Annotated in this window: 52 protein-coding genes, 1 tRNA gene, 1 other RNA gene and 1 pseudogene (2 of these 55 cut by a window edge); 31 read left to right on the forward strand and 24 right to left on the reverse strand. The window is 68.2% G+C overall.

Going from position 1 to position 55996, the window contains the following annotated elements; genetic code table 11:
* From ahcY to hpf, 11 genes and pseudogenes are all read left to right on the forward strand, one after another.
* A pseudogene (gene ahcY / locus ACIA1L_RS09815) lies at positions 1 to 940 on the forward strand (adenosylhomocysteinase) (it extends 522 nt beyond the left edge of the window).
* A gap of 160 nt (positions 941 to 1100) precedes the next feature.
* Positions 1101 to 1946 (forward strand): DUF5753 domain-containing protein, encoded by an 846-nt coding sequence (locus tag ACIA1L_RS09820; RefSeq protein WP_396072199.1) that lies wholly within the window; start codon positions 1101 to 1103, stop codon positions 1944 to 1946.
* Positions 1947 to 1996: 50 nt separating this feature from the next.
* The gene (locus ACIA1L_RS09825; RefSeq protein WP_396072200.1) at positions 1997 to 2191 is read left to right on the forward strand and encodes a DUF397 domain-containing protein; all 195 of its coding nucleotides are present in this window, start codon (positions 1997 to 1999) and stop codon (positions 2189 to 2191) included.
* A 127-nt stretch (positions 2192 to 2318) separates the two neighbouring features.
* Positions 2319 to 3182, forward strand: a complete 864-nt coding sequence (gene efeU / locus ACIA1L_RS09830; RefSeq protein WP_396072201.1) for an iron uptake transporter permease EfeU — start codon at positions 2319 to 2321, stop codon at positions 3180 to 3182.
* A gap of 12 nt (positions 3183 to 3194) precedes the next feature.
* Complete coding sequence (gene efeO / locus ACIA1L_RS09835) at positions 3195 to 4337, forward strand: iron uptake system protein EfeO (protein ID WP_396072202.1); 1143 nt, start codon at positions 3195 to 3197, stop codon at positions 4335 to 4337.
* Between the two features lie 2 nt (positions 4338 to 4339).
* Complete coding sequence (gene efeB, locus ACIA1L_RS09840) at positions 4340 to 5590, forward strand: iron uptake transporter deferrochelatase/peroxidase subunit (protein ID WP_396072204.1); 1251 nt, start codon at positions 4340 to 4342, stop codon at positions 5588 to 5590.
* A 57-nt stretch (positions 5591 to 5647) separates the two neighbouring features.
* Entirely contained in the window at positions 5648 to 6337 is a 690-nt protein-coding gene (gene mtrA / locus ACIA1L_RS09845; RefSeq protein ID WP_396072205.1) for an MtrAB system response regulator MtrA, read from the forward strand.
* A gap of 49 nt (positions 6338 to 6386) precedes the next feature.
* The gene (gene mtrB, locus ACIA1L_RS09850; protein WP_396072464.1) at positions 6387 to 8168 is read left to right on the forward strand and encodes an MtrAB system histidine kinase MtrB; all 1782 of its coding nucleotides are present in this window, start codon (positions 6387 to 6389) and stop codon (positions 8166 to 8168) included.
* Positions 8165 to 10015: an LpqB family beta-propeller domain-containing protein gene (locus ACIA1L_RS09855; protein WP_396072206.1), complete on the forward strand. Its 1851-nt coding sequence runs from the start codon at positions 8165 to 8167 to the stop codon at positions 10013 to 10015. The genes mtrB and ACIA1L_RS09855 overlap by 4 nt, the downstream gene beginning before the upstream one ends.
* A gap of 107 nt (positions 10016 to 10122) precedes the next feature.
* Positions 10123 to 10956, forward strand: coding sequence for a ComF family protein (locus tag ACIA1L_RS09860; protein WP_396072208.1), 834 nt, complete (start codon positions 10123 to 10125; stop codon positions 10954 to 10956).
* 195 nt (positions 10957 to 11151) lie between these two features.
* Entirely contained in the window at positions 11152 to 11769 is a 618-nt protein-coding gene (gene hpf, locus ACIA1L_RS09865) for a ribosome hibernation-promoting factor, HPF/YfiA family (RefSeq protein ID WP_396072210.1), read from the forward strand.
* A gap of 211 nt (positions 11770 to 11980) precedes the next feature.
* Here hpf and ACIA1L_RS09870 read toward each other — a convergent pair whose 3' ends face one another.
* Positions 11981 to 13108: a GNAT family N-acetyltransferase gene (locus tag ACIA1L_RS09870; RefSeq protein ID WP_396072211.1), complete on the reverse strand. Its 1128-nt coding sequence runs from the start codon at positions 13106 to 13108 to the stop codon at positions 11981 to 11983.
* Positions 13109 to 13412: 304 nt separating this feature from the next.
* Here ACIA1L_RS09870 and secA point away from each other — a divergent pair, with 304 nt between their 5' ends.
* Both secA and ACIA1L_RS09880 read left to right on the forward strand, forming a co-directional pair.
* Positions 13413 to 16307, forward strand: a complete 2895-nt coding sequence (secA, locus tag ACIA1L_RS09875) for a preprotein translocase subunit SecA (RefSeq protein ID WP_396072212.1) — start codon at positions 13413 to 13415, stop codon at positions 16305 to 16307.
* 524 nt (positions 16308 to 16831) lie between these two features.
* The gene (locus ACIA1L_RS09880) at positions 16832 to 17029 is read left to right on the forward strand and encodes a hypothetical protein (protein ID WP_396072213.1); all 198 of its coding nucleotides are present in this window, start codon (positions 16832 to 16834) and stop codon (positions 17027 to 17029) included.
* A 68-nt stretch (positions 17030 to 17097) separates the two neighbouring features.
* Here ACIA1L_RS09880 and ACIA1L_RS09885 read toward each other — a convergent pair whose 3' ends face one another.
* The gene (locus ACIA1L_RS09885) at positions 17098 to 17694 is read right to left on the reverse strand and encodes an Rv3235 family protein (RefSeq protein WP_396072465.1); all 597 of its coding nucleotides are present in this window, start codon (positions 17692 to 17694) and stop codon (positions 17098 to 17100) included.
* Between the two features lie 292 nt (positions 17695 to 17986).
* Entirely contained in the window at positions 17987 to 18214 is a 228-nt protein-coding gene (locus ACIA1L_RS09890) for a helix-turn-helix transcriptional regulator (RefSeq protein ID WP_396072214.1), read from the reverse strand.
* A gap of 179 nt (positions 18215 to 18393) precedes the next feature.
* Between ACIA1L_RS09890 and ACIA1L_RS09895 the strand changes: the two genes are divergently transcribed.
* Entirely contained in the window at positions 18394 to 18897 is a 504-nt protein-coding gene (locus ACIA1L_RS09895) for a DUF6912 family protein (protein ID WP_396072466.1), read from the forward strand.
* 12 nt (positions 18898 to 18909) lie between these two features.
* Here ACIA1L_RS09895 and ACIA1L_RS09900 read toward each other — a convergent pair whose 3' ends face one another.
* Positions 18910 to 19989 carry a hypothetical protein gene (locus tag ACIA1L_RS09900; protein WP_396072215.1) on the reverse strand — a complete coding sequence of 360 codons (1080 nt, stop codon included), beginning with the start codon at positions 19987 to 19989 and terminating at the stop codon, positions 18910 to 18912.
* 108 nt (positions 19990 to 20097) lie between these two features.
* On the opposite strand from ACIA1L_RS09900, the gene pruA reads away from it, so the two are divergent.
* The 9 genes from pruA to ssrA all read left to right on the forward strand — a co-directional run bounded on the left by pruA (position 20098) and on the right by ssrA (position 28624).
* On the forward strand, positions 20098 to 21726 hold the full coding sequence (gene pruA / locus ACIA1L_RS09905) for an L-glutamate gamma-semialdehyde dehydrogenase (protein ID WP_396072216.1): 1629 nt from the start codon (positions 20098 to 20100) through the stop codon (positions 21724 to 21726).
* A 266-nt stretch (positions 21727 to 21992) separates the two neighbouring features.
* Positions 21993 to 22508 carry a PadR family transcriptional regulator gene (locus ACIA1L_RS09910; protein WP_396072218.1) on the forward strand — a complete coding sequence of 172 codons (516 nt, stop codon included), beginning with the start codon at positions 21993 to 21995 and terminating at the stop codon, positions 22506 to 22508.
* A 67-nt stretch (positions 22509 to 22575) separates the two neighbouring features.
* Positions 22576 to 23688 carry a peptide chain release factor 2 gene (gene prfB / locus ACIA1L_RS09915; protein WP_396072219.1) on the forward strand — a complete coding sequence of 371 codons (1113 nt, stop codon included), beginning with the start codon at positions 22576 to 22578 and terminating at the stop codon, positions 23686 to 23688.
* Positions 23689 to 23840: 152 nt separating this feature from the next.
* The gene (gene ftsE, locus ACIA1L_RS09920) at positions 23841 to 24521 is read left to right on the forward strand and encodes a cell division ATP-binding protein FtsE (RefSeq protein WP_106128051.1); all 681 of its coding nucleotides are present in this window, start codon (positions 23841 to 23843) and stop codon (positions 24519 to 24521) included.
* 71 nt (positions 24522 to 24592) lie between these two features.
* The gene (ftsX, locus tag ACIA1L_RS09925; protein ID WP_396072220.1) at positions 24593 to 25468 is read left to right on the forward strand and encodes a permease-like cell division protein FtsX; all 876 of its coding nucleotides are present in this window, start codon (positions 24593 to 24595) and stop codon (positions 25466 to 25468) included.
* A 117-nt stretch (positions 25469 to 25585) separates the two neighbouring features.
* Complete coding sequence (locus ACIA1L_RS09930) at positions 25586 to 26848, forward strand: peptidoglycan DD-metalloendopeptidase family protein (protein ID WP_396072221.1); 1263 nt, start codon at positions 25586 to 25588, stop codon at positions 26846 to 26848.
* Positions 26849 to 26915: 67 nt separating this feature from the next.
* Positions 26916 to 27392, forward strand: coding sequence for an SsrA-binding protein SmpB (gene smpB / locus ACIA1L_RS09935; protein ID WP_396072222.1), 477 nt, complete (start codon positions 26916 to 26918; stop codon positions 27390 to 27392).
* Positions 27393 to 27438: 46 nt separating this feature from the next.
* Positions 27439 to 28107: a cellulose binding domain-containing protein gene (locus tag ACIA1L_RS09940; RefSeq protein WP_396072223.1), complete on the forward strand. Its 669-nt coding sequence runs from the start codon at positions 27439 to 27441 to the stop codon at positions 28105 to 28107.
* Positions 28108 to 28244: 137 nt separating this feature from the next.
* Positions 28245 to 28624, forward strand: a transfer-messenger RNA (tmRNA) gene (ssrA, locus tag ACIA1L_RS09945).
* 66 nt (positions 28625 to 28690) lie between these two features.
* Here the strand turns inward: ssrA and ACIA1L_RS09950 are convergent.
* Together ACIA1L_RS09950 and ACIA1L_RS09955 are read right to left on the reverse strand one after the other, a co-directional pair.
* Complete coding sequence (locus ACIA1L_RS09950) at positions 28691 to 28879, reverse strand: hypothetical protein (protein WP_396072224.1); 189 nt, start codon at positions 28877 to 28879, stop codon at positions 28691 to 28693.
* Between the two features lie 7 nt (positions 28880 to 28886).
* Positions 28887 to 29288 (reverse strand): hypothetical protein, encoded by a 402-nt coding sequence (locus tag ACIA1L_RS09955; protein ID WP_396072225.1) that lies wholly within the window; start codon positions 29286 to 29288, stop codon positions 28887 to 28889.
* 225 nt (positions 29289 to 29513) lie between these two features.
* Here ACIA1L_RS09955 and ACIA1L_RS09960 point away from each other — a divergent pair, with 225 nt between their 5' ends.
* The gene (locus ACIA1L_RS09960) at positions 29514 to 29906 is read left to right on the forward strand and encodes a hypothetical protein (protein WP_396072226.1); all 393 of its coding nucleotides are present in this window, start codon (positions 29514 to 29516) and stop codon (positions 29904 to 29906) included.
* Positions 29903 to 30439 (forward strand): DUF6036 family nucleotidyltransferase, encoded by a 537-nt coding sequence (locus ACIA1L_RS09965; protein ID WP_396072228.1) that lies wholly within the window; start codon positions 29903 to 29905, stop codon positions 30437 to 30439. The genes ACIA1L_RS09960 and ACIA1L_RS09965 overlap by 4 nt, the downstream gene beginning before the upstream one ends.
* A gap of 434 nt (positions 30440 to 30873) precedes the next feature.
* Here the strand turns inward: ACIA1L_RS09965 and ACIA1L_RS09970 are convergent, their stop codons facing one another.
* Entirely contained in the window at positions 30874 to 31866 is a 993-nt protein-coding gene (locus tag ACIA1L_RS09970; RefSeq protein ID WP_396072229.1) for an anti-sigma factor RsbA family regulatory protein, read from the reverse strand.
* Positions 31867 to 32335: 469 nt separating this feature from the next.
* Positions 32336 to 33142, reverse strand: a complete 807-nt coding sequence (locus tag ACIA1L_RS09975) for an S-methyl-5'-thioadenosine phosphorylase (RefSeq protein WP_396072230.1) — start codon at positions 33140 to 33142, stop codon at positions 32336 to 32338.
* A gap of 112 nt (positions 33143 to 33254) precedes the next feature.
* Here ACIA1L_RS09975 and ACIA1L_RS09980 point away from each other — a divergent pair, with 112 nt between their 5' ends.
* Together ACIA1L_RS09980 and ACIA1L_RS09985 are read left to right on the forward strand one after the other, a co-directional pair.
* Positions 33255 to 33803: a YqgE/AlgH family protein gene (locus tag ACIA1L_RS09980; protein ID WP_396072231.1), complete on the forward strand. Its 549-nt coding sequence runs from the start codon at positions 33255 to 33257 to the stop codon at positions 33801 to 33803.
* Positions 33804 to 33877: 74 nt separating this feature from the next.
* A tRNA-Ala gene (locus ACIA1L_RS09985) sits at positions 33878 to 33950 on the forward strand.
* A 289-nt stretch (positions 33951 to 34239) separates the two neighbouring features.
* Here the strand turns inward: ACIA1L_RS09985 and ACIA1L_RS09990 are convergent.
* The gene (locus ACIA1L_RS09990; RefSeq protein WP_396072232.1) at positions 34240 to 36651 is read right to left on the reverse strand and encodes a hypothetical protein; all 2412 of its coding nucleotides are present in this window, start codon (positions 36649 to 36651) and stop codon (positions 34240 to 34242) included.
* 234 nt (positions 36652 to 36885) lie between these two features.
* Between ACIA1L_RS09990 and ACIA1L_RS09995 the strand changes: the two genes are divergently transcribed.
* Positions 36886 to 37806, forward strand: a complete 921-nt coding sequence (locus tag ACIA1L_RS09995) for an LLM class flavin-dependent oxidoreductase (RefSeq protein ID WP_396072233.1) — start codon at positions 36886 to 36888, stop codon at positions 37804 to 37806.
* Here the strand turns inward: ACIA1L_RS09995 and ACIA1L_RS10000 are convergent.
* From ACIA1L_RS10000 to ACIA1L_RS10065, 14 genes are all read right to left on the reverse strand, one after another.
* A complete protein-coding gene (locus ACIA1L_RS10000) occupies positions 37785 to 38435 on the reverse strand; it encodes a GntR family transcriptional regulator (protein ID WP_396072235.1) in 651 nt (216 codons plus the stop codon). The two genes, ACIA1L_RS09995 and ACIA1L_RS10000, sit on opposite strands and share 22 nt — an antisense overlap.
* 49 nt (positions 38436 to 38484) lie before the next feature.
* Positions 38485 to 39984, reverse strand: a complete 1500-nt coding sequence (locus tag ACIA1L_RS10005) for an RICIN domain-containing protein (RefSeq protein WP_396072237.1) — start codon at positions 39982 to 39984, stop codon at positions 38485 to 38487.
* A gap of 77 nt (positions 39985 to 40061) precedes the next feature.
* Positions 40062 to 40754, reverse strand: coding sequence for a type II secretion system protein J (locus ACIA1L_RS10010; protein WP_396072238.1), 693 nt, complete (start codon positions 40752 to 40754; stop codon positions 40062 to 40064).
* On the reverse strand, positions 40751 to 42481 hold the full coding sequence (locus ACIA1L_RS10015; protein ID WP_396072239.1) for a putative Ig domain-containing protein: 1731 nt from the start codon (positions 42479 to 42481) through the stop codon (positions 40751 to 40753). Before ACIA1L_RS10015 ends, ACIA1L_RS10010 begins: the two co-directional genes overlap by 4 nt.
* A 32-nt stretch (positions 42482 to 42513) precedes the next feature.
* On the reverse strand, positions 42514 to 42777 hold the full coding sequence (locus ACIA1L_RS10020) for a hypothetical protein (RefSeq protein WP_396072241.1): 264 nt from the start codon (positions 42775 to 42777) through the stop codon (positions 42514 to 42516).
* Positions 42778 to 42780: 3 nt separating this feature from the next.
* Positions 42781 to 43398: a type 4a pilus biogenesis protein PilO gene (pilO, locus tag ACIA1L_RS10025; RefSeq protein WP_396072243.1), complete on the reverse strand. Its 618-nt coding sequence runs from the start codon at positions 43396 to 43398 to the stop codon at positions 42781 to 42783.
* Positions 43398 to 44135, reverse strand: coding sequence for a PilN domain-containing protein (locus tag ACIA1L_RS10030; protein WP_396072244.1), 738 nt, complete (start codon positions 44133 to 44135; stop codon positions 43398 to 43400). The genes pilO and ACIA1L_RS10030 overlap by 1 nt, the downstream gene beginning before the upstream one ends.
* Positions 44135 to 45160, reverse strand: coding sequence for a type IV pilus assembly protein PilM (gene pilM, locus ACIA1L_RS10035; RefSeq protein WP_396072246.1), 1026 nt, complete (start codon positions 45158 to 45160; stop codon positions 44135 to 44137). The genes ACIA1L_RS10030 and pilM overlap by 1 nt, the downstream gene beginning before the upstream one ends.
* 46 nt (positions 45161 to 45206) lie before the next feature.
* Positions 45207 to 45995: a prepilin peptidase gene (locus ACIA1L_RS10040; protein ID WP_396072248.1), complete on the reverse strand. Its 789-nt coding sequence runs from the start codon at positions 45993 to 45995 to the stop codon at positions 45207 to 45209.
* Positions 45996 to 46051: 56 nt separating this feature from the next.
* Positions 46052 to 46540 carry a prepilin-type N-terminal cleavage/methylation domain-containing protein gene (locus ACIA1L_RS10045; RefSeq protein WP_396072249.1) on the reverse strand — a complete coding sequence of 163 codons (489 nt, stop codon included), beginning with the start codon at positions 46538 to 46540 and terminating at the stop codon, positions 46052 to 46054.
* Between the two features lie 105 nt (positions 46541 to 46645).
* Positions 46646 to 47875, reverse strand: a complete 1230-nt coding sequence (locus ACIA1L_RS10050; RefSeq protein ID WP_396072250.1) for a type II secretion system F family protein — start codon at positions 47873 to 47875, stop codon at positions 46646 to 46648.
* 1 nt (position 47876) lies between these two features.
* Complete coding sequence (locus tag ACIA1L_RS10055) at positions 47877 to 49010, reverse strand: type IV pilus twitching motility protein PilT (RefSeq protein WP_396072251.1); 1134 nt, start codon at positions 49008 to 49010, stop codon at positions 47877 to 47879.
* Positions 49011 to 49126: 116 nt separating this feature from the next.
* Entirely contained in the window at positions 49127 to 50794 is a 1668-nt protein-coding gene (locus ACIA1L_RS10060) for a GspE/PulE family protein (protein ID WP_396072252.1), read from the reverse strand.
* 77 nt (positions 50795 to 50871) lie between these two features.
* A complete protein-coding gene (locus ACIA1L_RS10065) occupies positions 50872 to 51837 on the reverse strand; it encodes a GlxA family transcriptional regulator (RefSeq protein WP_396072254.1) in 966 nt (321 codons plus the stop codon).
* 70 nt (positions 51838 to 51907) lie between these two features.
* Between ACIA1L_RS10065 and ACIA1L_RS10070 the strand changes: the two genes are divergently transcribed.
* Both ACIA1L_RS10070 and ACIA1L_RS10075 read left to right on the forward strand, forming a co-directional pair.
* The gene (locus ACIA1L_RS10070; protein WP_396072256.1) at positions 51908 to 53221 is read left to right on the forward strand and encodes an MFS transporter; all 1314 of its coding nucleotides are present in this window, start codon (positions 51908 to 51910) and stop codon (positions 53219 to 53221) included.
* 98 nt (positions 53222 to 53319) lie between these two features.
* Complete coding sequence (locus ACIA1L_RS10075) at positions 53320 to 53856, forward strand: snapalysin family zinc-dependent metalloprotease (protein WP_396072257.1); 537 nt, start codon at positions 53320 to 53322, stop codon at positions 53854 to 53856.
* Positions 53857 to 53907: 51 nt separating this feature from the next.
* Here the strand turns inward: ACIA1L_RS10075 and ACIA1L_RS10080 are convergent, their stop codons facing one another.
* On the reverse strand, positions 53908 to 54294 hold the full coding sequence (locus ACIA1L_RS10080; RefSeq protein WP_396072258.1) for an STAS domain-containing protein: 387 nt from the start codon (positions 54292 to 54294) through the stop codon (positions 53908 to 53910).
* A 38-nt stretch (positions 54295 to 54332) separates the two neighbouring features.
* Between ACIA1L_RS10080 and fxsT the strand changes: the two genes are divergently transcribed.
* Positions 54333 to 55996, forward strand: the 5' portion of a protein-coding gene (fxsT, locus tag ACIA1L_RS10085; RefSeq protein ID WP_396072259.1) for an FxSxx-COOH system tetratricopeptide repeat protein. 760 nt of this gene lie beyond the right edge of the window; the window shows 1664 of its 2424 coding nt (coding positions 1–1664); the start codon lies at positions 54333 to 54335; its stop codon lies off the right edge, out of view.

Below are 55996 nucleotides of genomic sequence, written 5' to 3' on the forward strand. Positions count from 1 at the left end.
TCCGAGGAGTACGCGGTCATTCTCGCTGTGCTGGCCCGCTCGCTGAAGGAGGACGACCGCCGCTGGACCAGGGTCGCGGCCGGCATCAAGGGTGTCACCGAGGAGACCACCACCGGCGTGCACCGGCTCTACGAGATGCAGCAGAACGGCACGCTGCTGTTCCCGGCGATCAACGTCAACGACTCGGTGACCAAGAGCAAGTTCGACAACAAGTACGGCTGTCGGCACTCGTTGATCGACGGCATCAACCGGGCCACCGATGTGCTGATCGGCGGCAAGGTGGCGGTGGTGTTCGGCTACGGCGACGTCGGCAAGGGCTGCGCCGAGTCGCTGCGGGGCCAGGGCGCCCGGGTCATCGTCACCGAGGTCGACCCGATCTGCGCGTTGCAGGCTGCGATGGACGGTTACCAGGTCACCACGTTGGAGGAGGTGGTCGAGACCGCGGACATCTTCATTTCCGCAACCGGCTGCTTCGACGTGATCACCAGCGACCACATGGCACGGATGAAGCACCAGGCGATCGTGGGCAACATCGGGCACTTCGACAACGAGATCGACATGGCCGGGTTGGCGAGGCGCAAGGACGTCACGCGGGTGACCGTGAAACCGCAGGTCGACGAGTGGAAGTTCGCCGACGGCCACTCGGTCATCGTGCTTTCCGAGGGCCGCCTGTTGAACCTGGGAAACGCGACCGGGCATCCGTCGTTCGTGATGAGCAACAGCTTCTCCAACCAGACCATCGCGCAGATCGAGCTGTTCACGCGGACGGGGGAGTACCCGGTCGGCGTCTACGTGCTGCCAAAACACCTGGACGAGAAGGTCGCCCGGCTGCACCTGGACGCGCTCGGAGTCAAACTCACCGAGCTGAGCAAGCAGCAGGCCGAGTATCTGGGCGTGGCGGTCGAGGGGACCGTACAAGCCGGACCACTACCGCTACTAGGGCCTGATACGACGAAAGGCGAACCGGTGGTTGCCGCCGCCGGTTCGCCTTCCCTGTCCGCGCTACGCCCCCGCAGGCGACGCGCAAGTCGTACTACTTCTCCCATTAGCACATGGTCGTGCCAGATCTGCAAGTGCACTTTTCCGGTAGCGTGGGCCGCATGGCAAGACCGACATCGATGGCTGCGCGCCGGGAGCTGGGCGACGAGCTGCGCCGACTGCGGGGCGCGCGCCGGGCTGCCGAGGTTGCCGGCGAGCTGGGTTGGTCAGAGTCCAAATTGAGCCGGATCGAGACCGCCCGGACCGGGATCAGCGACCCCGATCTGGAACGACTGTTGCGGTTGCTGGATCCGGAGGGCGTGGACCGCTCACGGTTGCGGGACCTCGCCGGTCGCGGGCGTGCCCGGGTCTGGTGGGCGCCGTACCGGTCGTCGGTCGCCGAGCGCTACGACGAATACGTCGCTTTCGAGGCCGAGGCCGCGGCGATCTGCGAGTGGGAGGCCCAGGTGGTGCCGGGCCTCCTCCAGACCGATGAGTACGCGTACGCGGTCATCGAGGTCGGCGCGGACGTGCAGGATCCCGAGACGGTGCAGCGGCGGACCGCTCTGCGGATGGCCCGGCAGAAGGTGTTGACCCGGGAGCCGCCGCCCCGGCTGTGTGTCGTTCTCGACGAGTCGGCGCTGCGCCGCGAGGTGGGCGGCCGTGATGTGCTGCGTCGGCAGTTGGAGCGGCTGGTCGAGGCGAGTTGTCGGCCCGACGTGGAGCTGCGGGTGCTGCCGCTTTCCGCCGGCGCGCATGCTGCGCTGGGTGAAGCGTTTCTCATCTTCGAGTTCGCGGATGGTCGGATGCCTGTCGTGCACAGTGAGGACCTGGTCGGCGGCCAGTTGCGCACCAAGGATGGTGACGTCCAGATCTACCGGGATGCGTTTGCCGATCTGCGGAGCCGGGCGCTGCCGGTGGCGGCGTCCCGGGAGCTCATCGCTCGAACAGGCGACGGACTTCGCTGATTTGATCATCGTTGAAACGGATGAGTGTTCATCCGTGAAAGGGCATGACAATGCAGCAACGCATCCTGACCTGGCGCAAGAGCAGCCGCAGCGCCGCCGCGGGCCACTGCGTGGAGTTCGCCCCGGCGGTTCCGGCCGTCTTCGTCCGCGACTCCAAGGACGTTTCCGGGCCGGTGCTGGAGTTCGGCACCCGGGGGTGGGCGGAGTTCATCGCCGGAGTCCGAGCAGGGGACTACGACCGCTGACTGTGCGTCGCCGCTTTCCGGTTGCCGATGTGATCGAGGCGACCGGGGAGCGGCTTGACGGGACAGCGTTCGCCGTGACTAAGGTGTGCCGAGCCTAACTTAGGGCTGCCTTAGCAATCGGAGTGCCATGCTCGCCACCTACCTCATCGGCCTGCGCGAGGGGTTGGAAGCCACACTCGTGGTGAGCATCCTCGTTGCCTTCCTGGTGAAGTCCGGCCGCAAGGACCGTCTCGTCCAGGTCTGGGCCGGCGTAGGCCTGGCCGTGGCGCTCTCCGTCTTCTTCGGCTGGCTGCTCAGCTACACCTCCACAACGCTGCTGCAGAAGTACGAGCACCGCGAGCTCTTCGAGGCCGTCACCTCGGTGCTCGCCGTCGGCTTCGTCACCTGGATGATCTTCTGGATGCGTCGGGCCGCCCGGTCCATCGCCGGCGAACTGCGCGGCAAGCTGCAGGAGGCGCTGGAGGTCGGGTCGATCGCGGTCGCCGTGATGGCCTTCCTCGCTGTCGTCCGCGAGGGCCTGGAAACCTCACTGATCTTCTACTCCGCCGTGCAAGGCGCGTCGGCCGGCTCCGGACCGCTGATCTCGCTCATCGGCGGGATCGTCTCGGCCGTCGCCATCGGCTGGCTCATGTACGCGACCGCCGTGCGCATCAACCTCACGCTCTTCTTCACCTGGACCGGCGCCCTGCTCATCCTGGTCGCCGCCGGCATCCTCAAGTACGGCGTGCACGACTTCCAGGAAGCGAACGTCCTCCCGGGGCTCAACAACCTCGCGTACGACATCAGCGGCGTGCTCGACCCCAGCGCCTGGTACACCGCGCTGCTCTCCGGAATGTTCAACATCACCCCCACGGCGTCGGTGCTGGAAACCGTCGCCTGGGCCGCGTACGGGCTGCCCGTGCTCGCGATCTTCCTCTGGCCCGCGCGCAAGTCCTTAGCGCCGGCGCCGGCCCCTGAAACCCCCGCCCCGGCGTCCGCGCCTCAGCAGTAGGAGAACCGTTCCATGCGTACCACCCCTTTGCTCGCGCTGGCTACGGCCTGCCTCGTTGGCGGCGCCCTGGTCGCTTGCAGCTCCGACAAGGCCGACAGCGGTTCCGCGGCGGCCACCGGCGGCCCGATCACCGTCAAGGCCAACGACACGGCCTGTGAGGTCGCCCGCGCCACCACCGCGGCCGGCACCAGCGTCTTCTCGGTCACCAACGGCGGCAACAAGGTCACCGAGTTCTACGTGTACGCGGCCGGCGACCGGGTCATGGGTGAGGTCGAGAACATCGCCCCCGGCCTGTCCCGTGAGCTGCACGTCGAGCTGCCCGCCGGCTCGTACGAGACGGCCTGCAAGCCCGGCATGATCGGCAAGGGCATCCGCGCCGCGTTCACCGTCTCCGGCTCGGCCACCCCGCTGACCGCCGATGCCAAGCTGCTCGCGGCCACCGAGAGCTACCAGCGGTATGTGAAGAGCCAGACCGCCGCGCTGCTGCCGAAGACCGAGGAGTTCGTCGCCGCGGTCAAGGCCGGCGAGGTCGACAAGGCCAAGGCGCTGTTCCCGGTCACCCGCACCTACTGGGAGCGCATCGAGCCGGTCGCGGAGATCTTCGGCGACCTTGACCCGAAGATCGACGGCCGCGAGGAAGTCGTCGAGGAAGGCATGGCGTTCACCGGCTTCCACCGGATCGAGAAGGACCTCTGGGCCGCCAAGCCGGACATCTCGAAGGACGGTCCGATCGCCGACCAGCTGCTGGCTGACGTCAAGGAGATCGTCGCCAAGGCCAACGCCGAGAAGCTGTCCCCGCTGAACCTCGCCAACGGCGCCAAGGAACTGCTCGACGAGGTCGCCTCCGGCAAGATCACCGGCGAGGAGGACCGCTACTCGCACACCGACCTGTGGGACTTCAACGCCAACGTCGACGGCTCCAAGGCCGCCATCGCCGCGCTGCGCCCGGTGCTGGAAGAGCGCGACCCGGCCCTGGTCAAGACGCTGGACACCGAGTTCGCCAACGTCGACGCCGCGCTCGGCAAGCACCGCGCCGGCGACGGCTGGAAGCTGCACACCGAGCTGAGCAAGGCCGACCTGAAAGAACTGTCGGACGCCATCAACGCGCTGGCCGAGCCGATCTCCAAGGTCGCCGCGGTCGTCTCGAAGAAGTAGTCATGAGTGACAGCACTGTGTCGCGCCGGCGAGCCATCGCGCTCGCCGGCGTCGGCGTAGCCGGAGTAGCAGGCGCCGCCGCGGTAGGTGGTGCCCTCGTCCGCGGCGCGGCCGCCGACGACACCCCACACCCGGCGGAAGGCGCGGTCGCCTTCACCGGCGCGCACCAGGCCGGCATCGTCACCCCCGCCCAGGACCGCCTGCACTTCGTCGCGTTCGACGTCGTCACCAAGGACCGCGAACGTCTCATCACTCTGCTCAAGGACTGGACAGCCGCTGCCGCGCGGATGACCGCCGGGCAGGACGCGGGGGAGATCGGCGCGGTCAACGGCGTGCCGGAGGCACCGCCGGACGACACCGGCGAAGCCCTCGGGCTGCCGCCGTCCGGGCTGACCCTGACCATCGGCTTCGGCCCGACGCTGTTCCGCAACGCCGAAGGCCGGGACCGGTTTGGCATCGCCGCGAAGCGCCCACCGGCCCTCGACGACCTGCCCCACTTCCCCGGCGACATGCTCGACGCCGGGATCTCCGGCGGCGACCTGTGCGTGCAGGCGTGCGCCAACGATCCGCAGGTGGCGGTGCACGCCATCCGCAACCTGGCCCGGATCGGCATGGGCGTCGTCAGCGTGCGGTGGACGCAACTGGGCTTCGGGCGTACGTCGTCGACATCGCGGACCCAGGCCACCCCGCGCAACCTTTTCGGCTTCAAAGACGGCACCGCCAACCTCAAGCTCGAGGAGCCCGAGCTGCTCGACGAGCACCTCTGGGTGCGCGCCGGCGACGGCCCGGAGTGGATGACCGGCGGCTCCTACCTGGTCACCCGCAAGATCCGCATGATCGTGGAGACCTGGGACCGCTCGTCGCTGACCGAGCAGGAGGCGATCGTCGGTCGGCACAAGGGCAGCGGGGCGCCGCTCGGGATGACGGCGGAATTCGACGAGCCGAAGGTCGCGGCGCTGCCGGAGACCTCACACGTACGGCTCGTGCACCCGGAGAGCAATGCGGGGGCTCGACTGCTGCGTCGGGGCTACAACTACGTCGACGGGTCGGACGGGCTCGGCCGTCTCGACGCAGGACTGTTCTTCATCGCGTACCAGCGGGACCCACGCAAGCAGTTCGTGCCCGTACAGCTCAACATGTCGCGGCACGACGACATGAACGAATACCTCAAGCCGATGTCGATCGGGTTGTTCGCGTGCCCGCCCGGCGTGTCCGGTACGGGCGACTTCTGGGGCCGGACGCTGTTCTCCTGACGCGCCACCTATGGCCGGTCACACAGGCCGGAAGGGGACAGTGCAATATTGGATCGCATGAGAGCCCGCGTACTCGTCGTCGACGACGACCCCGCCCTCGCGGAGATGCTCGGCATCGTCCTGCGCAGCGAGGGTTTCCTGCCTTCCTTCGTGGCCGACGGTGAGCGGGCCCTCACGGCGTTCCGGGAAAACCGGCCCGACATCGTCCTGCTCGACCTCATGCTGCCCGGCATGAGCGGGATAGACGTCGCCCGGGCCATCCGCACCGAGTCGGGTATCCCGATCGTCATGCTGACCGCCAAGAGCGACACCGTCGACGTGGTGCTCGGCCTCGAATCGGGCGCCGACGACTACGTGGTCAAGCCGTTCAAGCCCAAGGAACTCGTCGCGCGGATGCGGGCCCGCCTGCGCCGCGGCGAGGACGCGGCCCCCGAGCTGCTGACCATCGGCCCGCCCGGCAACCAGATCACCATCGACGTGCCCGCGCACACCGTCACCCGCGACGGCGAGGAGGTGAAGCTGACGCCGCTGGAGTTCGACCTGCTGGTCGCGCTCGCCCGCAAGCCGCGCCAGGTCTTCACCCGCGAGGTCCTGCTCGAACAGGTCTGGGGCTACCGGCACGCCGCCGACACCCGGCTGGTCAACGTGCACGTGCAACGGCTGCGAGCCAAGATCGAGCCGGATCCGGAACGGCCCGAGATCATCTTGACCGTACGCGGCGTCGGCTACAAAGCGGGCACCGGCTGAGCGTCGGGGACTACCCTTGCCCCCGATGCGTGCTCCCGCCTGGCTTCCGATGCCGATCCGCCGCACCCTGAGAGTGGTGCGGCGGTACTGGCGTGCCGCCGTGCGCTGGGGGATGCGGGTCTCCGCCCCCGGCCGCCGGGCCTGGCGGCGCTCCCTGCACCTGCGGGTCATCACCCTCACCCTCGTCGCGTCCAGCGCGCTGGTCGGCGGTTTCGGCTGGTTCATCGCCGACCGCAGCACCAACATTCTGCTCGACCGCGCCGAGGACGAGGTCAAGTCCCGGATGCAGAACAAGGTCGACTACGCGTACCGGCAGCTCACCGTGCACCGGCAGGAGAGCGACCCGCAGCTGCGGGCGACCATCAGCAACACCGTCGCCCGCCTCGTGGACGGTGACTCCGCCGAGAACGGGGGCGCCATCGTCGCGCTGCGCGCCGACGGCTTCCCGGACGTCCCGACGCTCAAGCCCCGCGCCTCCACCACGGTCGACACCACTGACCTGATCACTCCGGAGCTGGTCCGGGACGTCTCCGGGCGCAGCATGGTGGCTTACCAGATCCGGACCGCCACCATCGGCGACCAGCAGACCAAATACCTGGTGTACGGCTCACCCGTGCCGACCAGCTTCGGCCACATCGAGCTCTACTACCTGGTGCCGTTGACCACCGAAGACCGCGCCGCCGACCAGATTCGGACGACCGTTCTGATCACCGGCTTCGCCCTGGTCATCCTGCTCGGTGCCGTCGCCGGCCTGGTCACCCGCATGGTGGTGACGCCGGTCCGGATCGCTGCCCGCACCGCCCAGCGGCTCTCCGCCGGGCTGCTCGACCAACGCATGAAGGTGGCCGGCGAGGACGATCTGGCCCTGCTCGCCGCCTCCTTCAACCAGATGGCCGCCAACCTCCAGCGCCAGATCGTGCGCCTCGAAGAGATGTCCCGGCTGCAACGGCGGTTCACCTCCGACGTGTCCCACGAGCTGCGCACGCCACTCACGACCGTACGGATGGCCGCCGACCTGATTTTCGCCGAGCGCGACGAATTCGATCCGGCGGTCGCGCGCAGCGCTGAGCTGCTGCAAGCCGAGCTGGACCGGTTCGAGAGCCTGCTCACCGACCTGCTGGAGATCAGCCGGTTCGATGCGGGTTTCGCCGCGCTCGATGCGGAGCACACCGACCTGGTGCCGGTGGTCGAGCGGGTGGCGGAGCGGCTCGCCAGCCTGGCCGAGCGGGTCGGCGTCACCATCGATCTGCGCCTGCCGGAGACGCCGGTCATCGCCGAGGTCGACCCCCGCCGGGTCGAACGCGTCCTGCGCAACCTGGTGGGCAATGCTGTCGAGCACGGCGAGGGCAAGCCGGTCGAGGTCACCCTGGCGACCGACGAGGCCGCCGTAGCCGTCACCGTGCGCGACCACGGCGTCGGCCTGAAACCGGGGGAGGAGCGCCTGGTCTTCAACCGGTTCTGGCGCGCCGACCCATCCCGCGCCCGGCAGACCGGCGGCACCGGACTCGGTTTGTCCATCTCGGTCGAGGACGCCCGCCTGCACGGCGGCTGGCTGGAAGCCTGGGGCGAACCGGGCGGAGGCGCCCAGTTCCGCCTGACGCTCCCGGTCCGCGCCGGCGATCGCCTCGTCGCCGCCCCGTTGCCGCTGATTCCTCGAGACCGCGCCATCGACGAGGAAATCCCCGTCCTGGCCGCACTGCCTGCCGGTCCTGCCCGCGTGGCGTTGCCCGCGGCGCCTGACAACGACTCCGGCACCGCGGATCCGACCACGCCGGACGACGGTGACTCCGGCGGTTCGAGCATCGATCAGCCTGCAGAGGTGCGGCGATGAAGCTGAACACGTCCAATCGCCGCCGCGCCGGTGCCCTGACCGCCGCCGTGCTGGCCGCCGTGCTGGCCGCTGCCGGCGGGTGCGGCATCCCCGACAACACCGAGGTCAAGCAGATCGGCACGGGACCGTCGATCGGATTCGCCTCCGACGACGATGTGCCGCTTCCACCGCGTACCCGCACGGACAGCCTCAACCAACGAGACCTCGTCAAGAATTACCTCGAAGCCGCCGTCGGCGATTTCAACGAGGCGTTCAAACGGGTACAGGAGTTTCTGTCGCCCTCCGCGGTCACCACCTTCAAGCCGCCCAACGAGATCAAAGTGGTGCACCTGGTCGACACCCCCCTGGTCGAGATCGCCACCGGTGACGTCGACCTCGAGGTGCGGACAATCGGGAAGCTGATGCACAACGGCAGCCTGATCACCGAGCCGGATGCGAGTGTCACGCGCTACAAGCTCGAGGTCAGAACGATCACGGGCAAGGACGGGCTGTTCGTCACCAAAGCCCCACCCGTACTACTGCTCAGCGACGAGGCGCTCGGCAATTTCTACGAACGCCGGACGATCTACTTCTGGAACCGGGAACACACCGCCCTCGTGCCGGACATCCGTTACCTGCCGAAGCAACTGCCCAAGGAGCAGGAGCCGCAACAGATCATCAAGTGGCTCATCGAAGGCCCGCCGAGCTGGCTGAGCGAGATCGTCGAGCCGCTCCCGGAAGGCACGGAGCTGATCGGCAACGTCCCCGCCGTCAGCAACGGCAAACTGCAGATCAACCTCAACCCGCAGTCCGTCGTGCCGCCCGACGACCCCGATGCGCTGGACCGGCTGCGGCGCCAACTCATGTGGTCGCTGCGAGCCAACCTTTCCGACAACGTTCTCGAGCTGCGAATCGGCAACCAGGAGCCGGTCGATTACGGCGGCAACGACTACCTCTCCAGCAATCCGTCGTCGCAGCTGGCGAGCACGCCCGAGCGCTTCCTGATCTACAACGGCCAGATCCATCGGCGCTCGCTGTCCCCCAACGCGCCGCAGCCGATCCCGGTGATCCCGCCGGAAGCCAACCGCAACGTCAAAGCTGCGGCCCTGGCCCACGATCCGCTCCGCCGCCAGTACGCCGCCCTGGTCACCGTCGAGAAGGACCGGCAGGTGCTGCAGGTCGGCGCCGCCGCGATCGACCAGCGAGCCAAGCTGCACCGGGTAAGCCTGCCGGGCGGCTCACCTGGTCAACCCGTCTGGGCCATCTCGTCCGACGACGCACAGACCGGCGCCATCGGCCTGATCACCGTGGGCGGGCGGCTCTACAGCTACTCCGCGAACGGCGCCGCCGTACGCCCGGTCGCCTGGCCCGGCCCACAGGGGTGGATCTCCGCCGTGGCAGTCGCGCCGGACGGTCGCCGCGTCGCCATGGTGGTCGGCGGCAGTCTCTACCTCGCGGCTCTGACCGCGGACGGCAACGGGCCACGCATCTCCGCCTACTTCCGGGTTCAGGTTCCCGCCCTGCAAGCGATGTCGGCGGTCGACTGGGGCACCGAAACCTCACTCCTGGTCGCCGGCACGCTGACCGGCCAGAACCGCGTCGCCATCGTCGACACCACGATCGACGGCAGCTCCGGCCAGGCCCAGCCCGATATCGGCACCGACGCCGTCACCTACCTCGCCGCCTATCCGGTCAGTCCCACCAGCAACAAGCCCTCCCCGGACGTCGTGCAGTACATGGCGAACGGCTCCGCCTATGACGCCCTGATCGGGCCCGAACCCGAGCGGATCGGCGTTGCCGACCTCGCCACGCCGGTGGCCGACCCGCCCGCCGCAGTGGCTCCCATCTCGCCCTTCTACCTCCGCTGACCGTCGCCCTACCGGTTGTCCACAGCCGCTGATTCGTGGGCTGCGGGCTGGTAGGGCTGCGTGGTCTTCTCGACACCCTGGACATCATCCGGGCGGGAGGATGCGCAATGACGTGGGCGAGCAGACTCAGCGCCGACCTCGCCGACCTGGTGCTGCCAAGCGCCTGCGCAGGGTGCGCAGCGGAGCGGGTCGAGTTGCGCTACGGCACCTGCGAGGCCTGTGTGGCGGAACTGGAAGCCTTGCGGCCGTTCCCGACAGTGCCGGATCCACCTCCGCCGGGAATGCCTCGCTGTGTGGCTGTGGGCGGCTACGGCGGGCCACTACGCGGCGCGTTGTTGGCATACAAGGAGCGGCAGCGGCATCGACTTGCCTGGCCGCTGGGGGCCTTGCTTGCGTCGGCCGTCGTCGAGGCCGCGGTGCGGGCGGGCGGACATCGGGGCGTACCCCTGACGCTCGTGCCGGTTCCGTCGACCGCGAGTGCGGCCCGGGCGCGCGGCGGCGACCACATGGCGCGGCTGAGCGCACAGGCCGTGCGCCGGCTGCGAGCCGGCGGTTGGCAGGCTGAGGCGGTGCGGGTGCTCCAAGCACTGCCGCGTCCTGACTCCGCGTTACTGACGGTAGCCGAACGGGCGACGGCCGCTGAGAATTCCCTGCGAATCAGGAGGACCCGGATCCGTATTTCGCGGCGGCGACCGACGATCGGAGGCACCCTGTTAGTGGTCGACGACATCGTCACGACAGGGGCCACGCTGGCCGCGGTGACGAGCCGGCTCCGGGAGGCGGACATGCAGGTCGCGGGCGCTTGCGTACTGGCAGCGACCCAGCGGCGTGCCGGCCGCGGACCGACGCCGGGCGAGCCCGCTTCCGCGAGCGTAAGCACGTCGAAAGTCCCCGGATCCGTTCCCCGAACGAGGGGTGACGGGCGGGCGTCAGCAGGTTAGCGTCATGGTGACGAGGGTAAGCGCGCCGCCTTACCCGCCACCGGAGCGAAGTCGACCAAGTCTGACCCGCCGCACCGGAAAGGAGCCGTCCTCGTAAGCCGTTTCGGTCACCCACGTGGGGATCGCTCCGCGGTCTCCGCCATCACCGAAACCCGCACCACCGCGTCGAAGTGCAAACGTTGGGGGAGGTCACGAGTGGACATTGTCGTCAAGGGCCGCAACGTAGAGGTTCCCGACCACTACCGGGAACATGTCGCCGACAAGCTGGCAAAAGTAGAGCGCTACGACCAGAAGTTGATCCGGGTCGACGTGGAGTTGTTCCACGAGCGCAACCCACGGCAGTCCGACAACTGCCAGCGCGTCGAAATCACGGTCGTGACCCGGGGGCCCGTCATCCGGGCCGAAGCCACAGCCAAGGATTTCTACGCCGCACTGGACATCGCCATCACCAAGCTCGACGGCCGCCTGCGCCGTGCCGCCGACCGACGGCGGGTGCACCGCGGACGGCACGCACCGGTCTCCGTGGCCGCCGCCACCGCCGGCCTGCCCACCGACCTGCCGAGCCTCACGCCGCCCGTCGAGGACGGCGCCGTGCTGACCGATCTGGCGGAGCACGACGACAACCAGCCGTGGCGCATCGTCCGCGAGAAGGAACACACCGCGGACCCGATGACCGTCGACGACGCTCTCTTCCAGATGGAGCTCGTCGGCCACGACTTCTATCTCTTCCACGACAAGGAGAGCGGCCGGCCCAGCGTCGTCTACCGACGCCGCGGCTACGACTACGGCATCCTCAGCCTCGAAGCTAGCTGAGCTGATGGCTGAGCTGATGGCCTCCCTTCGGTCGGCGGGGATCCCGCCCCTGGGGGTCGGTGTCGAGGACACCGAAACGAACCACGGCTGCGCCTAGTCCGTTTCGCCGCCCTCGACACCGACGGGCGGGATCCGTGGTGGTCATCGTGGACCCATGGCGGATGTGGGCGGGGAAATGGCGGGCTCTCGGATACCCGTCAGTTGCTGGGCGTTAGCCGTCTAGGCGGGGGCCTTCGGTGAGGAGGTCCTCGGCTAGGAGGGCGAATTGGACGTCGTCGGTGCGGCGGCCGTTGGCGCCGGGGAGGCGGGAGCGTAGGTAGGCCTCGCGGGTGAAGCCGGCTTTTTCGAGGACTCGTTGTGAGCCCAGGTTTGTCGGTAGGGCGCCCGCGATGAGGCGGGCGATGCCGGTTTCGGCGAACGCCCACAGGGATAGGAGCTGGGCTGCCCGGGTGGGGTAGCCGCGGCCTCGCCAGGCCGGCATCATGCTGTAGCCGATCATGGCCTGGCCGGTTCGTGGCTCCTGGTAGTAGAGGCCGATCTCGCCGGTGGGCGTGCCCGTGGCCGTGTCGACGATGACCAGGTCTGCGCGGTCGCCGGCGAGCCAATGCGAGGCGGTCCATGCGCAGCGCCGGCGCATTTCTTCGGCGCTGGGCGGCACCGGTGGCACGGTCGTCGCGACGACGTCCTCCTGCGAGTGCAGTTCCGCATAGAACGGCAGGTCGGACTCGCGCAGCGGGCGCAGGGTCACCACGCCGTCGGTGAGTTCGCCGCCGGGCAGGTCGGGCAGGAGCCGTTCGACCGGCCCCGGCGGGTCGCCGGCGACGCGGGCGAAGGCCAGCGCGTCCGCTCGGGCGCCGTCGTGGCCGGGCAGCGCGTCCCGGCGTACCCCCTCGGGCTTGAAGCCGGCGGCGAGGGCAACCCGCTGGCTCACTGCGTTCTCGCGGTGGGTGAGCAACTCCAGGCGGGCAATTCCCGACGTCATCGCGTACGCGCAAAGCGCACTGACCGCCGCGGTAGCGACGCCGCGGTGCCGTGCCCACGGCCCGGTCCAGTAGCCGATCTCGGCCTGGGCGCGGCCGGGCTGGAACCGGTCGAGGCCGGCGCCGCCGAGCAGCCGGTCGGTGACCGGGTCGGCGACCGCGTAGAACCCGCCGCCCTCGGCGAACATGCGCGGGGCGACCAGGTGGAAGAAGTCCTCGGCGTCGGCCCGGGTGAAGGGCATCGGGAGTGCCGTCATGAACCGGTGCATGTCCGGCTCGTTGCAGGCGATCAGCAGATCGTCCAGATCCTCCGGCCGCAGCCCTCGCAGCCGCACGCCGTCGCCCGGGATCACCGGCACGTTCGTCTCCATCCCACCAGCCCTTTCCTCACTGCGCAGCCTGTCACGGGGTCGGTGACACGCCCGACCGTCCCGCCGCGCTTCGCACCTTGCCTCATCTGCGGGTCACTACCGTGCACGCGGTGCTCCGGCGCGTCCGACGCTCGGGGCCGCCGCCAGGTTGCGGCGCCGGCAAAGATGCGCTGTCAGCGAACTCCCCGCCCTATTTCGTCCCTTTCGCGAGATTACTGGGAGGCTCGGGTCACGGCGCCGCCCGGCGGACGCCTACGATGGTTCGGCAGACCGTCTAGGGGAGCGTTGACCCGTGTCGATTTTGGAAAAAGTCCTTCGTGCCGGTGAAGGCCGCATGGTGCGCCGCCTCAAGGCGATCGCCAATGCGGTCAACTCGATCGAGGACGAGTACACCGACCTCACCGACGACGAGTTGCGGGCGCACACCGACCAGTTCAAGGAACGCGTCGCCGATGGCGAGTCGCTCGACAGCCTGATGGTCGAGGCGTTCGCGGTCGCTCGCGAGGGTGCGCGCCGAGTGCTCGGCCAGCGTGCGTACGACGTCCAGCTCATGGGTGGCGCCGCGCTGCACTTCGGCAACATCCCCGAGATGAAGACCGGTGAGGGTAAGACCCTGACCGGCGTCTTCCCGGCGTACCTCAACGCGCTCAGCGGCGAGGGCGTGCACATCATCACGGTGAACGACTACCTCGCCCAACGCGACGCCGAGTGGGTCGGCCGGGTGCACAGCTTCCTCGGCCTCACCGTCGGCGTGATCCTGCCCAACCGGCCGGCCGCCGAGCACCGCGCAGCGTACGAATGCGACATCACGTACGGCACCAACAACGAGTTCGGCTTCGACTACCTGCGCGACAACATGGCGTGGTCGGCCGGCGAGCTGGTGCAGCGCGGGCACAACTTCGCGATCGTGGACGAGGTCGACTCGATTCTCATCGACGAGGCCCGCACCCCGCTGATCATCTCCGGCCCCGGCGAGCACTCCGCCCGCTGGTACGGCGAGTTCGCCGCCCTGGTCGGCCGCCTGCAGAAGGGCAAGGACGGCGAGGGCGACTACGAGGTAGACGAGGCCAAGCGTACGGTCGCCATCACCGAGCGCGGCGTCTCCCGGGTCGAGGACCGCCTCGGCATCGACAACCTGTACGAGTCGGTGAACACCCCGCTCGTGGGCTACCTGAACAACGCCATCAAGGCCAAGGAGCTCTACAAGCGGGACAAGGACTACATCGTCGACGACAACGGCGAGGTCCTGATCGTCGACGAGTTCACCGGCCGCATCCTGCACGGCCGCCGCTACAACGAGGGCATGCACCAGGCCATCGAGGCGAAGGAAGGGGTGGAGGTCAAACAGGAGAACCAGACCCTGGCGACCATCACCCTGCAGAACTACTTCCGCCTCTACAACAAGCTCGGCGGCATGACCGGTACCGCGCAGACCGAGGCCGGCGAGTTCAACCAGGTCTACAAGGTCGGCGTCGTGAGCATCCCGACGCACCGGCCGATGATCCGCGTCGACCACCCGGACGTCATCTACAAGACCGAGAAGGCCAAGTTCAACGCGGTCATCGAGGACATCGCCGAGCGGCACGCCACCGGCCAGCCCGTCCTGGTCGGCACCGTCTCGGTCGAGAATTCCGAGATCCTCTCGCAGCTCCTGCGCCGCCGCGGCATCCCGCACAGCGTGCTGAACGCCAAGTTCCACGCCCAGGAAGCGCAGATCATCGCGCAGGCCGGCCGCAAGGGCGGCGTCACGGTCGCCACCAACATGGCCGGCCGCGGCACCGACATCCTGCTCGGCGGCAACCCCGAGTTCGCGGCCGCCGCCGAGCTGCACCAGCGCGGCCTCGACCCGGTGGAGAACCCCGAGGAGTACGCCAAGGCCCTCGAAGAGGTCATGCCGTCGGTCAAGGAAGCGTGCGAAGAGGAAGCGGCCGAGGTCATCGCCGCCGGTGGCCTCTACGTGCTCGGCACCGAGCGTCACGACTCCCGCCGCATCGACAACCAGCTGCGCGGCCGCTCCGGCCGCCAGGGCGACCCGGGCGAGTCCCGGTTCTACCTGTCGCTGCAGGACGACCTGATGAAGCGTTTCCGCGCCGGCGCGGTCGAGGCGGTCATGGACCGCTTCAACATCCCGGAGGACGTCCCCATCGAGTCGAAGATGGTGACCCGCCAGATCCGCAGCGCCCAAACCCAGATCGAGGCCCAGAACGCCGAGATCCGAAAGAACGTCCTCAAGTACGACGAGGTGCTCAACAAGCAGCGCCAGGTCATCTATGCCGAGCGCAAGCGGGTGCTCGACGGCGAGGACATGCACGACCAGGCCCAGCACATGATCGACGACGTGGCCGCCGACTACGTCACGGCCGCCACCTCCGAGGGGTACGGCGAGGACTGGGATCTCGAGCAGCTGTGGACCAACCTCAAGCGGTTGTTCCCGCTGAGCCGCACCATCGAGGACATCATCGAGGAAGCCGGCGGCGAGCGCAGCAGCCTCGACCAGGAATTCCTCATCGCCCGGATCAAGGAAGAGGCCCAGCGGGCGTACCAGGCCCGCGAGGACGAGCTGGGCGAAGAGGCGGTCCGCGAGCTCGAACGCCAGGTCCTGCTCGCCGTCATCGACCGCAAGTGGCGCGAGCACCTCTACGAGATGGACTACCTGCAGGAAGGCATCAGCCTGCGGGCGTACGCCCAGCGCGACCCGGTCGTCGAGTACCAGCGCGAGGGCTTCGACATGTTCAACCAGATGATGGAGGGCATCAAGGAGGAGGCGGTCGGCTTCCTCTTCAACCTGGAAGTTCAGGTCGAGGAGGCCCCCTCGGTCACCGTCGACCCGTCCCAGGCCCGCGCGCTGCCCAAGGACGACGAGCCCGACCAGCACGTGGAGGTCCGCGCCAAGGGCCTCGGCGGCAACCGTCGCCCGCAGAACCTGCAGTACACCGCGCCCACCATCGACGGCGAAGCCGGCGCGGGCGCCCCGCAGATCCAGCAAGCCCCGCAGGCTCCCGCACTCGGCCTCGGCGGCGGCGCAGCCCCGGTCGTCCCGGCCAGCCCGGCCCACACCGGCGCCCACCGCGCCGCGGCCAACTCCGGCCAGGCCGAGGCCAGCAATGGCCCGTCCCGCAACGCCCCCTGCTACTGCGGCTCCGGCAAGAAATACAAGCGCTGCCACGGCGCCCCGGGCGCTGTCTGAGCCCGTCCGCACGTCACACCCGCCCGCCGCGAGCAGCTTCGCGACGGGCGGGTGTTGCGTCAGCCGGCCCTCGCGGCCTCAGAGCGTCCGCCGCTCGGACGGGCGCCGCACCGTTCGACGCCCTGATGCTGCACCGCGTCGGCTGAGCTGCCGTGGCGGACACACTTTCCGGCATCCCATGACAGCCGCAGGACGTGGTTGAAGAACTATGTGGCGGCGAGGCTGCGCGAGCGCGGCCCGGACTCACCTGGGTCGGACGCTGTTTGCTTGGTTGCACACTGGGCGGAGCCAGCAGGAGCCGCGCCGAATCCTCCGATCCAACGCCCGCCTGCGCCAGCCCGACGGTGGCACGTCATCGCAGTCCGTCCGGGCCTGGTTGCGTGCTGGTTGGCCCGATGCTCGGGCCGGGCTCAGTCATCAGAACGGGCATTCGCGCTCGACAACGACAGGTGGTCCGCCCCGCAGCGGGACTTCGTGCACCACATCATCGCCGCGGCCGGCCCCGCCTTCGCGAGCGTGGTCGAATGACCCGTGCGGAGGCCGAAGCCCGATACGTGGCCGGGGCCGAGCCGTTCGCCCTCCGTTTCGAGAAGCACGTTGACGGTGCGGTGATCGCTGACCTGGCCGACGCGATGGGCTGGATTCGTGACGACCTTCCGCCGGTGCCGGTCCCCCACCACCATTGGTTCTCTGGCGTCGAAGGTGGACCGCTCACGACGTGAGCACTCAGCTAGGCGGCTGAGGGTGACCCGCCGCCTGTGGCTGCTCCAGGGGCGGGCTCGCCGTGGGGTCAGATCAAGTGGAAGACGGTTGCCAGCCAGGCATCGCCCTCCAGCTCCAGGCGGAATGCCATGGCTAGGGTGCGGTCGCCGACTATCAGGACGACGGCGGCCTCCACTGCGCCTGGTCGGGGCTCGCAGACGCTGGAGCAGAGCACTGCCACGGGGGCTGGGCGATATTGCCGGGCGTTGGTGCGGGACGGTCGGTGTGGCGGCTGGCGGCGAGCGTGGGCTGCCTTCCGGGCCTGTGTGATCTTGTTGGCCGCCGCGACGCCCTGGGCCACGACTGCGGCGGCTTCGCGAGGCTTGGCGAGTTTGCGGAGGTGGGCTGCGGGGCGATACCCGTTCAGGACCTCGACGCAGGAGTTCACGAACCTGCGAACCGCAAGCCTCGCATCGGGGGATAGCCCGGTCGGCGCCGTGAGCTGAACACGAGGGAGCGCCGACGCCGGTGTCGGGGATGGCGCTGACGCCGGCGTCATGGCGGTGGGCAGGCCTGATGTCGGCGGCGTGTCTGTGCGGGACGAAGCTGACACCGATGGCGCTGTGGTGAGGGGTGAGGCTGACACCGATGGCGCTGTGGTGAGGGATGAGGCTGACGCCGGCATCGTGATGGGGGAGAGGGCCGGTGTTGTCGCGGGCGAGCGGGGACGGGTCCAGCTCAAGGCCAGTTGGTGCGGGTTGGACCGGGAGGCCGGCTCGTGTTCGTCGTCGAAGGGCGGCTCGCACCGGGGTGCTGGACGCAGCCGGACTGCCGGTGCTGTTCGGCGCTTTTCCACTTCGACTGTCGTCACAGAGCACCCCGATTCTTGCGTTTGCCTCCGTTTGCCTTCGATAGCCAGTGTGGTCCGGACGTTGAGGGGCGTCAATGTCAGATTGAGGGCCTGTGGATAACCGGGATCAGTCGGGGTCGCGGTCGGTGAGGGGGTTGTCCTGGACCCAGGCTGCCGTCTCCGCGTATTTCAGTGCGATGTATTCCTCGAGTTTCGCCCGCTCCACTCGCCATTGGCCGCGGCCGCCGATCTTGATGGCGGGGAGTTCTCCGCTGCGGACCATGTGGTAGACCTGCGAGTCGGACACGCTGAGTTCGGCGGCCACGTCGGACAGCAGCAGGAACCTGGCCTCCATGGGCGCCTCCGGTCATTGGTCTGGGTGAACGAACCTTAGTTTGCCACCGTTTGCCTCCGACAGCCGATAGATGTCGGTGGAGTGGGCCGACGGCATGAGCGGGGGAAGAGACCGTCCGGTAGCGTGCGCGGCGGTGTACTACAGGGACGGTTGAGCTGCCCAGGGGGATGAGAGTGCCGATCACCGATGTGGTCCGGGTCTATGTGCCCGCCACCGTGCCCATGCTGGCCGTTCTTCGCGATTCCGGCAGTCTGGGCAACGGCGAGTTGGTGGCCCATGCCGTGACGCCGTCGCTGCGGGAGTGGTACGCCGAAGGCGACGAAGAGGAGCTGGAATACGTCGCCTTCACCCGCGCAGCCCAGACCGCCCTCCAACTGCTCCACCACGACCCGGCGGCCGCACGTCGACGCGTCGTGGTTTCCGCCGACGTGCCGGCCGCACGGGTGGCGCGGGAGAGCGGCGAGTTGGGGACGAGCCTGGTGCGACTGCCTCAGACCCTCTCCCTCAAAGAGGTCGCCGCTGTCCACGTGGACAGCACGGACGCCGCCGAAGTAGTGGGCGCGGCCGTGGACGCGGTGGAAGCGGCGCTGGCGGGTGACGCGGATGCCCAGTTCACCGTGGACGGGGCCGAGGATCACGAACTCGAGTGGTACGCAGTGAGCGAACTCGGCGAACTGATCTAACCCCGCAGCCGTTCAGTCGGCCCGCGCCCGGCGCTCAATCTCGTCGGGATCCATCCCCACCGGGGCGGCGTCCGTCCCGATTGAAGCGGGTTTCGGGCTCGTCGAGGCGGGGTCGAGCGGTTCGGCAGCTGCATCCGAGTCGGGCGCGGCAGCCCCGGCCGGATCGGCGGAGTTCGGAGTGCCCATTGACCGCCCCACCGCCACCATGGCGGTGAAAGCGCCGACGAAGAGCACGATCAGCCCGACGTTGAGCCGCGAGCCGCTGAGCATCCGTTGCACGGTCAGCTCCAGCTCGCTGACCTTGCCGGCGAGTTCGAGGACGCGGGCTCCGGCCGTACGCGTCAGAATCTCTGCGATGACCAGCAGGAGGCCCGGTCCGGCGCCGGCCAGGGTGTAGAGCGGCCATTTCAGCTCTGTGCCGCTGCGGCGGCGGGCGCGGCGCAGCACGCGGTAGGCGACGAGGCCGGCCGCGAGGCCGCCGAGGACGCCTTGGACGAGGCTGAAGTTGCCCGCCGCGCTGGCCTGGGAGGCCGCGGTGTTGCCCGCGCCGAGGGCGGGCAGGAGGTCGTCCTGCACGAAGGCGAGCAGCACGCCGACGAGGAATGCGGCGATCGCTCCGGCGCCGGCAGCGGCGACCACTCGGGTGTGCCGGAAGCTGGCGAGTGCGCCGCCGATGGTCGCGGCGGCGGCGATGGTGCCGGCGACGACGGCGTAGATCCAGCCCTCAACGTTGATCATGAAGATCGGGAGGGCGCCCAGCAGGCCGATGCCGAGGCCGGCTCCGGTGGTGAGGATGGACCGGACGGTGGCGCCCGGGTCGCGGCCGCCGCGGGTGAGGAAGGCGCGGACGGCGAGCGCGACGGCCGCGCCCGCGACGAGGCTTGCGGAAACCGCGCCGGGCATGGCGTACGCGGTGGAGGTGACCTCCATCGCAACATCGTCCTGGCCGGTGATGGTGGCCCACGCCGACCGCAGCATCGCGGCCATCCACAGCAGGGCTGCAGCCGCCAGGATGAGGCCCGACGAACCCGCCCGTTCCGGCCCGTCCTGGGCGGCTTCGCCCGTCCTGACCTCGCTGTCCACCTCACTCATGGGCCTCAGCGTACGCGTTATCCACAGGCGGCTTCGAGGCCCCGGAGGGGGCTGCCCCGGTGTGTGAGGATGGACCCCAGTTGCCCCCTCAAAGTCGAGGAGTACGTGATGGACGCCCACTTTTCCGTGCCCGTGCCGCGGAATGAGCCCGTTCGCGGATATGCGCCCGGCAGCCCGGAGCGCATCTCGCTGCAAGCACGGGTCGAGGCTTTGGCGGCCGAGCGCCTGGAATTGACCAACACGATCGACGGCGTGCAGCGGATGGGCGGCGGCGACCGGATCGACGTCGTGCAGCCGCACAACCGCCACCACGTGCTCGGTGTCACGGGCAATTCGACCCACGAGGACGCCGCGGCAGCGGTGGCGGCGGCCAAGCGCGCTGCTCCGGGCTGGCGCGCGTTGCCTTACAGCGAGCGGGCCGCGGTGTTCCTGCGCGCCGCTGAGCTGCTCGCGGGCGGCTGGCGGGACACGCTGAACGCTGCCACGATCCTCGGCCAGTCGAAGTCGGCGCAGCAGGCCGAGATCGACGCCGCGTGTGAGCTGATCGACTTCCTGCGCTTCAACGTGGCCTTCGGTGAGCAGATCCTCAGCGTGCAGCCGCAGTCGGCGCCGGGCATCTGGAACCGCTTCGACCACCGGCCGCTCGAGGGCTTCGTCTACGCGATCACGCCGTTCAACTTCACCGCGATCGCGGCCAACCTGCCGGCGGCGCCCGCGCTGATGGGCAACACGGTGGTGTGGAAGCCGTCGCCGACCCAGCAGTTCTCGGCGCACTTCACCATGCGGCTGTTCGAGGCGGCCGGCCTGCCCGCTGGTGTCATCAACATGGTCACCGGCGATGGCATCGCGGTCTCCGATGTGGTGTTGGCCGACCCGGACCTGGCCGGCATCCACTTCACCGGCTCGACCGGCACGTTCCGGCACCTGTGGCGCGAAGTGGGCAGCAACATCGACCGCTACCGGTCGTACCCGCGGCTGGTCGGCGAGACCGGCGGCAAGGACTTCGTGTTCGCGCACGCCAGTGCCGACGCGGATGCGCTGCACACCGCGCTGGTGCGGGGAGCTTACGAGTATCAGGGCCAGAAGTGCTCGGCGGCGTCCCGGGCGTACATTCCGCGGAGCATCTGGGATGGCGGCCTGCGGGACCGGCTTGCGGCGACAGTGGCCTCCATCAAGTACGGCGACGTCACCGATCTGTCCGTCTTCGGCGGCGCGGTGATCGACGGCCGGGCGTTCGCCAAGCACGCGGAGGCCCTGGACCGGATCAAGAACAGCGCCTCCTGCACCGTGCTGGCCGGTGGCACCGCGGACGACAGCGAGGGCTGGTTCGTGGCGCCGACGCTGGTGGAGTCGACCGATCCGGCGCACGAGGTGTTCACCACGGAATACTTCGGCCCGATTCTCGGGGTGCACGTCTACGAGGACGACAACTTCGAGGGCGCGGTGGCGCAGGCGGAGTCGGTTTCGCCCTATGCACTGACCGGCTCTATTTTCGCCGACGACCGGAAGGTCGTGGATTGGGCGGCGGGTGCTCTGCGCAACGCGGCCGGCAACTTCTACATCAACGACAAGCCGACGGGTGCGGTCGTCGGCCAGCAGCCGTTCGGTGGCGCGCGGGGCAGCGGGACCAACGACAAGGCCGGCTCGATGCTGAACCTGCTGCGCTGGGTGTCGCCGCGGACGATCAAGGAGACGTTCGAGCCGCCGACGGCGTGGCAGTATCCCCACATGGGCTGATTGTCCGGTTCGCGGGTCGTCGTCTTTTCTTCCGCACAGTAATCGACGACGATCCGCGGCCTTTGGGAGCCTTCTCGACATGCAGCGCCGTCTGACCGTTTTGCTGCTCCATTTTACCGGTCGACACCCGTCCTCAAGGGCGAAACGCCCGGTCGCGACCCTCGTGGTCGGACTGTCTGTGCGGGACAGTCGCTTGTGGAGACGCAAATTGGACGGATCGGGCGAAATCCTGGACGCCAGAGCGACAAAGTGGCAGCTTAGAAGGCATGCCCGACTCTCAAATCAATCCCACGGCTGCCGCACTGCTCGGCCTGCTGCATGACGGGCCGATGACCGGCGGACAGCTCATGGCGGCTGCCGAACGTCGCCTCGGGCCCTACTGGTCGATGACGCGGAGCCAGGTCTACCGCGAACTCCCCGTCCTCGCCGAGATGGGCTACGTCCGCCTCGGCAAGCCGGGACCTCGGTCCAGTCAGCCCTACGCCATCACCGCGTCCGGTAAGCGTGCCTTCAGCAAGTGGCTCGCCGAAGCTCCCGGCCGCGACGCCATCCGCAATCCGATCGCCCTGCGGGTCGCCTTCGGTGAGCAGCACGCGGGTGGCCAGCTCAAGACGCTCTACACCGGCGCCAACGAGTACCACTCCGAGGCCTTGGCTATGGCTAAGGAGCAGGCCAAGGAGGCCAAGAAGGCGGGCGACGCGTACGGCGCCGCCGCGCTGGAGTTCGCGGTCGCGTACCACAAGGCTGCCCTGACCTGGCTCAAGGCCGCGCCCGCTCAGTGACGGTGCGATTCACTCAGCACAGGCCGCCCGGCCACGACAAGGGCCGGGCGGCGTATTCTCAATCGTCGTGAGTGCAGCCGACTTTCCTGAACAGCTCAAGGCGCTCGACGCCACCCTGCGCAACATCGAGAATGTGCTCGACCTCGACAAGCTGCGCCGGGTGCGTGCAGAGCTCGAGGAGCAGGCCTCCGCCCCCGATCTGTGGGACGACCAGGCGCGGGCCCAGGACGTCAATTCCCGGCTCTCGTACGCCGCCGGCGAAATCTCGAAGATGGAGAAGCTCCGGGCCCGGCTCGACGACGCCGGCCTGCTGCTGGAGATGGCCGAGGCCGAAGGCGACGACGACTCGGTCACCGAGGTCGGTGACGAGCTGGTCAAGCTGCAGAAGGCCATCGAGGAGATGGAAGTCCGCACCCTCCTCTCCGGCGAGTACGACTCCCGGGAGGCCGTCGTTGCCATCCGGGCCGGCGCGGGCGGCGTGGACGCTGCCGACTTCGCCGAGATGCTGCTCCGGATGTACCTGCGCTGGGCGGAGCGGCACGGCTACCCCACTGAGGTGTACGACACGTCCTACGCGGAAGAGGCGGGCCTCAAGTCGGCCACCTTCGCCGTCAAGGTGCCGTACGCGTACGGGACGCTGAGCGTGGAATCGGGCACCCACCGCCTGGTGCGGATCAGCCCGTTCGACAACCAGGGCCGGCGGCAGACGAGCTTCGCCGGCGTCGAGGTGATGCCGGTGGTGGAGCAGACCGACAGCATCGAGATTCCGGAGAACGAGATCCGGATCGACGTCTACCGTTCGTCGGGACCGGGTGGGCAGAGCGTCAACACCACCGACTCCGCGGTGCGGCTGACCCACATTCCGACCGGCATCGTCGTGACGTGTCAGAACGAAAAGTCCCAGCTGCAGAACAAGGCATCGGCCATGCGGGTGCTGCAGGCGCGGCTGCTCGAGCGTAAGCGTCAGGAAGAGGAGGCCAAGATGGCCGGCCTCAAGCAGGACACCACGGGTTCGTGGGGCGACCAGATGCGCTCGTATGTGCTGCACCCGTACCAGATGGTGAAGGACCTGCGTACCGAGCAGGAGACGGGCAATCCGTCGTCGGTCTTCGACGGCGAGCTCGATGAGTTCATCGAAGCGGGCATTCGTTGGCGCAAGCAGTCGCAGAAGGCCGAGTAGTCGTTGGCGACACGCCGCCTGAACGATGAGTCAGGCGGCGTTCACCCAGGGTGGAACTTGCGCCCCCGGACGCCAAGATCTGCCCGAGTGGACGCGAAAACCGACGACCGGCGGGCTTGGCGTACTCGTCACACCGCGTAGACTCTCCACCCGTGATTCAGCTCGAGAACGTGACGAAGACGTATCCGAAGGCGTCTCGGCCGTCGTTGGACGATGTCAGCGTCGGTATCGAGAAGGGTGAGTTCGTCTTCTTCATCGGCCCCTCCGGTTCCGGCAAGTCGACGATCATCAAGCTCCTGCTGCACGAGGTGGCTCCCTCGCGCGGCAAGGTGGTGGTGAATTCCAAGGACGTCACCACGATGCGGTCCTGGAAGATCCCGCACTTCCGGCGCTCGATCGGCTGCGTGTTCCAGGACTTCCGCCTGCTGCCCAACCGCACTGCGTACGAGAACGTGGCGTTCGCGCTCGAGGTGATCGGCAAGACCAAGGCCGTGGCCCGTCGGGTCGTGCCCGAGGTGCTGGAGCTGGTCGGCCTGGGCGGCAAGGAGCACCGCTACCCGCACGAGCTGTCCGGTGGTGAGCAGCAGCGTGTCGCGGTGGCGCGGGCGTTCGTCAACCGGCCGCTGATCCTGCTGGCGGACGAGCCCACGGGCAACCTCGACCCGGACACGTCCATCGAGATCATGCGCCTGCTGGACCGGATCAACCGGACCGGCACGACGGTCGTGATGGTGACGCACGACTCCAACATCGTCAACCAGATGCGCCGTCGGGTCATCGAGATCGAGAGCGGCCGGATCGTCCGCGACCAGGCGCGCGGCGTTTACGGCTAGCCCACCCGGGCCCCGCGGCCCCCCACGCTTTCCTTGATCTACGAACGCGGAGTCCCGGAGGGAACCCCCGAATGCGTTTCAAGTACGTCCTCAACGAGGTGTTGGTCGGTCTGTGGCGCAACGTCACGATGACCATCGCCATGATCATCACCATGTCGGTGTCGCTGACCATGCTCGGCGCCAGCGTGCTGATGTATATGCAGGTCGACCAGATGAAGGACTACTACTACGGGGAGATCCAGGTCTCGATCTTCCTGCGCGAGGACGTCACCGAGGCTCAGCGCAGCGCCATTGACCAGGCGATCACGCAAAGCTCGCTGGTGCAGTCGAAGGAGTACGAGAGCCGCGAGGCCGCGTACCAGAAGTTCCAGGTGCTCTGGCGGGACTCGCCCGACTTCGTGAAGTCGGTCGGCCCGGAAAGCCTGCCCGAGTCCTACCGGGTGAAGCTCAAGGACCCGGAGCAGTACGACGCCTTCGCTGAGCAGATCCGGGGTCAGCAGGGCATCCAGGACATCGTCGACCAGCGGGAGCTGCTGGAGAAGGTCTTCAAGATCTTCAACGCGTTCCAGACGATCTCGCTCGTCGTGGCGATCTTCATGGCCCTGGCCGCACTCTTGCTGGTCGGCAACACGATCCAGGTCGCCGCGTACAGCAAGCGCCGCGAGGTCGCCGTCATGAAGCTGGTCGGCGCGTCGAACTGGTTTATTCAGGCGCCGTTCGTGCTCGAGGCGGTGGTCGCCGGTCTGATCGGTGCGTTGCTCGGTTTCGGCATCATTCTGATTTCCAAGATCGTGCTGCTGGACGGGCGCCTCCAGGCCTTGATGAACGTGCTCACGCCGATCCCCGACGGCAACGTGTGGCTGATGTTGCCGTTGCTGGCCCTGGTGGGCGCCGGGTTCAGTGCCATTACCGCCTGGATCACCCTGCGCTTCTACCTCAAGGTCTGACGACCCGACTCGGCCCAAAAACACCGATCGCCGCGCTTTTCACCGGAGAAGCGCGGCGATCGCGTTGTGTGCGGTTTCCGCAGAAAACTGCATAAAGTCGGGGTACGGTGACTCATCGTGAAGTCCCTAACGTGCCGATATCGCCGCATCCGTGCCGCACTGACCCTGGGCGTGAGCGCACTCTGCACGATCGGGCTCCTCGTCACCACACCCGGCGCCGTGCACGCCGACCCCAAGGACGACGCCCGCAAGGCCGCCCGCGCCGTCGACCGCGCCCAGGCGATCCTCGAGGACGCCACCGAAACCGCCCGTAACGCCGCCCGGCGCCTGGAGATCGCGACGGCTGCCCTGCCCGCAGCCCTGGAGAAGGTCGCCACCTCGCGCGGCCTCGTCGCCGCCGCATCCGTGCAAGCCGCGACCGCGCGGAGCAAGGCCGACACCGCCCGGAAGGCGTACGACGCCACCGCCACCGCCTTCGACCAGGCGCAGGACCGGGTGGACGTGGCACACGACCGGGTCGACGACATCGCGGCCGCTTCCTACATGGGTGGCAACTTCGCCGCCATCAACGTCCTCATCGGCGCGCGGGGTCCCCAGGACGCCATCGACCGGATGGACCTCATCGACCAGGTCATGCGCAAACAGCAGGACGGCGTGCAGGACCTGATGGTGGCGCGGCGCGCCGCGCGTACCGAACAAGACCGGGCCGGGCTCGCCAAACGCACCGCGGAAGACGCCGAACGCGAAGCCACCGACAAACTCACCGCAGCGCGCGACGCCCAGCTGGCCGCCCAGAAAGCCCGCGCCACCATGGTCAAGCTCGCGCAAAGCCGCAAGTCCGCCCTGAGCCTCGCCCGCTCCCAGCGCAGCGCGGTGCTCGCAAAATACGAACAGGCCCGCGCCGAAGAGGAACGGATCCAGAACGCGCTGCGCAACTGGGACGACAAGAACGGCGGCAGCAACTACGCGGGCGGTGCACTGCGCATGCCCGTGCACGGCTGGAAGACCAGCGACTTCGGCAGCCGCTACGACCCCTACTACCACGTGTGGCAGCTCCACGCGGGCATGGACATCGCCGCCGGGGGCGGCAGCCCGATCCACGCCGCGGCCAGCGGCAAAGTCGTCCAGGCCGGCTGGGCCGGCGGATACGGCAACTACACCTGCATCAACCACGGCCGCAAGAAAGGCCAGAGCTTCACCACCTGCTACGGCCACCAATCCAAAATCCTGGTCCGGTACGGCGAATACGTCCGGCGCGGCGAAGTCATCGGACGGGTCGGCACGACCGGCGCCTCCACCGGCTTCCACCTGCATTTCGAGACGCGCTTCGGCGGCGTACCGAAGAATCCGGCGCAATATCTGCCGAGCTGTCTGTGCTGACCCAGCGCTAAGATACGAAGGTCCGGCCGTCGGCCGGGCCTTTTTTCTGCACACCCGGGAGTCGAACATGCCGCGCGAACAGGGGCGCAAGGTCGTGGCCTCGAACCGCAAGGCGCGGCACGACTACGCCATTCTCGACACCTACGAGGCCGGGATGGTGCTGACCGGCACCGAGGTCAAGTCGCTGCGCGCCGGCCGGGCCTCGCTCGTCGACGCCTTCGGCCACGAGAACCACGGCGAGATCTTCCTGCACGGCATGCACATCCCGGAGTACACGCAGGGCACCTGGACCAACCACGAGCCCCGCCGCGTCCGCAAGCTCCTCCTCAACCGTGAGGAGATCCACAAGCTGATGGGCAAGCTCCGCGACGACGGCGTCACCCTCGTCCCCCTCCAGGTCTACTTCCACAATGGGTACGCGAAAGTGGAGATCGGCCTGGCCAAGGGCAAGAAGGCCTACGACAAGCGCCAGGATCTCGCCACCCGCGATGCCAACAAGGAAATGTCCCGGGCACTGGGCCGCCGACGCAAGGGCATGGATTGACGGGTACCCTCGCCCGCGGCCCACTCCAGCCGCGAAGGGACCCCCAGTGCCCGGCAAACACGCCGCGAGGCAGTTCGGCCTGCCTCGCTACTCGTTCGTCATCGCCGCCGCCGCGGTGCTCGTCCTGCTCGTCGGCTGGGTCGCTTTCCGCGCCGCCGGACCGGACAAAGAGCAAGACCAGCCCATCCTGGTCGTGCCGTCCACCACCCCCGCGGCGCTCGCGCTGCCGGTCACCACACCCCCTTCGACGGGTACGCCGAAAGCCAAGCCGGTTACGCCCGCCGCCAAGCCGGTTACGCCCGCCGCCAAGCTCACCCGCACCGTCGCTCCGGTCAGCACCTCTTCCACCCCGGCGCGGCGACCCTCCTCCCGGCCGCCAGCGTCAGCTGCGCCGCCCGTGGTGGTGTTGCAGGCCGACTACCGCACGGGTGCCGAGAACCGTCGCAGCTTCATCGGCGGGATTCAGATCAGCAACCCCGGCGCCGAACCCCGCGAATGGCAGGTGGCCCTCACCTATGCCGCCGACTCAGCGGTTGAACTCACCGGGGTGATGAACGCGGAAAGCAGCCACACTGGCGACACCTGGACCCTCACCGGCCCCGCCCTCGCGCCGGGCGCGACCACCCTCATCGGTTTCCAGGCCACCAAGCGCACCCGGGACGCCGTCCGCCCCGTCACCTGCGCCGTCAACGGCACGCCCTGCCGCGTCAACTGATGCCGGACGGCACGCCCTGCCGCGTCAACTGATGCCGGACGGCACACCCCGCCGCGTCACGCTGATACCGGAATGACCTCCGGGCGACGACACGCTAGTCTGGAGGACGGCAACCGCAGCAGCGGTCGTCCGACAAGGGGGGTGACTGGTTTCGACTTCGTACGTGGAGACAGGGGAAGCGAGCCGAGGAAGCCGACGTCGTCTCGAGAATCGGTCGTCGGAAACTTATAAGCGCCAAGGATAACACCCGCGCTGACTTCGCTCTTGCCGCCTGAGGTAAGTAGCAAGTCTGTCGGACTGAGCACACCTTCGGCTCAGATCTCCGGCATCAGCTAGAAGGTTGGCCAAACGATTCCGGTCGCGGGGATTGTGCGGCGAGATTAATCAGCGACTGGGCCCGTCACACCAAGCTTGCTCACGTGATCGGTGGGGCCGAGTAGAGGCACAGTGAGCTGCGCTCGGAGAAGCCCTGACAAAACAACGAAGGACCCGGGTTCGATTCCCGGCACCTCCACTGCACGATCGCCGAAGGCGCCGTTCCTGAAAGGGACGGCGCCTTCGACGGCATCATGGCTTGGTTTGGTCACAGGAATCCAGCGGCCGTCATGGTGACCAGAACAGCAGGTACAGCTATCGCAAATGTTGTCGCTGCGGCCTTCACGCGGCTTACCCAGGAGGGTTGGGGGAGCGCTGCCGCAACTACGGCGCTCACCACTCCAATGAGCACTGCGACGGTGACGAGCAGCAGCCGTACTGCGATGTCGTTGTTCACGGACGCATCACCGGTCGCTGTGGTGCGGGCGGATGGACTGTAACCACACTCTTGCGCTGGAACCGTTGTCGATCTGCCAGAAGCTCCAGCCGTTGCGGTTATCGTTGACGCTCGGGTTGTAGTGCCGGACGATCGCGCGCGCGGCGCCTGTTGGCGACTTGAATGACTTCCCCGCGAGTGGGCCGTCAGTGATCTCGACTCTGGCTGGTTCGAAGTACTGGGCGCGAACCCGGTGACCTTCGTAGTCCGCGTATATCGCGACACCTTGACCCGCCGGCTCAGGACCATCTCGGGGTGGAGCGGCTCCTCCCACCAGACGCCGGATGATTTCGCCTTCGCTTACATTCGCCATCCGAGCCGCGAAAGACACCGCTTGCTTCGTGGCTTCATCGACGTCAATCGTTGCCATGCCTTACCTCCGTCGTTACGGTAGAGGAGATTGAAGCGTAGAACAAGTGAACTCAGCACGATCGTTATGGATCGTGCCTGGTGAGTAGATTGTAAGACTCAAGATTCAGTCTACTTGCTTTGCGTCCGCTGGAACGGAGTTCAGGACGCTAGGCCGCTTTCGTTGTGTGGGCAACTGCTTTGGCAGGCGACCTGCCGCGGAGTCCGGTGTACTAACGTCTTCCTGGTGACAGAGCGGAGCAACGTGTACGAGCCCATGACTGTCGCGCGGCTCGGAACGCTGCTGGCCGGCGCTGACGACTCGGTTCGGTGGCGTCTGGTCGCTGAGTTCCTGGAGGAGTATCGCTGGGAGCCAGCCAGGTCGCGTACGGCGCTGCTTGAAGACGAGCCAGCCAGAACGGGTGACGAACACTGGGACGTGTTTCTGGCCGCCCTAGCCGAGCACGTAGCTGCTCGCGACGGACGGGACGGGCCTGCCTGGGCCGGATCCAGGTCCTTGCACCGGTTCTGGTTCCCGTTCAACGGTCGTGCCGCCAGGGTCGATGCGGTTGTCCACGCGCCGGCGGCATTCCGGCGCCGCGGCGTCTTCGTCGCGCGGCAAGAGCTGGAAGTGGCATGACCGACGGCGGTGTGTTGCTTGATCGAAGTGCGATCGAGGACGCTTTCCGCCGGTTGGGTGATCGGCTGGCCCGTCGAGGCGTGGTGGCCGATCTCTACATCTTCGGTGGTGCAGCGATGTCAATGGTCTACGACAGCCGCCGAGCCACTCGCGACATCGACGCTGTATTCAAGCCGCACGGTGTTGTACTCGAAGAGGCGCACGCCGTGGCGGATGAACTGGGTCTGCCTCGGTGGTGGCTGAATGAGCAGGCCAGCGTCTACATCGCTCCCGGTGGCGACAGTGCTGCCTCAAGGGTCTTCGACCACCCCGGTCTTCGTGTGTCGGCCGCCTCACCAGAGCACCTCTTGGCGATGAAGGTCTTGGCCGGCCGCCGTAGGGACGCCGATGACGTGAAGGTGTTGGTGACGCACCTCCAACTGGCATCGGTCGCTCAGGTGCTGGAGCTACTTGCGGAAGTGTTCCCGGAGGAAGAGGTTCCGCCAAGGGCTCGGTTGATTCTCGAAGACATTTTCGATCCCGAGCAGTCCTGAGCTCAGCGAGTCGGCACCACGAGATCGGCGAGTATGTCACGGAGCTCGGCGATTCTCCTCGCCGGGTTCAAGTAAGCGGTCAAGACCTCCACGAGTCCCAGGGCCCTGTCCGCGGAAAGCGCGGACCAGGAGGCCACATCCTGTCAGCTTCAGGGGTCGATCCCCCCGGAGGCCCCCGCGGTGCGGGGGTTGCGCCAAGTAGGTCAGGCCGGAGACTGGGCCAGCGTCTTCTGAGTTTGGCTAGGCGGGCATCCCCCGGCCATCGGCGATGTCTTGTCCCAGCAGCCGGGCGGATGCGACCGGGAAGTCGGATCCCTCCTCTGGTCTAAAGCTGAACGCAGCCAGCCGCGCTGGTAGGCCACTGCTCTCTCCGGCCGTCCGCTACCAGACCGGCTTCTCGGCATCGGTCGACTGTCGGCGCCGACTATCGCGAACTAGAGGTATTTGTGGAGGCGGATGGTGGTGGATGTGGGAGTGGTGTGGATGCGGACGAGGTCGCAGAGGTCGTTGGCGAGGATGAGGCCGTAGCCGCCGAGGCGGTCGGGGCGGGGTAGGCGCCGGCCGGCCAGGGGGTCGGTGAGGTGGCCGGCGTCCTGGACCTGACAGATGAGGACGCCGGGTTCGGTCCAGATGGTGATGTGGCCCTGGTCGTCGGTGTGTTCGATGGTGTTGGCGGCCAGCTCGTTGGCGGCGAGGACCAAGTCTTCGGTGCTGTCCGTCGACAGGCAGGCAGCCGCGTGCCGGCGGACGAAGCAGCGCACTGCGGCCAGCGAAGAGCTTTCGCCGTACGCCAAGGATTCGGCGTCCTCGGGCGGGGCCGGGAATTCGTGGTTGAAGGTGGCTGCCGTGGCCAGCGGGTCGGTGTAGCGGTCGCTGGGACGATGGACGCCGGAGTCGAGCATCGTGGGATGGGTGCGCCAGGCGTCTTCGATGGCCTCGGGTTCGAGGCGTACGGCGTCATAGGGGCAGAGGATCGCCGCGTCGTGGTGGGCGAAGGCCGTGTTGATCAGAGCTTCGTGGGTGGCGCAGGCCGGATATTCCAGGGCGGTGCGGTCGGGCCACATCGGCTCGCCGACCATGGAGATGTGGCGACCGGGGTGGTCGGCCGCGAACTTGAGCAGAATCCGCGGGATGATCCGGCCCGGATTGCGGCCGGCGATTGCCATGTCGGTGAAGACGACGCCATCGGCGACGTCGGTCAGGGCGTCGCGGATCAGGTCCAGGTTTTTGTCGGGTACGGCCACCAGCACGGGATCGCCATCGGTCAGGGCCGCGCGAACGAAAGCCGTGGTGCCCGCGACGTACTCGTCCTCGCCGCGGTACAGCAGAGCCGGATGGTCGAAGCGGGAGTCCGACCGGTAGCCGGTCAGGTCGGCGCGTCTTTCTGCGCGCGCCGTGCACTCGGCGATGGAGATGCCGTCACTCATGCGGAATCCGTCTCGTCAGAGAATCCGGGGTCGGGAAGGCCCTGCCCGCGGTCTGGGCGGCCAGGGAAGGCGGCCAGGGAAGTCGTGCGTGGAACCGGGCTGCTCGGGTCGGTCGTGCCCGGAGCTGAGAGACAGGCGTGATCGGGCGGTCGCGGTGAGACTCCAGCAGCCGAGGCAAGGTCGGAGCAGTGCCCACCAGTCGTAGACGTCCGGCCGACCGCTGCTAAGAGGTCGCCGGTGTAGATCACCCGATCGTGGTTGGGCAGCCTGGTCCGGGCCACCTGGGCCAACGTTTCTGGGCGCTTGCCGCCGCCGCCGCCGTCGTCGACGAGCCAGCGCGCATGATCACCGTGCGTGATCTGTTCGAGCGGGGCCACGGACCTTCCCTCTGCAGGCCACGATTACGTGCCGTACACCGTACTTGGGGGAAGGGGTAGCAGAGGGTAACTCTAAAGGGTGAGCTGACCCGTCAGGGGAGGGTCAACGGCAGCTCGATGCCGTCGAGGGTGGAGCCGCAGGCGCATTTTCGCTCCACCGGCAGCCGGGTCACCGCATCGAGCAGGACCTCGCGAAGCCGGTCGGTGTTCTCCCGGAACACCTGGAACACCTCGGTCATCGTCACCCCGTGGTCGCCCTCCACGCCCGCGTCCAGGTCCGTCACCAGCGCGATGGCGGTGTAACAAACAGCTAGCTCCCGGGCGAGTACTGCTTCCGGGTGACCTGTCATGTTGACGATCGTGCCGCCGATCTCGGCGAACCACCGCGACTCCGCCCGGGTGGAGAAGCGCGGCCCCTCCACCACGACCATCGTGCCGCCGTCCACCGGGTCGAGCCGCTCCCCGGCGGCCAACACCGCCCGGCGCCCATCCGGGCAGTACGGGTCAGCGAACGACACGTGCACCGCGCCGCTGTCGTAGAAGGTCTGCTCGCGGCCGCTGGTCCGGTCGATGAGCTGATCAGGCACGACAAACGTGCCCGGCCCCAGCTCGGGACGCAGGCCACCCACCGCGCACGGCGCCACGATCTGCCGTACGCCCAAAGAGCGTAACGCCCACAGATTGGCCCGGTAGGGAATCTTGTGCGGCGGGAACCGGTGATCCCGCCCGTGCCGCGGCAGGAACGCCACCCGACGCCCTCCCACCTCAGCGATGGTGATCCGGTCCGAGGGCGCACCGTACGGCGTGGACACGTCGTGCTCGGTCGCGCCCGTCAGGAGGGCGTACAGCCCCGATCCACCGATGACGCCGATCTCCGCCTCTGGGTGTCGCTCGTTCATGCGCAGACCTTATCGGTGGCCCGAGACGCAAGCTAATGTCCAAGCATGGCGGGAGAGCGAGGCTGTCGTGTTCAGTGAAGAGCAGCGCATCGGAGGTCGGTCGGTGGAGTCGATGACCGGGCAACTGCTGGTCGCGACCCCCACCCTGAAAGACCCCAACTTCGACCGTACGGTCGTGCTGCTCGTCGCCCACGAAAGCGGCGGCGCGCTGGGCGTCGTGCTGAACCGGGCGACCGAAGTCCCCGTCTCCGACGTCCTCGGCGACTGGGGCACCCTGGCCGGCGACCCGGCGGTCCTCTTCGAAGGCGGCCCCGTCCAGCCCGAGTCGGCCATCTGCCTGGCCCGCACCCGCCCCGACGTCAAACAGCGAGTCACCGGCTTCCACCAGGTCGCCGGCGCCCTCGGCACCGTCGACCTCTCCGCCGACCCGGACCGGCTGCGCGAGAGCGTGGCGGGCATCCGAGTCTTCGCCGGCTACTCCGGCTGGTCCGCAGGCCAGCTCGAAGACGAGATCGCCGCCGGCTCCTGGTTCGTCTTCGACGCCCTCCCCGGCGACCCCTTCATCGACCGCCCCGACGACCTCTGGGCCATGGTCCTCCGCCGCCAGGGCGACATCCTGGCGGCCGTGGCGCACTTCCCACCGGACGTCTCGCTGAACTGAGCCCCCTGCGGCACCGGGGCTGTGGAGGTGTGTACTATTCCCTCTGTGCCCGGGAGACCGGACATGCATGGCAAGGGGCTGTGGCGCAGCTGGTAGCGCACCACACTGGCAGTGTGGGGGTCAGGGGTTCGAGTCCCCTCAGCTCCACCCTTGCGAAACGCCCGGACCGACGGTCCGGGCGTTCTTGTTTATGCCGGATCATCTCGCCGCCGTCATCCACTATGAGCACGGAGTCGCGGGGGAGCGGAGGCAGCGGTCAGGATCCTGGCCCGGCGGGTGCTGACCGGACTCATGGAGCCGAGCGCCCTGACCGTAGGGCGCACAGCGCATTCGGTCACGAAACACTGGACCTGGCTGAGCCCCTGGTCGACGCGGACGTCATCGCGGAGGCTCGCCAAATCGTGGGCGCTCCTGACCTCACTCCCACGGAATCTTCCTAGCCGGCTCCCGTGATGGTGGCGGTGGAGCCGTACTCGCCGGCTTGGCTGTAGGCCAGGATGTGGTACGTCGCGCGGGCCGGGGCGGTGGGGTCGGTGAACTGTTCGGTGCGGGTGGTGCCGGCGACCAGGCCGATGCGGTCGACGAGGTGGATGTCGCCGGTAGTGGTGTGGTCGACCGAGATGAAGGGGGCGGCGCGGACGGAGCCGGGTGGGGCGGTGTGGGAGTCGGTGCTGGTGATCCAGTTGCGGGCGGTTTCGACGGCGTCGGGGTTGCCGGTGGTGACGCGGGCGATGCAGTTGTTGTCCGCGTCGTAGAACTCCATGCCGGTTTGGGCGCGTTGGCCCTGCCCCACGAGAGCCTGGTAGGACGCGACCGCCGTGTAGGTCCGACCCGCGGTGACCGGGATCGGTGGGCCGGCTGCACTGACCGGGCCGTCGGCCGTGGCCGTGAGGGCCAGCGAGCTGGTGCCTACCGCGCCCGCGCCCGTGTAGTGGGTGACGGTGGTGCCGGCACCCGGAGTGTACGCCGAGACGTCGGCCGTTTCGAGGCTGGAGTCGGCCGCTGAGACGAGGTTGCCGGGGATGGTTTCGCTGCCGGTGGGGAGGTTGGCGATTTCCTGCCCGTCGCGGAACACCTTGTAGCCGGCGATGGCGATGTCGGGCTGGACGTAGCTTTCGTCCCAGGTGAGGGTGCCGTCCTTCAGGGCCGGGGTGAGCGGGGCGTACGGGGCGGCCAGGCCGTGGCGGGTGAGGTAGCCGAGGAGGCCGGTGGCCGTGTTGGGGGTGCCGGTGGGGCCGGTGAGGATGGTGTTCCTGAGCGTGCTTTTTGCGGAGCGGGCACCGAGCTGGACGCCGTACCAGGTGGTGTGCCGGGGGTGGCGGTCGTCGAGTGTGTCGGTGATCGTGTTGCCGAAGATGGTGTCGCCGGAGCCGATGCCGATCGCGATGCCGCTGGTGTCGAAGGTGCCGCCGCCGGTGCTGTAGGCGGTGGAGCCGTGGGCGCCGGCGTTGGAGATCGTGTTGCCGGTGATCGTGTCGGGGGCGTTCTTGACCCGGTCCAGCTGGCCGGCGATGACGATGCCGGACTCGGTGGGGCGGACGATGAGGTTGTCGCGGACCACGTTGGCGCCGCCGGGGCGTACGTAGTGGTTCTCGCCGGCTTTGCTGATGTCTTTCCAGCCCTTGAGGGTGCCCCAGCGGGGATGGTCCGGGTCGCCGGTGAAGTAGTCGTCGTAGGTGATGGTGACGCCGGGGCCGTACGAGTCGATGATGCGGTTGCCGGCGATGAGCGCGGCACGCGGGTTGGTGATGTCCTTGTTGGAGCCGACCGGATCGTATTTGCCGTTTGACTGCAGGACGATGTGCGCGCCGTACAGCAGGTTGTCGGTGATGGTGGCCTCGGGCACGCCTTCCAGATAGATGGTGCCGTAGTCGCCGATTTTGCGGGCGGCGGCGACGGTCGGGTTGGTGTAGATCGTGTTGTAGCGGATGGTGGGCCGGATCGCGTTGGTGAAGTCGATGCCGTTGCCGCGGATCGTCTCGTCGAACTGGTTGTGTTCGATGACGACGTTCTCGTTGCGGCCGCCGCCACCGATGTTGTCTTCGTCGCCGGATTCGGCGCCGCCCCAGTTGTCGAAGCGGTTGTCGACGATGTGGACGTTCTTGGCGCTGTGCACCCACATTTTGAAGTATTCGACATTGGTGACCCGGACCTGGCGGACAGTCCAGCCGTCGCCGACGCTGATGCCGCCACCGGTGTTTGTGCCGGCGTCGGGCAGGTCGCGGAAGTCGCAGTCCTTCGCGGGCCGCTTGGGCAGGTCGGTGGGGATCGGTGCGCCTGCGCCGGTGCGACAGTTGCCGTTCACGGTGAGGTCGGAGACGAGCTGGGTGCTGCCCGGCGCGTTGACGTCGTTGTGTCGCACGATGGTGCTGTAGTTCCAGTTGGCTGGGGTGCTGGGGTCCATGCGCAGGACGGTCGCGGTGATGCCGGCGCCGCGCAGACTCACGTACGGTGGCAGTCGCAGGCCTTTGTTGATCAGCCATTCGCCGGCCGGGAGGAAGACGGTGACGCCGACCGCCGAGCTGCCTTTGCCCTCTTCGTCGAGGCCGGTAAGGACACGGGCGTCGTCGATCGAGTGCTGCAGCCGCTCGTAGTTCTTCTTGCTTTTGGCGGCGGGAGCTGGTCCGACGATGCAGGTGGGGTCGGCGGTGCACGCCTCGCGTGTCAGCGCGGCCGGGCTCACTGTCGCCGCCAGCGAATAGCCACCTTCTGCGGCTGCCGGACCGGGTGCGGTCGGAGGGCCAGCCTCTTGCCCGCTGCAGGCAGCCAGGAGCGGGGTGGCGAGCAGCGGCAGCAGGACGGCGGGGACGACGCGGCGAACAGCCCGGAGGCGGTCACGGAACGGCATCCGGGCAACTCCAGGCAAGCGGCAGCGTCTGACGGCCGGGTGCCGCCGTGATGTCTATCGGCAGCTCAGGGTTCGGGAATACCAACTTCTTCCCATACCCCCTGTGGTGTTGGTCACGACACTGGGCCGGGGGCGTGTTGTTCACCCGGGAGACCACCGCTGATCTCACCCGGGAGACCACCGCTGATCTCACCCGGGAAACCACCGCTGATCGAAGCAGGACACAATGGCGGCATGGTCGAATTCGCGCTTCAGGTGCAGCCGCTCGATGCTCGGGAGTGGGTCGAGACGGCGCAGCGGGCGGAGGCGGCGGGCTTCACCACGCTGCTCGCGGCTGACCATCCCGGATCGTGCGCGGCGCCGTTTGTCGCGCTGGCTGCCGCCGCCGCGGTCACGTCCACCATCAAGCTCGGGTCGTATGTGGTCAATGCCGGGGTGCGGGAGCCGATGCTCCTGGCCGCGGACGTCGCCACCCTGGACGTGGTCTCCGGTGGGCGGGCGCTGCTCGGGCTCGGCGCCGGACATACGCCGGCGGAATGGGACGCCGTCGGTCGGGTGCGGCCCGGGGTACGCGGCCGGGTCGAGCGCTGCATCGCCGTTGCCGACGCCACGGTGCGCCTGCTGGGTGGGGAGACGGTGACCGTGGCCCAGCCCGGACTGACGATGCTGGACGCTCGTCTGGAAGCGCCGCGGCCGGTCCAGGAGCGGATCCCGCTGCTGATCGGTACGGCGAATTCACGCCTGCTGGGCTGGGCAGGTCAGCACGCCGACGTGGTGGGGCTGACCGGATTCGGGCGCACCAAGTCCGACGGCCACCAGCACGAAGCACGCTGGCGGCTCGCCGAGATCGACGCGCAGGTCGCCCTGGTCCGCGCCGGTGGAGACGCGGCGCTCGAGGCGCTGGTCCAGATCGTCGAGATCACCGACGACGTCGACGCGGTCCTCGGCGAGCAGGCCGAGCGGATGGGCATGAGTGTCAGCGAGCTCCGCGAGGTGCCGTTCCTGCTCGTCGGCACCGAGGACGAGATCGCCGCGGCGGTGCGCCGGAACGAGGAACGGTGGGGGATCACGCGGTACGCCGTACGCAGAAACGCTCTTGATCTGCTCGGTCCGCTCCTGCCGCGGTTAACCGGTCACTCGGCGAGCAACTCCTGACCGACCTGCTTGCGGAACTCCACGTAGATCTGCTTGTAGCGGGCAACCGCGGCGTTGTTCTCGCCGCGTTCGAGCAGCCCCAGGATCTCCTCGTGGCCGGTGATCCAGGACTGCCAGAGGTTGCTTTCCGCGCCCATCGCCAGGATGCGCAGCGTCCGGGCGACCACCAGATCCACCATGGATTGCAGCTCGCGGTTGCCGCTGGCGAGGATCACGATCGTGCTGAAATCCGCCCCGGCCGCCCCACCCGCCAGCACGTTCCCGGACCGCAGCCCCTCCACGAACTCCTTCTGCCGCTGGCGCATGAGGTCGAGATGGGTGGCGGTCAGGTTCTCCACACCCCACTCGAAACCGGCGCAGGCCAGCACGCTCATCACGTCGATGAGCTCGAGGGCGTTCTTCTGCGTCACCTTGGTGACATGACGGGTACGGTTGGGGGCGATGTCGATCAGACCCTCCACGGAGAGCTGAGCGATCGCCTCCCGGACCGGCGTGATGCTGACCCCGAGCCGGGCCGCCAGTTCCGCGTCCTTGATCAGCGTGCCGGGCGGGAGCTCGCCCGTCACGATCTCGTTGCGGAGCTGTCGCACCACGGCAGCCGTACGGGTCGGCGGGACCGTATAGGACATACGGAGAGCCTACCTATCGTCACATACTGCTGTGATTGAGGCTGGCTACCTACTTTTCGGTGGTACCGGAGAGCGTCTTGCCGGTCTGGAGGCTGGGCGGGGCGTTCCACTTCAACAGGGCCGCCTTGGTGCAGCGAGTCGTCCGGACCACGGCCGTACCGTCGGTATGGGTTTCGGGCTTCGCCGCGGTCAGGTCGGTCGGCGTCAGGCACTCGCCTCGGCTGCTCACGATGGTGTACCTGGTGATGTCGTCCTTGGTCTCGCCGTACATCTTCCACTTGAGCTCGTCCGGGATCGCTGCCGGCAGCGGTGCGGTGGCGGAGCAGCTGACCATGGTTACCAGCCCGCCGGGGCTGTCCGGGCGACGCAGACAGTAGCCCGGATTGCTCGTGCCAGCCGTGCGGATGCGGCCCCACACCGCGGTTTCCTTGCTGGTGGCGACCGGTGGCATCGTCCACTGCTGGTTCCAGGAGACGTTGCCGTCCGGCGCCTGCTTGCAGAACCAGACGATCATGTACGGATAGGTGGGCGTGTGGTTGGTAACGTCCAGGCATCGACTGAACTGCTTGAAGTTGACCAGTTGGCCGGTGTCGGCCGATGCGCCACCCGCACCCGCGGCAGGGTCGGTACGCCACACGCTCTGGTCGCTGCCGGTGCTGCAGCTGCCGAGGACGATCATTCGCGGCGATCCGCTGGTCTGAGCGTTCAGGCAGTATCCGTTGACGTTGACACCATCCGTGGTGCCACGAAGCCGCGAGTTGTTGTCGAGACTCCACTGCTGAACGGCGGTGCGACCCAGGCAGGGCTTGAAGATGACCACCGCGTTGTTGTTCGTCGTCGTGCCCTGCAGGCACAGGCCGTTGGGGCTGGCGGTGGACTCCGAATACATCAGCTTGATGTTCAGGTCCTTGGTGTACGCGAACCGCTGCTCGCTGGCGCCGCCGGTCTTGCAGGCGGCCAGGGTCAGGGTCGGCGCCTTGGTGACGGCATTGTCGGCGCCGTCCATGCACATCGGAATGGTGGATCCGAGCCGGATTGCCCCGCCGGCGGTGTTCGCGGTGCTGCGGCGGAAGGTGTATGTGCTCTCCACGGTCCTCGTGTCCGGCTTTCCCGGCTCCAGAACAGCGGTGGCCGAGTAGGAGCCGGTGACGGTCAGCACCGCCTTGGTCGGCACCTGGGTCGGTGGGCAGGCGATCGGCACCGCCGAGGTGTCGTCGTTGTCGTCCTCGAGCTGACCGTAGTAGGCGACCTTCACCCGATACCGCAGGCGTGGAGTCGTCTTGCCGTTGGTGTCGGCTGTCTCGTCACCGGCGTTCTCCGCGCCGGTGATGTCGCAGGGCGGCAGGGTTTCCAGGTTGCCCACCAGCGTCGCACCCGACCCGGTCGACGCGGCACGGAGCTGGGCCATGGCGGCGTCGAGGCCGGCGTTGGCGGCGTCGATCGACTCCGTACGCTGGTCGGCCGTGCGGGTGGCGGTGATGGTGCTGACCACGACTGGCGCCATCGACGCGGTCAGTCCCATCGCTACCAGGCTGACGAGAATCGCCATCGGCATCGATCCGTGGTCACCGAGGGGTGCGGTGGCCCGCGGGCGCCACCGGTGGAGCCTGTGCCTGATCTTCATGGTCAAGGCCTCCCTGCGCTACACACGTTGGCGGTGGGTGTCTCGCTGTCGGTGTTCGTCGCGGTGAACGTCACGTCGATCTCCGCCGACCCGGCGGCGAACTTGGTCTTGATATGGATACGCAGCCGATCGGCATCCGGCGAGAAGTCGCTACCCGGCGAGGCGGTGGGGTAGGGCTTACTGCCGGCTCTCTGCAGCTCGAACGGCCAGTACTCCGGCAGCGTGGGCGCCGTGGTCTGCGCCGTGGTCCGGGAACGGGTCATGTCCGTCGTGTCGATCTGGGAGGCGATGGTCGTGCCCCGGGTGGTCGCGGTCGGCGGGCTGGCGGGATCCCATTCGAGGAGCTGGAGATTGCCGGCGCCCATGGGGTCATTGGCGCCCGCCGTCCCCAGTTCCAGCCGCAGTTGCCGGCACTTGTCGCCTTCCACGTCGGCGAACTCGACGTACCAGACGTTGTTCTTCGCCACCGGGTCACTGATCCAGTTGGCGTAGCGCAGGTGGCGGTCGAAGCGCTGGAAGGCGACGGTGAGCTGGGCCTGTGCGTCGGTCAACGTGTCCGTCGTCTGCACGGTGCGGTAGACCTGCAGGATGCCGCCGGTGAACATCAGCATCACGACGCTCAGCATGGTCATGGTGATGAGGACCTCGCCGAGGGTGAAGCCGTCGTCGGCGCCCCGGTCGTCCGGCGCCGTCACGTCACATTCCAGTCGAACATCAGAATCGCTCTGTCCGCGGCGGCGTTGGTGACCCGGAGAGTGACCCGGTACGAACCAGGCACCGTCGGCGTTCCGACGATCTTTCCGGCGCTGATGCTCAGACCGTTCGGCAGCCCGGTGGCGGTCCACGTGTGGGACGGCGAATTCGAGCCGCCGGACGTGAGCGTGACCGCGGTGATCGACTGACCGGCGGTGGCCGTCATGACGGTCGCGGTCGGCGCCGTGATCCGCATGTCGTTGCCCGAAGCCGTGATCGCCACGAGAACGTCGGTCTTCGCCACCGTCCCGTTGTTGTCCGTGACGATGATCGTGGTGAGGTACCGGGTGGCGAACTGCATCGTTCCGGTGACCCGCCCGGTGGCGGCGTTGATCGACAGTCCGTCGGGCAGGTTGATCGCCGACCAGGTGTACGGCGTCGCTCCGCCACCCGCCAACGGTGCCAGGTCATAGTTGATGTTGGTGGTGCCCTTCGGGGTGGATGCCGGGGTGAAGGACATGATCGTCAGGCCGACATACCAGGAGAACGTCATCTCCTTGGAGACACGCGGGTAGCCCGAGTCGGTGACCGTGACGGCGACCTGGTGCGTCTGCGACCCCGGCGTCGCCGTGGTCCGACCCGAGATGACGCCGGTCGTCGCATTGATCGACAGGCCGGGAGGAAGACCGTTCGCGACCCACTGGTACGCGGTTTTGCCACCGGTCGCCGACAGGGCAAGGCTGACGTTGGTGTTGTTGCGAGTCGACTGGTTGGCCGCCTGGTTCAGGACGAGATTGTTCACCACCGTGAACTTGAACAGGGCGTCGTCGGTTCGGCCGTCCTTGTCGGTGACCGTCACGACGACGTTGTTGTAGTTGCCGACGGCCGCCGCGGTCGGCTTGCCACTGATGACGCCGGAGTCGGGGTCGATGGTCACACCGGCGGGCAGATTGGTGGCCTTCCACGTCAACGGCAGTCGGCCGCCGGTCGACTTGACCTGGTACGGCGACGCGAAACTGTCGTCTGCCGGCACTCCCGCATAGATGTACTGGGTATTGGTTTCGTCGGTCACTTTGGGCGGGGGCCGTACCGTGTCGAAGACGGGGTCCTCGTCGATGCTGAACAGTGCCGACGAGGTGTAGAGGCAGCCGGTTGCCGGGCAGGCGGGACCGGTCCAGTCGACGGCTACCACGACGCGGGTGAACGGAACGCCGACCGTCCCCTTGTCGCAGCGGCCCTCCACCGGTGCGCTGGGCGCGCCCGGAGCGACGGTGACCAGCGCGGCCTTGGCCTGGAAACAGCGTCCGACGTACCAGTTCTGGTGGTACGTCGTGCCGTTGACGACGACCTCGACGGGGTCTGTCGGCAGCGGCGCCTTGGCCCCGAGCGAGCCGTCCGTCAGGGTCAAGTCCGGGGCGATGTCCATCTGCTTGAGCAGTTTCTCGACCGCGGCCGGTGCATCGGCCCACTGGTCCTGGGCGGCGTCCTTGCCGCGTCCCTTGGACAGGAAGGTGGGGTTGATGCTGCGGGCGCGTTCCATGGCATCGTTGGCGACCTGGATCGACACCTGGTCGGTGCGCTGCCGCACGCTCGTGCTCACCGAGTTGATTAGGAAGGGCGACACCGCGGCCATCACCGTACCGATGACGAAGATCGCCATCATGACCTCAAGCAGCGACATGCCCTCGTCGCCGGGCTTCGGCGCGCTGACTTCGCCGGCTGTTGGCATCGTCGTCCTCACTGATAAAGCTGACACCGCTCCTATCGAACGCGGGCGGCCCGGGTTGAGGATTCCGGCAAGATCAACTCGGCTGGCGCAGGTTCTGGCGCCGAACGGGGAACTTCGGCCAGGAGGCTACGATCCACGCCGGCCTCGTCGAGGACGCGCTCCACGGTCGCGATGGACAGCCGGTCGAAGACGTCGTCGCCGTGCACGATGCGGTACCAGCGGGTCTTCCGCCCGCGGACGAGTTGCACCAGCCACCTGCCGTCCGGCGTCTGCATGGCGCCTTCGACCTCGGCCATCGGTCAGTCCGTCGTCACCGTCGGGGCGCCCGCGCCGACCGGCGGCGCCACGAACACCTGGATGCCCAGGTCGAGACGGCCGGACTGCTCAGCCTCCGCCAGTTGTTGGTTGCCCCCATCGTCGGTCTTGACCGCGACTTCGGCGTTCTCGATCAGCACCGCACGCTCCTTGCTGCTTCCTTGCAGCTTCTCGAGGAATGCGCGGAGATTCTTCACCTTGCCCTTGGCGACGAGCTGGATCGGGATGCCCCAGACGCCCGGCAGCCCCTTGACCTCTTCGGGGTCGGCGACAGTCAGTTCACTGACGTTCGCGTCGACGTCGAAGCCCTGCGACTGCAGCTGCCGCAAGAAGGCGGGCACGCCGGAGTTCTCGGGAAGCGCTTTGCGGTAGGCGTCCCGCGTCGCCGTGATCTGCTTCTTCTGCTTGTCGGTCTCTTCGAGCTTGCTGATCTCCCGGCGCAAGGTGATCGTCCGGGTCTGGGCGTCCTGGGCCGAGTCCTCGAGCGACTGGATCGTCGTGGAGGTGGTGCTGATGACGGCGAAATAGGTGACGACAACCAGCAGGGCAGCCGCGGCGAATCCGATGATCAGCCAGAGGCGGTCAGCGTGTCCGGTGCGCATTACTTCCCCCCGACCTTCTTGCAGGCTTTGCCGAACTCACCGCACAGCGATGCCTTGGTGATCTCCACATCGATGCTGAATTCCCATGGCTCCGCGTCACCGCTGGCCCCCTCTTCATCCGCATCCCCCGCGGAGGCGCTGGTGACGTACGGGTTGCCGACGGTGGTCTCCTCGGCGATGTTGTCCACGTACTGCGCGATGGTCTTCTTGTCCTTCGCGGTCCCGGTCACGGTCAACGTGCCGATGGCGCCGGCCTTGCTCGTGCTCGGCAGCGTTCCGGACGTGGATGTCTCCGGTCCGCTGACCTCGGGGATCTTGCCGGAGATGCCCTCGACGGTGAGGTTCTCGGGACCGACGGTTCGCAGCAGGAGTACCAGCGCGGCCCAGTTGAGGTCGTTGCCCATGACGGTCTCGAGTTCCCGCTTGAGCTCAGCGCCTTCGTTCTGGATCTTCACCACGTTCGCGTACTTGTTCTTGGCGCGTTGGAGATCGACCACCTCGATGTTGACGGCGTCGAGCTCCGCGCTCGCCTCCTGCTCCAGGCGCTTCTCGTGCACCACCCAGGCGCCGCAGGCCAGGGCGACGACGATCACGAAGAGGATCACCAGCGCTCGTACCCGACGGGTGCGGCGGTGGTTGACGACTTCCTCGGGCAGCAAGCTGGCCGAGATGGTGAGCAGCCGGTTGGTCCGCTGCTGACTGACTGCCGGGTCGACGGGCATCAAGGCGGTGGCCATCAGCCAGCTCCTCCGAGGGTCAGGCCGATCGACACGGCGGCGGCGGGCAGGAAGCTGTCGAAACCGCGCTGCCGCGCCTGCCTCGTGTCGCGAAGCCGGCTCGCATTGTCCGAGTAGACGACGGTGACGCCGAGTTGTTTCTGGACGTGTTCGGCGAGGCCCGGCATCAGCGCACTGCCGCCGCAGAGGGCGACCCTGGTGACCTGCTTCTGCCGTTCGCCCGAGGCGAGGTAGGTGAAGGAACTGCGCAGCTCACTGATCAGCGGTCGGATCGCGTCGGAGGCGGCAGTCGCGGAATCCGGCCGTTCGTCCCCGTGCAGCCCGTAGCGGCATTTGAGGGCCTCGGCCTCGGGCGCCGGAATTCCCAGTCGAGTGGCGATGCTCTCGGTGATCTCCGAACCGCCGCGGGGCACGGTACGCACGATGAGCGGCTCACCATCGGCGTGCACGATCACGCTGGTGACCTCCGCACCGATGTCGACGATCGCCTCGACCTGGGAGTCCAGCCGAGAGGCCGCGCGCAGCAGTGCGAACGAAGCAAGATCGACATCGACGACGTGCAGTCCGGCCCGTTCGACGGCGTGGATGAGGTCCATCACGGAGTCCTTGGGCATGGCGACCAGCAGGCCACGAACCGTGGGCGCCTGACCCGGGTCCTCGAGGGGCCGGAAGTCCAGCAAGGATCGTTCGACGGCGAGCGGCAGCATGTCCCGGACCTGGAACGGCAGCGAGCGCTGCATCTCCTTGGCGGGCAGGTTGGAGACCGACGTTTCGCGCACCACCAGCTGCGGGTTGGTGACGCCGAGAACGACGCGCTTGGACCTGAATTTGCACGCCGCCCAGAGCTGCTTGAGGGCAGAGGTGACAGCGAGCTGCTCGACGGGTACGCCGGCTTGCATCGTGCCGGGCGGCAACGGGACCTGGCCGAAGTTGGTCAGGTCGAACTCGTCCTTGGACCGGCGGACCTCGACGGCACGGATGGACGACGAGCCGATGTCGAGCCCGATGGGAGTGGCGCCAGCCATCGCTTCCTTCCTTGGTGGGTCGCGGGGTCGGACGGTGAGTCGCGAATCAGACAGTGGGGACGAACAGGGAGGTGTACCAGTCGACGATGGGCGTCGCGGCGAACACCGCCAGGAACGCGCCGGCGAGCATGTACGGCCCGAAGGGGATCCGGCTTTTGCGCCCGGCCACCCGCAGCAGCATCAGCACGGAGACGACGAGTCCGCCGAGCAGGAAGGCGGCGAAGGCCCCCACGGCGACGGAGCTCCAGCCGAGCCAACCGAGATAGAAGCCCAGGAGGGGCGCGAGCTTGACGTCACCGCCGCCCATGCCCCGCGGGATGAGCGCGAGTGCCCGATAGAACGAGTACAGCAGCGCGGCGGCGAGCAGGCCGCGCAGGACGGTGTGCCAGCTTTCACCGGCGACGACTGCGGGGACCAGCAGCAGGGGCGCAACGGCGTAGGACGGCAGCACGATCGCGTCGGGCAGACGCAGTACGTCCAGGTCGATGGCGGTCAGTGCGATCGCTATGGCGGCGAGGTAGAGATACGCCGGGAGCTCCCACGACCAGCCGAATTTCGCCGTGACCGCCACGAACAGCGCGCCGGTGGCGGCTTCGACGAGCGGATAACGGACGCTGACCGGTGCCTTGCAGTCCGCGCATCGGCCGCGCAGCATCAGCCAGCCGAGGACCGGGACGTTGTGCCGCGCCCGGACGCCGTTGCCGCAGTGTGGACAGCGTGAGGGGGGTCGGACCAACGATTCGCCGCGGGGAACGCGGTGGATGACGACGTTGAGGAACGAGCCGACCGCGACACCGAGCAGGCCGACGATGCTGAGCAGCAGGGGCTGCGGCATGGTCGATCCTCCTCGGTGTCGCGGTGGCTGGGCGAACGAATCAGCGTGAGCTGAGATCAGGCGCAGGTGGTCAGGGTCAGTTCCTTGCCGGCCTTCTTGACCGAGCCGCCGGTGCTGCTGTCGTACAGGTACCAGCCGTCGGCGCCGGGGCTTCCACCCGAGTTGTGCGCGCAGATCTTGTAACCCGAACCGGTGGCCGGCGGGACGAAGCTCAGCTCGGTGTTGTCGGACAAGGTGATCTTGCCCGGCTTGGTGGCGCCGGTGACAGTGATGTCCATCGTCGCGGTCGCCGCGCTGATGTTCTTCTGGCTCTTCTGGGCCGGGTACTTGTTGCCGTTCTCGGTGTAGAACTGCTCGATCGCGCTGATCGCGCCGCGCACGTCGGACTGCGCCGACTTGTCGGCCGCGCCCTCGCGGTAGTTCAGGTAGACCGGGACAGCGATGGCAACGAGTACGCCGATGATGACCACCACGACCAGGAGCTCGATGAGGGTGAAGCCCTCGTCGTCCTTCTTGGCGCGCAGCCGGTTGATGATGTCCTGCATTGGGGGTTGCCTCCGTATGGCGTCAGGTGGGGCGGGGATCGGTTGTCCGGGCTCGGGCGCCCGACGTCGACCGGAGACCGGTCGGGTACTGCCTCCGAGGGCTGGTCAGCCCTGGATGTTCTGATAGATGGTGAACATCGGTAGGTACAGACAGATCACCATTCCGCCGACCACGCCTCCCATGAGGAGAACCATGATCGGTTCGATCGAAGCGGCTAGGGACTCGGCGGCGCTGTCGACTTCCCTGTCATAGAAATCGGCAACCTTGTCGAGCATCTGACTGATTTGACCGCTTTCTTCGCCGACTTCGATCATCTGCGTGACCATCTGCGGGAAGACATTGTGGTGGCGTAGGGCCGAGGACATCGGGTTCCCGTCGCGGACCGCTGACTGCACGTCGGCCATGGCCCGGTTGATGACCTCGTTACCGGTGGTCTCACCGACCACGGTGAGCGCCTGCATAACGGGAACACCCACGTTGAGGAGCAGGCCGAGGTTGCGGGAGAACCGGCTCATCGCCAGCTTGCCGAGGAGCGAGCCGAAGACCGGCAGCCGGAGTTTGATCGTGTCCACCCGGAACCGGAAGTCCGCGCTGACCCGGACCTGACGCTTGTAGAGAACAGTGCCGGTGATCGTGACGATCAGGAAGGTCGGCGCGATGATGGGCATGTTGTGGCTGGTGTCCACGAGGAACTGGGTGATGCCGGGCAGCTCGCCGCCGAGATTCTTGAACATGTCCTCGAAGATCGGGACGATGAACTTGAGGACCGCACCGATCATCACGAAGGTGAAGCAGAGGACGATCGCGGGATAGGTCAGCGCCGCCTTGATCTTGCCGCGGAGCGCCGTGTCCTTTTCCAGGCTCTCGGCCACCTGCTCGAGCGCCTGGTCGATCATACCGCCGGCTTCGCCGGCCCGGACCATGGCGATCATGAGGCGCGGAAAGACCTTGTCGTGCTTGCCCATCGCCGTCGACAGCGAGACGCCGCCTGACACGTCGGCCCGGACCTCGCTGACCGCCTTCTTCAGCGAGGCGGCCGAGGTCTGTTCCTCGAGGATGGACAGCGAGCGCAGCAGCGACATGCCCGACGAGGTCATCGTGGCGAACTGTCGCGCGAAGACCGCTAGGTCCTTGAGCTTGGTGCGGCCGCCCAGGCCGGGAATCTTGATGTCCCGCTGCAGGCCCTGCCCGGCCTCGGACAAGTCGAGGGGAGTTTCGCCGCGCTGTTTGAGCATCTGGGTCGCGGCCGCCTCGTTGGCCGCCTCTACCGTGCCTTTGGTCTTGCGGCCGGCCGAGTCGATGCTGTTGTAGTGGAACGTTTTGGTCGCTGGCATCTCACACCCGTCCGATCAGGCGCTTGAGTTCTTCCGCGGAGTGGCAGATCTCGAGGGCCGCGTCGACGGACACGATGCCCTCCCGGACGCGTTCGGCCAGGTGCTGGTCGAAGGCGAGCATGCCGTCGTTGCCGCCGGCCTGCATGAAGGACGGGATCTGGTGGCTCTTGCCCTCGCGGATGAGGCTGCGGATGGCGGGCGTGGCGGTCAGGATCTCGCAGATCACGGCCCGGCCCTTGTGGTCGGCGCGCGGAGCGAGCGCCTGCGTGACGACGCCCTGGAGGCTGGCGGCGAGCTGGGCGCGGATCTGGAGTTGCTGGTGGGGCGGGAAGATGTCGATGACCCGGTCGATGGTCTGCGTGGCGCTCTGCGTGTGCAGGGTCGCCAGCACCAGGTGGCCGGTCTCCGCGGCGGTCAGCGCCGTCGCGGTGGTCTCCAGGTCGCGGAGCTCGCCGACGAGGATGATGTCGGGGTCCTGGCGCAGGGCGTGCTTGAGCGCCTGGGCGAAGGTGTGCGTGTCGGCGCCGACTTCGCGCTGGTTGACCACGCTGCGCTTGTGCGGGTGCAGGAACTCGATCGGGTCTTCGATGGTGATGATGTGGTCCGCGCGGCTGCGGTTCGCCAGGTCCAGGATCGACGCCAGGGTGGTCGTCTTGCCGGAACCGGTCGGGCCGGTCACCAGCACCAGGCCGCGGGGCAGGTGGGCGAACCGCGCCACCGAGTCCGGCATGCCGAGCTCGTCGAGTGGCTTGATCTTGTGCGGGATGGCCCGGAAGACGGCGCCGCAGGAGTTGCGCTGGATGTAGAGGTTGCCGCGGAAGCGGGAGACGCCGACGATGCTGTGCGCGAAGTCCAGCTCGTGATCCTGCTGGTAGCTCTCCCACTGCAGCGCGGAGACGCCGGCGCGGCAGAGCAGGGCGGTGTCGGCCGAGTTGAGCTTGCCGTACCCGGGCAGCGGGCGCAGGCCGCCGTCGACGCGGATCATCGGTGGGGAGCCGACCGTCAGGTGCAGGTCGGAACCGCGGGATTCGACCAGGGCGATGAGCATCTGGTCGAGGACGGCCAGGTCGTCCGCGGCGGGCTCGGCGGCCTGCGGGACCGGCTGGTCAAGCGTGTACGTCTGCTGCACCGACATCCTCCCGACGAAACCTCTGACCCCTCCCCATTCGGCATCTTTGCCGCCCACTTGAGGGCGTATATAGCCAGAGATGCAGCGTTTTGCCCGCGGTGCGCTACCCTGCCGCAGATCGACTAGACCGCGACGCGGGAGACTTCCCGGACCGAGGTCAGACCGCCGGCAGCCTTGGCGAGGCCGTCCGAGCGCAGGTCGTACATGCCCTGTTCGATGGCGACCTCGTGGATCTCACCGGACGAGGCGCGGCGGATGGTCAGCGACTCGATTTCCGGCGAGATCGGCATGACCTCGTGCAGCGCGAGCCGGCCGCGGTAACCGGTGTTGGCGCAGTCGCGGCAGCCGATCGGTTTCCACAACGTCTCCGGGATCTTGAGGTCCTGGACCGGCCAGCGGGCGGCCTCCAGCTCCTCCTCGGTCGGCGCGTACTCCTCCTTGCACCAGTCGCAGAGCCGGCGGGCGAGCCGCTGCGCCAGCACGCAGTCCAGCGAGGAACCCACCAGGAACGGCTCGATGCCCATCTCGGTGAGTCGGGTGACCGCGCCGGGGGCGTCGTTGGTGTGCAGGGTCGAGAGCACGAGGTGACCGGTGAGCGACGCCTCGGTGGCGATCTGGGCGGTGTTGCCGTCCCGGATCTCACCGATGAGGACGACGTCCGGGTCGGACCGCAGGATGGCCGGGAGCACCGCCGCGAAGGTCAGGCCCGCCTTCGCGTTGACCTGCACCTGGTTGATGCCGCGCAGGCGGAACTCGACCGGGTCCTCGACCGTGATGACGTTGATCTCGGGCTTGCTGATCCGGCCCAGGGTCGCGTACAGGGTGGTGGACTTGCCGGAACCGGTCGGACCGGTGACCAGGACCATGCCGTGCGGCTTGCTGAACGACTCGGCGAAGCGGTTGAGGTTGTGCTGGGTGAAGCCCAGCTTGTTCATGTCGAGGTCGATGCCGCCGGTGTCGAGGACCCGGAGGACGATCTTCTCGCCCCACACCGTGGGCAGAGTGGCGGTCCGCAGGTCGACCTTGCGCTGCCCGATCACCACCGTGATGCGGCCGTTCTGCGGCACCCGCTTCTCGGTGATGTCGACGCCCGACATGATCTTCAGGCGCGAGGTCAGCGCGGACATGACACCGCGGGGCACGTTGTCCAGCTCGTGCAGCACGCCGTCGATCCGGTAGCGCACCCGCATCCCGTCCTCGGTGGGCTCGAGGTGCAGGTCGGAGGCGCGGTTCTGGACGGCCTGCTCGATCAGGCTGTTGACGTAACGCACGATCGGCGCGTCGTCGGTGCTGGTGGCCTGCGCGGCCATCCCACCCTGGTCGTCTTCCGCCGAATCGGCGAGGTCGCCGAGGTCGCTGGCCTCGCGCTGGAGCTTCTCGATGATCCGGCGGACTTCGCTGCGGGCCACCACGACCGGGCGGACGATCATGCCGGTGGCGGCCCGGACGTCGTCGAGCGCGACGACGTCGCCGGGGTCGGTGACGCCGACGACCAGCTCGCCATCGACGATGTTGAGGCCCAGCACCCGGTGCCGGAGCACGACCGACAGCGGGATGCGCTTGAGGGCGGCGGGCTCGATGGGGTAGCCGACCAGGTCGACGGTGTTCAGGCCGAAGGCGTACGCGGCCGCCTCGGTGAGTTGTTCCTCGGTGACGATCTTCTCGCTGATGAGGACGGCCCGGACGGACTTACCGGCGCGTTCGGCGGCTTCCGCGGCCTGATCCACCGCGTCCTCGTCGATGCCCATCTGCTTGAGGGCATCGAGCAACGGGCGGAAGGTCTGGTCCATGACATCCTCACGAAACGCACGCGTCGGGGGTTATGTCAGTCCCATCGGCCACTTCCGCCGCGACCTGAGTGCAGGTTTCACGGGCGCCGGAACGTCCGCCGGTAGGCGCTGGGCGCGACGCCGACGGACTGCTGGAAATGCTGGCGCAGGGCGGTGGCGCTGCCCAGGCCGGCGCGTTGGGCGACCACGTCCATGCTGAGATCCGTCGATTCCAGCAGCAGTCGCGCGTGCGTGACCCGCTGCTGCAACAACCACTGCCGCGGGCTGGTCCCGGTCTCCTCGCGGAAGCGCCGGGTGAACGTACGGACGCTCATCCGCGCGTGCCCGGCCAACTCCTCGAGCCCCACGGGGTCCGCCAACCGGTGCAAGGCCCAGGCCCGGGTGGGTTCGGTGCCGCTGCCCTGCGCGTCGGGGATCGGGCGCTCGATGAACTGGGCCTGGCCGCCGTCGCGCCACGCGGGCATGACACAGCTGCGGGCGGCCCGGTTGGCGACCGCGCTGCCGTGGTCCTGGCGGATCACGTGCAGGCACAGGTCGACGCCGGCTGCCACGCCGGCCGAGGTGAGGACGTCGCCGTCGTCCACGAACAGCACGTCGAAATCCCACTCGACCCGCGGATACAGCCGGCGCAGCCGGTCGCCCCAGGCCCAGTGGCTGGCGGCTTTGCGGCCGTCGAGCAGGCCTGCGGCGGCGAGGACCGAGGCGCCCGTACAGATGGAGATGATCCGCGCGCCGCGGGCATGGGCAGCCTGCAGGGCGGCTGCCACCTCTGGGGCAGTTGTGCCGGTCGCGACGCTGGGGCCGGCATGGATGCCGGGCACGAGGACGGTGTCCGCCGTCGCGACCGGGCTGAGGTCGTGGTCGGGCAGCACGTGGAAGCCGCCGCGCTCGGGCCGGATCGGCAGGCCACCGATGCCGCACGTCGTGACCGAGTAATAGGGGCGGCCCTGGGGGTCACGGGCGGTGCCGAAGACCTGCGGGGGTACGCCGAGGTCGAAACCGACGACCCCGTCCAGCGCGATCATCGCCACGGCATGCGTCATGGCTCGATTCTTGCGCATGATGGCCTTCGGGCCACTCGTCCGATCCGGCCAGGCTTTGCAGAATGATCGGGTGACCACTCGCCGCCTGCACCCCGCCTGGCTTGTCGCCGCGATCGCCTTCATCGCCCTGCTGGGCGCCGCCGGCTTCCGCGCCACACCGTCCGTCATGCTGCGCCCGCTGCACGAGGAGTTCGGCTGGTCGCTCGGCACGATCTCGGCGGCAGTTTCGGTCAACCTGTTGCTGTACGGCCTCACCGCCCCCTTCGCCGCAGCGCTGATGGAGAAGTTCGGCATGCGCCGGGTCGTCGCCGGAGCCCTGCTGTTGGTCTCGGCGGGCAGCGGCCTGACCGTGTTCATGCAGGCCAGTTGGCAGCTCGTGCTCTGCTGGGGTGTGCTGGTCGGGCTCGGCACCGGCTCGATGGCGCTCGGCTTCGTGGCGATCGTCGCCAACCGCTGGTTCGTCCAGCGGCGCGGCCTGGTGACTGGCGTCCTGACCGCGGGCGGCGCCACCGGGCAGCTGATCTTCCTGCCGGTGCTGGCTCAACTCACCGCCGCGCAGGGTTGGCGGACGGCCGCCCTCACCGTTGCCGGAGCTGCGCTGCTGGTGGTGCCGCTGGTCTGGTGGTGGCTGCGCGATCGGCCGGCCGACCTGGGCGTCGACGCGTACGGTGCCGAGCCGGGTGCGGTCCCGACGGCCTCCGCCGTCCCGCCGGGCAGTGCCGCCCGCCATGCCCTCCGGTCGCTCGGCGCGGCGGCGCGGACCCGACCCTTCTGGCTGCTGGCCGGCGGGTTCGCGATCTGTGGCGCCACCACGAACGGGCTGGTCGGCACCCATTTCATCCCGGCCGCCCACGACCACGGCATGACCGAGACCACGGCGGCGGGGCTGCTCGCGCTGGTCGGCCTCTTCGACATCGTGGGTACGGTCGCCTCCGGCTGGCTCACCGACCGGGTCGACAGCCGCTTGCTGCTCGGCGGCTACTACGCCTTGCGCGGCCTGTCCCTGCTGGTGCTGCCCTCGTTGTTTGCGGCGACCGCCCACCCGAGCATGGTCGTCTTCATCCTGTTCTACGGCCTGGACTGGGTGGCGACGGTGCCCCCGACCGTGGCGCTGTGCCGGGAGTACTTCGGTGCGAGCGGCGCGGTGGTGTTCGGCTGGGTGTTCGCCTCCCACCAGTTCGGTGCGGCTATCGCGGCAACCTCGGCCGGGCTGGTCCGGGACCGCTTCGGCGACTACGACTGGGCCTGGTACGGCGCCGGCGGACTCGCGCTGGCCGCATCCCTGCTGTCGCTGATGTTGTTGGCGGGCAAGCGGACCCGCAACGGTGGCCCGGCAGGGCCAGGAATCGGGCTGGCATTCCCCCAGCCGGCAAACATCACGTGACCATGAGGCGGCAATCGGTATGGCCGCCCAGCATCGGCAAGCATCGATCAATCGATACGGTGTGGACAGTCCCGTCCCCGTCCCCCGGGAGGTCACCGATGCTGGTCAAGAGACTGGCCGTCTCGTTGCTCGCGGTGTTCGCCATGGCCGGCGCGAACGTCGTCGCCCACGCCGAGCCGGCCGCCGCCGCCGCGCCGCGCATCCTCTACTACGACGCGAGCCAGGCACAGGAATTCGTCGCCGTCGTGCACCAGGGCGCCCAGATCTGGAACAGCAAGGTGGCGAACGTCCGGCTCGAACCCGTCCCCGCGGGCCGTACCCCCAACATCCGGGTGTCTGCCGACAACGGCTGGCCGCGGGCCTACCCCGCCTCGCTCGGTAACGGTCGGTGGGTCATGGGCCGGGAAGCCGTGAACGACGGTTACTACCCGCCACGGATCGCCGCGCACGAGTTCGGCCACCTGCTGGGCCTGCCGGACCGACGGACCGGGCTCTGCACCGACCTGATGTCAGGCAGCAGCGCGCCGATCTCCTGCACGAACCCCAACCCGAACGCGACCGAAAGCGCCACGGTCGACCGCAACTTCCGGCGCTCGGTGACGATCCCCGCCCGGGAGTACGTCTGGGTGGGGTGACCCACGGAAGGCTGAACTGTGCAGGGCCGTCCGGGACACCGGGCGGCCCTGCTACGGCGTGAGCTCGACGACCTCGAGGACACCGCTCAGCACCAGGATCTGGTGCACGCCGCGGGTCGGGCGAGACAGCTGAAAACCGATGCCCTCGTCCCGGGCCCGCTGGAAGCCGAAGATGATCGCGCCCAGGCCGGTGGAGTCGATGAACGACAGCTCAGACAGGTCCACGACGAGAGCGCTCGGCCGGGTCTCGAGCGCCTCCACGAGCGCCACCCGGACCTGGTCCACGTTGAGCACGTCCACCTCGCCCCTGAGCGCGACGGTCGCCACGCCGGCGTCGCGATCGAGGCTGGTCACGGGTTTGTCGATCACGGGGGCCTTCCGGTCGAGGCTTGCTACCGCTGTGGCGATGATTCCACGTACGGTAATCGGCAGCAGCATGACAGTAGAGTGCGAAGTCACCAGTGGGGAGGGGCGGCGTGCCGATCCGGGGCGGTCTGCCGCCGCGTAACCCGCGCTTCGTCGGCCGGGAAACGTTGCTCGCCGACACGCGCGGACTGCTCGGTAACGGACCGGTCGTGCTTCTGCCGTCCGCCGATCACCAACTCGGTGGCACAGGACGTACCCAGTTGGCCGTGGAATACGCCTACCGCTACGCGGATACCTACGATCTCGTCTGGTGGATCCCCGCCGAACAGACCGCCGGGATGCGGGCCGCGCTGGTCGGGCTGGCCCACGAACTGAAGCTGCCCGAGGCCCGCGACATCAACCGCACGCTGGGGGCCGTCCGCGACGCCCTGAGCCGGGGGGAGCCATACCGGAACTGGCTGGTCGTCTTCGAGAACGCGAACCGGCCCGAGGACATCAAGCCCTACCTGCCCAGCGGTGCCGGACACGTGCTCGTCACCTCGCGCAATCCTCGATGGACCACCGAGGTGGCGCAGGCCGTGCCGGTCCCGGTGTTCGACCGTACGGACAGCGTCGACTTCCTGCGCCGGCGCAACCCCGAGCTGTCAGTGGTCGACGCCCACCGGCTCGCCGATCGACTCGGTGACGTGCCGATGGCCCTCGACCAGGCCGCCGCGGTGCACATCGCCACCGGCTGGACCGTCGACGACTATCTGCGCCGCTACGACGCGCGCGCCGCGGAGCTGGCGTTTCCCACCCCGATCCGGGTCGCGTGGGGGCTCGCCGCCGACGGGCTGGCCGCAGCCGCGCCGGCCGCATACGAGCTGCTGGAACTCAGCGCTTTCCTTGCCACCGCGCCGGTCTCGTGGGAGCTGCTGTGGGCGGCGCGCGGGCTGGTGACTCCGGAGCTGGCCCGTACGGTGCGCATCGAACGACGGCTCAAGGCCGCGATCCGGTTGATCGGCCGCTACGGCCTGGCCGACCTGGACCCGCCCGGCGCGAGTCTGATCGTGCATCCGATGATTCGCGGCATGCTGGGCCAGCAGCTCAGCTCGGAGCGGCACGCCGCACTGCTGCGGACGACCCGCGCGATGCTCGCCGCCGCCGACCCGGGCGACCCGGACAACCCGGCGCACTGGCCGCGGTACGCCGCCCTGGTGCCGCACCTGGTCCACTCCGACGTGCTCGGCGGCGAGTCCGAGGAGATCCGCCAACTCGTCGTCAACTGCGTCCGATTCCTGTACGCCCGCGGCGACTACGACTCCAGCCGGGACCTCGCCCACCAGGCGGTGACCCGCTGGCGGGACAGCCTCGGCGAGACTGACGAACAGACTCTGCTCGCCTGCTTCCACCTAGCCAACGCTCTGCGCGCGGTCGGGCGTACGGCCGACGCCCGGACGTTGAACGCGCAGACCTTGCGCCAGCAGCGGGACGCGTTGGGCGAGGACGACGAGTCCACGCTGGCGACGGCCAACAGTGTCGGCGCCGACCTGCGCATGCAGGGCCACTTCGGTCAGGCCCGGCAGCTCGACGCCGACAACCTGGTGCGCTATCGGCGGTTGTTCGGCGAGAGTTTCCCGACCGCGCTGCGCTGCGCCAACAACCTCGCCGTGGACCTGCGACTGCTCGGCGATTTTCGGGGCGCGCGGGCGTTGGACGAGCAGGTGTTGCGGCACCGACAGCTGATTTTCGTGGACGGCCATCCGGAGACGCTGTCGTCGCGCGCGGGGTTGTC

The organism is Actinoplanes sp. NPDC051859 (assembly GCF_044452725.1).
Lineage (GTDB): Bacteria > Actinomycetota > Actinomycetes > Mycobacteriales > Micromonosporaceae > Actinoplanes.

What these genes read in the sequence shown, in the direction of transcription:
- pruA (WP_396072216.1), top strand. Translation starts at nt 20,098, where the DNA reads ATGGACGCCCACTTTTCCGTGCCCGTGCCGCGGAATGAGCCCGTTCGC.
- ACIA1L_RS09825 (WP_396072200.1), top strand. Translation starts at nt 1,997, where the DNA reads ATGCAGCAACGCATCCTGACCTGGCGCAAGAGCAGCCGCAGCGCCGCC.
- mtrB (WP_396072464.1), top strand. Translation starts at nt 6,387, where the DNA reads ATGCCGATCCGCCGCACCCTGAGAGTGGTGCGGCGGTACTGGCGTGCC.
- mtrA (WP_396072205.1), top strand. Translation starts at nt 5,648, where the DNA reads ATGAGAGCCCGCGTACTCGTCGTCGACGACGACCCCGCCCTCGCGGAG.
- ACIA1L_RS10045 (WP_396072249.1), bottom strand. Translation starts at nt 46,540, where the DNA reads ATGCAGGACATCATCAACCGGCTGCGCGCCAAGAAGGACGACGAGGGC.
- efeU (WP_396072201.1), top strand. Translation starts at nt 2,319, where the DNA reads ATGCTCGCCACCTACCTCATCGGCCTGCGCGAGGGGTTGGAAGCCACA.
- ACIA1L_RS09855 (WP_396072206.1), top strand. Translation starts at nt 8,165, where the DNA reads ATGAAGCTGAACACGTCCAATCGCCGCCGCGCCGGTGCCCTGACCGCC.
- ACIA1L_RS10015 (WP_396072239.1), bottom strand. Translation starts at nt 42,481, where the DNA reads ATGCCAACAGCCGGCGAAGTCAGCGCGCCGAAGCCCGGCGACGAGGGC.
- ACIA1L_RS10005 (WP_396072237.1), bottom strand. Translation starts at nt 39,984, where the DNA reads ATGGCGATTCTCGTCAGCCTGGTAGCGATGGGACTGACCGCGTCGATG.
- pilM (WP_396072246.1), bottom strand. Translation starts at nt 45,160, where the DNA reads ATGGCTGGCGCCACTCCCATCGGGCTCGACATCGGCTCGTCGTCCATC.
- ACIA1L_RS09885 (WP_396072465.1), bottom strand. Translation starts at nt 17,694, where the DNA reads ATGCCGGCGTCAGCCTCATCCCTCACCACAGCGCCATCGGTGTCAGCC.
- ACIA1L_RS09980 (WP_396072231.1), top strand. Translation starts at nt 33,255, where the DNA reads ATGACCGGGCAACTGCTGGTCGCGACCCCCACCCTGAAAGACCCCAAC.
- efeB (WP_396072204.1), top strand. Translation starts at nt 4,340, where the DNA reads ATGAGTGACAGCACTGTGTCGCGCCGGCGAGCCATCGCGCTCGCCGGC.
- ACIA1L_RS09955 (WP_396072225.1), bottom strand. Translation starts at nt 29,288, where the DNA reads ATGGCAACGATTGACGTCGATGAAGCCACGAAGCAAGCGGTGTCTTTC.
- ACIA1L_RS10075 (WP_396072257.1), top strand. Translation starts at nt 53,320, where the DNA reads ATGCTGGTCAAGAGACTGGCCGTCTCGTTGCTCGCGGTGTTCGCCATG.
- ACIA1L_RS09880 (WP_396072213.1), top strand. Translation starts at nt 16,832, where the DNA reads ATGACCCGTGCGGAGGCCGAAGCCCGATACGTGGCCGGGGCCGAGCCG.
- ACIA1L_RS09995 (WP_396072233.1), top strand. Translation starts at nt 36,886, where the DNA reads ATGGTCGAATTCGCGCTTCAGGTGCAGCCGCTCGATGCTCGGGAGTGG.
- ACIA1L_RS10055 (WP_396072251.1), bottom strand. Translation starts at nt 49,010, where the DNA reads ATGTCGGTGCAGCAGACGTACACGCTTGACCAGCCGGTCCCGCAGGCC.
- ACIA1L_RS10050 (WP_396072250.1), bottom strand. Translation starts at nt 47,875, where the DNA reads ATGCCAGCGACCAAAACGTTCCACTACAACAGCATCGACTCGGCCGGC.
- efeO (WP_396072202.1), top strand. Translation starts at nt 3,195, where the DNA reads ATGCGTACCACCCCTTTGCTCGCGCTGGCTACGGCCTGCCTCGTTGGC.
- ACIA1L_RS09820 (WP_396072199.1), top strand. Translation starts at nt 1,101, where the DNA reads ATGGCAAGACCGACATCGATGGCTGCGCGCCGGGAGCTGGGCGACGAG.
- ACIA1L_RS10030 (WP_396072244.1), bottom strand. Translation starts at nt 44,135, where the DNA reads ATGGCCACCGCCTTGATGCCCGTCGACCCGGCAGTCAGTCAGCAGCGG.
- ACIA1L_RS09910 (WP_396072218.1), top strand. Translation starts at nt 21,993, where the DNA reads ATGCCCGACTCTCAAATCAATCCCACGGCTGCCGCACTGCTCGGCCTG.
- ACIA1L_RS10040 (WP_396072248.1), bottom strand. Translation starts at nt 45,995, where the DNA reads ATGCCGCAGCCCCTGCTGCTCAGCATCGTCGGCCTGCTCGGTGTCGCG.
- ACIA1L_RS09990 (WP_396072232.1), bottom strand. Translation starts at nt 36,651, where the DNA reads ATGCCGTTCCGTGACCGCCTCCGGGCTGTTCGCCGCGTCGTCCCCGCC.
- ACIA1L_RS10000 (WP_396072235.1), bottom strand. Translation starts at nt 38,435, where the DNA reads ATGTCCTATACGGTCCCGCCGACCCGTACGGCTGCCGTGGTGCGACAG.
- ACIA1L_RS09965 (WP_396072228.1), top strand. Translation starts at nt 29,903, where the DNA reads ATGACCGACGGCGGTGTGTTGCTTGATCGAAGTGCGATCGAGGACGCT.
- ftsX (WP_396072220.1), top strand. Translation starts at nt 24,593, where the DNA reads ATGCGTTTCAAGTACGTCCTCAACGAGGTGTTGGTCGGTCTGTGGCGC.
- ACIA1L_RS10080 (WP_396072258.1), bottom strand. Translation starts at nt 54,294, where the DNA reads ATGCTGCTGCCGATTACCGTACGTGGAATCATCGCCACAGCGGTAGCA.
- ACIA1L_RS09975 (WP_396072230.1), bottom strand. Translation starts at nt 33,142, where the DNA reads ATGAACGAGCGACACCCAGAGGCGGAGATCGGCGTCATCGGTGGATCG.
- ACIA1L_RS09860 (WP_396072208.1), top strand. Translation starts at nt 10,123, where the DNA reads ATGACGTGGGCGAGCAGACTCAGCGCCGACCTCGCCGACCTGGTGCTG.
- ACIA1L_RS10020 (WP_396072241.1), bottom strand. Translation starts at nt 42,777, where the DNA reads ATGGCCGAGGTCGAAGGCGCCATGCAGACGCCGGACGGCAGGTGGCTG.
- smpB (WP_396072222.1), top strand. Translation starts at nt 26,916, where the DNA reads ATGCCGCGCGAACAGGGGCGCAAGGTCGTGGCCTCGAACCGCAAGGCG.
- ACIA1L_RS09970 (WP_396072229.1), bottom strand. Translation starts at nt 31,866, where the DNA reads ATGAGTGACGGCATCTCCATCGCCGAGTGCACGGCGCGCGCAGAAAGA.
- ACIA1L_RS09890 (WP_396072214.1), bottom strand. Translation starts at nt 18,214, where the DNA reads ATGGAGGCCAGGTTCCTGCTGCTGTCCGACGTGGCCGCCGAACTCAGC.
- ACIA1L_RS10065 (WP_396072254.1), bottom strand. Translation starts at nt 51,837, where the DNA reads ATGACGCATGCCGTGGCGATGATCGCGCTGGACGGGGTCGTCGGTTTC.
- ACIA1L_RS10060 (WP_396072252.1), bottom strand. Translation starts at nt 50,794, where the DNA reads ATGGACCAGACCTTCCGCCCGTTGCTCGATGCCCTCAAGCAGATGGGC.
- pilO (WP_396072243.1), bottom strand. Translation starts at nt 43,398, where the DNA reads ATGCGCACCGGACACGCTGACCGCCTCTGGCTGATCATCGGATTCGCC.
- ACIA1L_RS09900 (WP_396072215.1), bottom strand. Translation starts at nt 19,989, where the DNA reads ATGAGTGAGGTGGACAGCGAGGTCAGGACGGGCGAAGCCGCCCAGGAC.